Raw genomic sequence first — 57,671 nt, 5'->3', positions numbered from 1 at the left:
GTCCGCGAGCACGTCGAACGGGTCCCCGCTGCGGCCAGGTAGCACGGCGTGCTGGAGCACCTCGCTGACCACCGCGTGGGCCAGGCCGAAGCCGATGACCAGGCCGGGACGCAGGCCGGCACGGAGGCCCGTGAGCGTCACCGCCGCAAACACCACGGCGTGACCGAGCTTGTCCAGTCCGGGGACGTCGGTCGGCCCCACGTCGGGGAGCCGGGGCGCGTACAGCACGAGCAGCTGGAGGGCGACGGCGACGCCCAGCAGGATACGTGCCCGGGTGCCGGGCCGCGCGGCGGCGGGTGGGGCGTCGGGCGGCGGGGTGGCGGTCATCTCACCGGTGAGGATGTCACGACCGCCGCGACGTCGTGAAAGACTCACCTGCGTGAGCGTGTACGACTGCAATGACGAGACGCAGCGCAGCGCCGGTCTCGATGACGCCGTCACCGCACTAGGCCGGGGTGCGCTCGCGGTGCTGCCGACCGACACGGTCTACGGACTGGCCGCCGACGCCTTCGACGCCCGTGCCGTCGCCCTTCTGCTCAGCACCAAGGGACGCGGCCGCCAGATGCCGCCGCCGGTGCTGGTCGGCTCGGCCGCCACGCTCGACGGGCTGGCCACCGAGGTGCCCGACGTCGTGCGCGATCTCGTGGAGGCCTTCTGGCCCGGCCCGCTGACGATCATCTGCCTGGCCCAGCCGTCCCTGGCGTGGGACCTGGGCGACACGGATGGCACCGTGGCGCTGCGCATGCCCGCGGACCCCACGGCGCTGGCGCTGCTGCGCCGGACCGGACCGCTTGCCGTGTCGTCGGCGAACCTCTCCGGGCAGCCGGCGGCGACCACGGCGGCCGAGGCCGTGGAGTACTTCGGCGACGCCGTCGCCGTCTACCTCGACGCCGGGACGGCCGGCGGTGGGACGGCCTCGACCATCGTCGACGCCACCGCCGAGCGGCTGCTGATCGTGCGCGAGGGAGCTCTGAGCCGCGCCGAGCTGGCCGCCGTCGCGCCCGAGCTCGAAGAGGAGGCTGCCCCGGTGACCGGGTCGGGCGGCGACGACGGTGCAGCGGCGATCGGTGACGGGACCGCCGGGGACGGGACCGCTAGTGACGGGGCCGCCGGTGATGGGACCGCTAGTGACGGGGCCGCCGGTGATGGGACCGCTAGTGACGGGGCCGCCGGGGACGGGACCGCTAGCGACGGGGCCGCCGGTGGCAGGGCTGGCGGCCACGGGATCGCTGGCGACGGGAGCGCCGGTGACGGGAGCGCCGGCGGGACCAAGCCTGCCGCCGGGACCAGCCGGGGGCCCGGTGACCACGCCACCACCGCCGAGGGGGATGACGGCCCGCCGTGAGGGTCTACCTGCTCGTCATGCTCACGGCGGCCGCCGTGACCTTCCTCGTCACACCGCTGGTCCGCCGGCTCGCCCGCCTGACCCGTGCCCTGACCCCGGTGCGCAGCCGCGACGTGCACACCGTGCCGACGCCGCGCCTGGGCGGCCTGGCGATGCTCGCCGGCCTCGCCGTCGCGCTGCTCGTCGCCTCGCGCGTGCCCTTCCTCGACGAGGTCTTCTCGGAGACGTCGACGGCGTGGGCGATCCTCGGCGGCGCCGCCCTGGTCTGCCTGCTCGGTGTGGCGGACGACATCTGGGACCTCGACTGGATGACGAAGCTCGCCGGGCAGGTGCTGGCCGCCGGTTTCATGGCCTGGCAGGGCGTCCAGCTGATCACCTTCCCGATCTTCGGGCTCACCATCGGATCGAGCCGGCTGTCCCTGTTCGCGACGATCCTCGTGGTGGTCGTCGCCATCAACGCCGTCAACTTCGTCGACGGCCTCGACGGCCTCGCCGCCGGGATGATCGCGATCGGTGGCGGCGCCTTCTTCGTCTACAGCTACCTCCTCACCCGGGACGCGTCGCCGGGCAACTACGCGAACCTCGCCACGGCGGTCATCGCCGCGCTGGTGGGAGTCTGTCTGGGCTTCCTGCCGCACAACTTCAACCCGGCGAAGATCTTCATGGGCGACTCCGGGGCCATGCTGCTCGGCCTCACGGTGGCCGCCGCGGCGATCGTGGTGACCGGTCAGATCGACCCGGCGACGGTCAACACCACCGCCGTGCTGCCCGCCTACGTGCCGATCGTGCTGCCCGTGGCCGTGCTGCTGCTGCCCCTGCTGGACATGACGTTGGCCGTCTTCCGCCGGATGCGGGCGGGCCAGTCGCCGTTCCACCCCGACCGGATGCACCTGCACCACCGGCTGCTCGACCTCGGGCACAGCCACCGTCGAGCGGTGCTCATCCTGTACCTGTGGACCGCCGTCTTCGCCTTCACCGCCGTCGCTCTGGCGGTGATCCCGACGGCGTACGTCGCCGCCGGGGCGGGCGCCGCCGTCGTCGTCGCGGCCGTCATCACGTACAACCAGCTGCCCGGGCTGCGCGGGCGCCGGGCCCGTGCCGAGGTCGCCCGGCACGCCACGGCCGGCCCGGCCGGGGTGGCCGGCCCGTCGGCTCGCACCGGCCCGTCGGGCTCCACCGGCCCGTCGGCCCTCACCGGTCCGTCGGCACCCACCGTCCCGCCGGCCGGCGCCGGCCCGTCGGCCTCTACCGGCTCGTCGGCCCGCACCGGTTCCGCACCGACCGCACCGGCACCCACCGGCGCGCAGGCACCCACCGCACCGGCACCCACCGGCCCGCCGGCACCCACCGGAACGGCACGACCGACCGGCCCGCTCTCCGGTGGGGTGCAGCCGGGAGACGCCGTGGCCGGCACGACTCGATCGGCAGACGCCGCGGCCGGCGCGGCACAGCCGACCGGTCCGGTGGCCGCCGCCGCGTCGAACCGTGACACCGTCAGCTCCGCACCCGACCACGAGGAACCCACCCGATGAACGAGACCACCCGTGCGACCCGCAACATGTACGAGGTCATCCTGCGCCAGCTGATCGTGCTGGTGGCCGTCCTGGCGGCCGGGGGCTCCGTCGTCGGCTATCTCGTGGCCGGCCTGCCCGGCGTCTGGGGAGCGCTCATGGGCGCCGCGATCGCGGCCCTCTTCACGCTCGGCACGGTCATCACGATGATGCGCACCGCGGACCGGCCGGTGCACGTGATGAGCGCGGCGATGGTCGGCGGGTGGATCGTGAAGATGATCCTGCTCTTCGCCGTCCTTCTCATCGTGCGAGACCGCGACTTCTACTCGCCGGGCGTCTTCTTCGTCGTGCTCGCCCTGGCGATCCTGGGTTCGCTGGCGATCGAGTTCCGCGCGATCCTGACCGCGCGCATCCCGACCGTGGAGCCGACCGGCGGTCACGGCGCGCAGGCACCGGGGGAGCGGCCGACCGATCCGGACGACATTCGTCCGGCGTAGGTCGGCTGGTCACGAGCACTGCCCGGAATGCGTTAGGCTCGTGGGGGTTCCCAGCGCACAGGTCCATCGTCGAGCGTGCCCGGGGGACTCCTGATGCCCGATCGAGACACCAGGGGGACGTCCTGTCTGCCGTAACGATGCCGACGCTCACCGCCTCTGCACCGGTTCTTGCCGCTGCTGAGGGTGAGAGCGGGTTCCACCCGCCCTCGCTGGCGGACTTCTTCCCGCCGGCCATCTTCGGCGACGGGACCCTCTTCGAGTTCAACCGGATCTCGCTGGTCCGGGTCATCGCCACCGTGCTGCTCGTCGTGCTGTTCTGGCTGGCGGCCCGCAACACGAAGCTGGTGCCCGGCCGGGCCCAGTCGGTCGGCGAGCTCGCTCTCGGGTTCGTCCGCGGGAACGTGGCCGAGGAGGTGCTGGGCAAGGACCTGGGCCGGAAGTACACGCCCCTGCTCTGCGTCATCTTCTTCGGCGTCCTGTTCATGAACATCACGGGCGTGATCCCGTTCCTGAACATCGCCGGCAGCTCGGTCATCGGCTTCCCGCTGCTCATGGCGCTGATCGCCTATGTCGCGTTCATCTACGCGGGCGTCAAGGCGCACCACGGCGGCGGCAAGTTCCTGAAGTCGCAGCTGTTCCCGCCCGGGGTCCCGTGGCCGATCTACATCATCCTGGCGCCGATCGAGTTCCTCTCGACGTTCATCCTGCGCCCGGCCACGCTCACCATCCGACTCCTGGCCAACATGCTGTCCGGGCACCTGCTGCTCGTGCTCTGCTTCGGTGCCACGCACTACCTCTTCTTCGAGGCGTCCGGTGCGATGACCCCGTTCGGCGTGGGCACCCTCGCGGCCGGCTTCGCCTTCACCCTGTTCGAGATCTTCATCGCGGCGCTGCAGGCGTACATCTTCACCCTGCTCACCGCGGTGTACATCAACCTGTCCGTCGAGTCCCACTAGCACCACCGCTCGTCGGTGCCCGAGGGCAAGACCGGCGTGAGGACCCCACCATGACGAGCCGGGAAGCACCCGGTCCGCACAAAGGAAGGAAGAGCTCCTGATGGAGATCACCGGAGACATCGCCACCATCGGGTACGGCCTCGCCACGATCGGCCCCGGCATCGGCATGGGCATCCTGGTCGGCAAGACCCAGGAGGCGGTCGCCCGCCAGCCCGAGCTGCGCGGCCCGCTGACCACCAACATGTTCATCGGTATGGCCCTCGTCGAGGCCCTCGGCCTCATCGGCCTGGCTGCAGGCTTCGTCTTCTGATGCAGCCCGCGGCCCTGGTGCGCGCGGAGGTGGACGGACACGTCCTCCTCCCCGCCACCTACGACATCATCTGGTCGGCGGTGTGCATCGCAGTCATCGCGTTCTTCCTGGTGAAGTACGCGGTGCCGCGGCTGACCGCCGCGCTGGACGAGCGCGCCGAGAAGATCGAGTCCGGTCTCCAGCACGCCGAGAAGGCCGAACAGGCCGCGGCAGCGGCGGAGGAGCGGATCGCCGAGGAGCTGGGCCAGGCCCGGCGCGAGGCGGCCGAGATCCGCGAGAAGGCACAGGACGAGGGCAAGGCCATCGTCACCGAGGCGCGGGCCAAGGCCCAGACCGAGGCCGACCGCGTCACCGAGGGCGCCGCCCGTCAGGTGGAGGCGGACCGTCAGGCCGCGCAGATCTCGCTGCGCACCGACGTCGGGATGCTCGCCACCGAGCTCGCGTCCCGCATCGTGGGTGAGTCGGTCAACGACCACGCCCTCCAGTCGCGCGTCATCGACCGCTTCCTCGACGAGCTCGAGGCCGAGACGGCCGAGCAGAGCGCCACGGCGAACCGGGAGGCGTGATGCGGGCGAGCAGCCAGGCGGCCCTCGACCTGGCGCGGGAGCGGTGGGAGCCGGTCCTGCGCGAGGTGGGGCAGCGTGCCCTCGGCCTCGGCCAGCAGCTCTTCGGCGTCGTGGACACCCTCGACTCCTCCGTGGCGCTGCGGCGTGCGCTGACCGAGCCGTCCCGTGACGGCTCGGACAAGGCCCGCGTCGCCCAGGCGGTGCTCGGCGGCAAGGTCGACCCAGAGCTCCTGGACCTCGCCTCCGGGCTGGTGCGTGAGCGCTGGTCGGAGCCGGCGGACCTGGTGGACGCCTTCGAGGCACTCGCGGTCGACTCCGTGCTGGCCGCGGCCGAGCAGGCGGGCCGGCTCGAGGACGTCGAGGACGAGACCTACCGGCTGGGACGCACCCTGGTCGACGAGCGCGAGCTCCGGCTCGCGCTGGCCGACAAGGACGTCCCCGCCGCGCACCGCGGCCGACTCATGGAGTCGGTCCTGTCCGGCAAGGTCGGTCCGGAGACCACGGTCCTCGCGGTCCGGGCCGCATCGAGCCCGCGCGGACGACCGGTCCCCGCGGTCCTGCGGTCCATCGGTGAGCAGGCCGCCGAGCGGCGCGCGCACCTGGTCGCCTCGGTCACCTCCGCCGTCCCGCTCACGGGCGCGCAGGTCGAGCGGCTCACCGGCATCCTCGAGCGCCAGTACGGCCGCTCCGTCCGCGTGCACGTGGGGATCGACCCCGACGTGGTCGGCGGCATGCGCGTGCAGATCGGTGACGACGTCATCGACGCCACGCTGGCCTCCCGCCTGGCCGAGGCCAGGCGCCGGCTCGCGGGCTGAGCGCCACCCATTACGAAACGACATGAACGAGGCGACCGCGCACCAGCGGTCATTCGAAACGAAGGAAGAGCAGATGGCTGAGCTGACGATCCGGCCCGAGGAGATCCGGGCTGCGCTGGACAGCTTCGTGAGTTCGTACGAACCCACCCAGGCAGTGAGCGAAGAGGTCGGTCACGTCACTCTGACCGCCGACGGCATCGCGCAGGTCGAGGGCCTGCCCGGCGCGATGGCGAACGAGCTGCTGCGCTTCGAGGACGGCACGCTCGGCCTCGCGATGAACCTCGACGTGCGCGAGATCGGTGTCGTCATCCTGGGTGACTTCACCGGGATCGAGGAGGGCCAGGAGGTCCGCCGCACCGGCGAGGTGCTGTCCGTGCCGGTCGGCGAGGGCTACCTCGGCCGCGTCGTCGACCCGCTCGGCCAGCCGATGGACGGCCTCGGCGAGATCGCCGACATCGAGGACCGCCGCGCCCTCGAGCTCCAGGCCCCCGGCGTCATGATGCGCAAGTCGGTGCACGAGCCGCTGCAGACCGGCCTCAAGGCCATCGACTCGATGATCCCGATCGGCCGCGGCCAGCGTCAGCTGATCATCGGCGACCGCCAGACCGGCAAGACGGCCCTGGCGATCGACACGATCCTCAACCAGAAGGCCAACTGGGAGTCCGGCGACCCGGACAAGCAGGTGCGCTGCATCTACGTGGCCGTCGGTCAGAAGGGCTCGACCATCGCCTCGGTGCGCGGCACCCTGGAGAAGGCCGGCGCCCTGGAGTACACGACGATCGTCGCCGCCCCGGCGTCCGACCCGGCCGGCTTCAAGTACATCGCGCCCTACACCGGCTCGGCCATCGGCCAGCACTGGATGTACCAGGGCAAGCACGTCCTCATCATCTTCGACGACCTGTCGAAGCAGGCCGAGGCCTACCGCGCCGTGTCGCTGCTGCTGCGCCGCCCGCCGGGCCGCGAGGCCTACCCGGGCGACGTCTTCTACCTGCACTCGCGTCTGCTCGAGCGCTGCGCGAAGCTCTCCGACGAGCTCGGCGCCGGCTCGATGACCGGCCTGCCGCTCATCGAGACCAAGGCGAACGACGTCTCCGCGTACATCCCGACCAACGTGATCTCCATCACCGACGGCCAGATCTTCCTGCAGTCGGACCTGTTCAACGCGAACCAGCGCCCCGCCGTCGACGTCGGCATCTCCGTCTCCCGAGTCGGTGGTGACGCCCAGATCAAGGCGATGAAGAAGGTCTCCGGCACGCTGAAGATCACCCTCGCGCAGTACCGCTCCATGGCGGCGTTCGCGATGTTCGCCTCCGACCTCGACCCGACCACGCGTCAGCAGCTGACCCGCGGTGAGCGTCTGATGGAGCTGCTCAAGCAGCCGCAGTACACCCCGTACGCGGTCGAGGACCAGGTGGCCTCCATCTGGGCCGGCACGAACGGCTACCTGGACGACGTCGAGGTCAAGGACGTCGCCCGGTTCGAGTCCGAGCTGCTGGACCACCTGCGCCGCAACACCTCCGTCCTGACGACCATCGCCTCCTCCGGCAAGCTCGAGTCGGACACCGAGGACGAGCTGCGCTCCGGTGTCGAGGAGTTCCGCAAGGGCTTCCTCGACGCCGAGGGCAACGCCCTCGGTGCCGAGCCCGACGTGGATGCCGGTGAGCTCGAGGCAGAGCAGTCGCAGGAGCAGATCGTCGCTGCGAAGCGAGGCTGAGCATGGCGGGATCGCAGCGCGTCTACAAGCAGAAGATCAGGGCCACCCAGACCCTGAAGAAGGTCTTCCGCGCCATGGAGCTGATCGCAGCCTCGCGCATCACCAAGGCACGGCAGGCCGCGCAGGGAGCCGACCCCTACACCCGGGCGCTGATCCGGGCGGTCTCGGCCGTCTCCTCCCACGCCAACCTCGACCACCCGCTCATCACCGGCCGGGCCGACACCCAGCGGGTCGCGGTCCTGGCGGTGACCTCCGACCGCGGCATGGCCGGTGCCTACTCCGCGACCGTCCTGCGTGAGACCGAGCGTCTCCTCCAGCAGCTCGAGGAGGAGGGCAAGGACCCGGTGCTCTACGTGTCCGGCCGGCGCGGCGAGGGGTACTTCCGCTTCCGCGGCCGGGACATCGCGCAGTCCTGGACCGGTGGCTCCGACAGCCCGGACGCCGACCGGGCCAAGGAGATCGCCGACACCCTGCTGGGGGCGTTCCTCGCCCCGGTGGAGGAGGGGGGCGTCTCTGAGGTGCACGTGGTGTACACCCAGTTCGTCTCGATGGTCTCCCAGGTCCCCGAGGTCCGGCGCATGCTGCCGCTGGAGGTCGTCGAGGGCGTGACGCCCCCGGGCCAGGACCCGCTGCCGCTGTACGAGTTCGAGCCCGGCCCGGACGAGGTGCTCGACGCGCTGCTGCCCATGTACGTGCGCCGTCGGATCCACACCCAGCTGCTCATGGCGGCCGCGTCCGAGCTGGCCGCGCGCCAGCAGGCCATGCACACGGCGACCGAGAACGCCGAGGACCTGATCCGCGACTACACGCGGCTCGCGAACTCGGCCCGTCAGGCCGACATCACCTCCGAGATCACCGAGATCGTCTCCGGTGCCGACGCGCTCGCGTCGAGCCGGTAACCCACTACCAGCCGCCGCCGGACTTGCGAAGGAACGAAGAACAAATGACTGCCACTGCCACCGAAACGCCGAAGACCGGCGGACCCGGCGTCGGCCGGATCTCCCGGGTGACGGGTCCCGTCGTGGACATCGAGTTCCCGCCGGACGCCATCCCCGAGATGTACAACGCCCTCACCACCGAGGTCTCCCTCGGTGAGGACGCCGGCGGCTCGTCGACCATGACCCTCGAGGTCGCCCAGCACCTCGGCGACAACCTGGTGCGCGCCATCGCCCTGAAGCCGACCGACGGCCTGGTCCGCGGCGGCAAGGTCACCGACACCGGCGCCCCCATCTCCGTGCCGGTGGGCGACGTGACCAAGGGCCACGTGTTCAACGTGACCGGTGAGGTGCTCAACCTCGCCGAGGGCGAGGAGCTCGAGATCACCGAGCGCTGGCCCATCCACCGCGAGCCGCCGCGCTTCGACCAGCTCGAGTCCCGCACCCAGATGTTCGAGACCGGCATCAAGGTCATCGACCTGCTCACCCCCTACGTGCAGGGCGGGAAGATCGGCCTGTTCGGCGGCGCCGGGGTCGGCAAGACGGTGCTGATCCAGGAGATGATCCAGCGCGTGGCGCAGGACCACGGCGGCGTGTCCGTGTTCGCCGGCGTCGGTGAGCGCACCCGTGAGGGCAACGACCTCATCGCCGAGATGGAGGACGCGGGCGTCTTCGACAAGACCGCGCTCGTCTTCGGCCAGATGGACGAGCCGCCGGGCGTGCGTCTGCGCGTCGCCCTGTCCGCCCTGACGATGGCGGAGTACTTCCGTGACGTCATGAAGCAGGAGGTGCTGCTCTTCATCGACAACATCTTCCGCTTCACCCAGGCCGGTTCCGAGGTCTCCACGCTGCTGGGCCGCATGCCCTCGGCCGTGGGCTACCAGCCCAACCTGGCCGACGAGATGGGCCAGCTGCAGGAGCGCATCACCTCCACGCGTGGTCACTCCATCACCTCGCTGCAGGCGATCTACGTGCCCGCGGACGACTACACCGACCCGGCACCGGCGACGACGTTCGCGCACCTGGACGCGACGACGGAGCTCTCCCGCGACATCGCCTCGCGCGGCCTGTACCCGGCCGTGGACCCGCTGGCGTCGACCTCGCGCATCCTCGACCCGCAGTACGTGGGCCAGGAGCACTACGACGTGGCGACCCGGGTGAAGTCGATCCTGCAGAAGAACAAGGAGCTGCAGGACATCATCGCGATCCTCGGTGTCGACGAGCTCTCCGAGGAGGACAAGGTCACCGTCGCCCGTGCGCGCCGGATCGAGCAGTTCCTCTCGCAGAACACCTACACCGCCGTGAAGTTCACCGGTGTCGAGGGCTCGACCGTGCCCGTGGCGGAGACCGTCGAGGCGTTCAAGCGCATCGCCGACGGCGAGTACGACCACGTGCCCGAGCAGGCCTTCTTCAACATCGGTGGCATCGAGGACCTCGAGCGCGCCTGGTCGAAGATCCAGTCCGAGCTGCGCTGAGCCGGCTGCTGAGCAGGAGGAGCACCACATGGCGATGACAGTGGACGTGGTCTCGACGACCGCCCAGCTGTGGCGCGGGGACGCGACGAGCGTCGTCGTCCCCGCCGCGAACGGCGACCTGGGGATCATGACGGGGCACCAGCCGCTCCTCGCGGTGCTGCGGCCGGGCACGGTACGCGTGACCCCCGAGTCCGGTTCCGTGGTCGAGCTCGACGTGGCCGAGGGCTTCGTGTCCGTGGACGAGGACGCCGTCACGATCGTCGTCGACAGCGCCGGTACGCGCCGTCCCGGCTCGAACTAGGGACGTCGTTTGACGGGGGCGGGTGCCGGCTGGGTAGCGGCGTCCGCCCTCGTGCTCGTCCTGGTCGTCGGGCTCGTGCTGTTCGCGGTACGGGTGCGGCGGCTGGGCCGTCGGATCGGTTCCTTCGAGTGCGCGCGTCGGCCGGCCGGGCAGCGTGACTGGACGAGCGGGCTCGCGGTCTACGGTGTCGGTCGCATCGACTGGTACCGGCTCGTCTCGCTGCGGATGCGGCCCAGCCGCAGCTTCGTCCAGCAGGACCTGGTGATCGTCGACCGGGTGCGACGCGGGAGCGCCGACCAGGTCGTCGAGGCCAGGTGCCGCCACCGCGGTGAGGAGTTCGAGCTCGCCATGGTGGCCACCGCCTACTCCGGCCTGGTGAGCTGGCTGGAGGCGGCTCCGCCGCGCGACCCGCGCAGGTGGGGCTGACAGAGCAAACGGCGAGTCCGCCGTTGCAGACCAGTCGATGTGACGGCGGGGTGAGGCTGACAGGCGACGGCCGCCAGCCGCCGTCGCAGACCAGGGGATGAGCGTCCCCGACCCGATCGAGAGGATGACCCTGTCCCGTGCGTGTCGTCATCGCCACCTGCTCCGTCGACTACTCCGGCCGCCTGGACGCGCACCTGCCGCTCGCCACACGGCTGCTGATGGTCAAGGCCGACGGCTCCGTGCTCGTGCACTCGGACGGCGGGTCCTACAAGCCGCTGAACTGGATGAGCCCGCCCTGCCGGCTCGTCGTGGCCGAGCCGGAGGGGGCCGACGCGGACGCCGGTGTCCGTGAGGTCTGGACCGTCCAGAACGCCAAGACCGACGACCGGCTCGTGGTGCGCGTGCACGACGTTCTCGCCGACAACTCCGTGGAGCTCGGCGTCGACCCCGGGCTCGTCAAGGACGGCGTCGAGGCACACCTGCAGAAGCTGCTCGCCGAGCAGATCGACCTGCTCGGCCCGGGGCACCAGCTCGTCCGCCGCGAGTACCCCACCGCGATCGGCCCGGTCGACATCATGGCCAAGGGGCCGGCCGGCACCTCGGTGGCCGTGGAGATCAAGCGCCGCGGCGACATCGACGGCGTCGAGCAGCTGACCCGGTACCTCGAGCTCCTGAACCGTGACCCGCTGCTCGCGCCGGTGCAGGGCGTATTCGCCGCGCAGGAGATCAAGCCGCAGGCCCGGGTGCTGGCCACGGACCGGGGCATCCGCTGCGTGGTGCTCGACTACGACGCCATGCGCGGGCTCGACGACGTGGACTCCCGACTGTTCTGAGTGGACTCCCGCTCATTCTGACCGAACGGTTCGTACCGGCATTCGGTACGAACCCTTCCCGCTGGCCGGTCGGTAGCAAGGTCGACCGGTCAGGAGGTGAGCTCCGCCGTCGACCGGTCGACGGCGATCCCCGCCGTCGTCCGTGAACGCCACGCGGTCGGGAGCCGCTGCCCGGCCCGCCGGGACAGGTTTCGGCCCGATGCCGTCGCAGGGTGTTGGATGGAGGCCATGACTGGGCAGGCACAGGCGCTTCGCGGACGGGTCGTCACGCCGGAGACGGTGATCGAGGACGGCGTGGTGGTGCTCGACGGCGCGACCATCGACTGGGTCGGGACGGCGTCGGACGCGGCCGCGGCCGGGCACGGCGACGTCGTCGCGCGCACGCCGCGGCCCGACGACGGGCGCTACGTCCTCCCCGGCCTGGTCGACCTGCACTGCCACGGCGGCGGCGGCGCGTCCTTCCCCGACGCCGAGGACGCCGCGGCGGCGCAGCACGCGGTCGACGAGCACCGCCGCCACGGGACCACCTCGCTGGTCGCCTCCCTGGTCGCCGCCCCGCCCGCGGCGCTGCGCGCGGGCGTGCGGATCCTCGCCGACCTCGCCGACGCGGGGGAGATCGCCGGGATCCACCTCGAGGGGCCGTTCCTGTCCGTCGTGCGCTGCGGCGCGCAGGACCCGGAGCACATCCTCGACCCGGACCCGGCGCTGACCGACGCGCTCCTCGAGCTCGGGCGGGGGCACGTCGCCACCATGACGCTGGCGCCCGAGCTGCCCGGCAGCGTCGGTGACGACGGAGTCGCCGCGCGGCTCGTGGCCGGCGGCGCGCTGCCGTCGTGGGGCCACACCGACGCCGGTCCCGCCGAGACCCGCCAAGCGCTGGCGGAGTCGCGCGCGCAGCTCGCGGAGGCCGTCGGTGCCCGCTCGGCGCGCCCGACGGTGACGCATCTGTTCAACGGCATGCACCCCTGGCACCACCGCGACCCGGGACCCATCGGCGAGTGCCTCGCAGCCGCCCGCCGCGGGGACGTCGTCGTCGAGCTCATCGGGGACGGCACCCACCTCGACCCGGCGACCGTGCGTGAGGTGTACGAGCTGGTCGGGCGGGAGAACGCCGTGCTCGTCACCGACGCCATGGCCGCCGCCGGGATGCCCGACGGCTCCTACCGCCTCGGGCCCCAGGAGGTCACGGTGGCCGACGGCGTCGCCCGGCTCACCTACGGCGACTCGATCGCCGGCGGGACGGCGCACCTCCTCGACGTCGTTCGCACGACCGTCGCCGGCGGTGTCCCGCTGGTCGACGCGGTCTACATGGCCTCGGCGGGCCCAGCCGCCGTGCTCGGCGCCGCCGAGGCCGGCGCCCTGGTCGCCGGCGGCCGCGCGGACGTCGTCGTCACCGATGCCGCGCTGCACCCCGTCCACGTCGTCCGCCACGGCCAGGAGGTCACCCGGTGAGCCCGCGAACCTTTCCCGAGTCCTTCGTGTGGGGCGCCGCCACCGCGGCGTACCAGATCGAGGGAGCCGCCACGGAGGGCGGGCGCGGGCCGTCGATCTGGGACACGTTCTCCCGGACGCCGGGCCGGACCTTCGAGGGGCACACCGGCGACGTCGCCGCGGACCACTACCACCGGTGGCGCGAGGACGTCGCGCTCATGGTCGAGCTCGGCCTGGACAGCTACCGGCTGTCGATCTCGTGGCCGCGGGTCCAGCCCGGCGGGACGGGCGAGCTCAACGCGGAGGGCGTCGCCTTCTACCGCGAGCTGCTCGACGCCCTGATCGCGGAGGGCATCAACCCGGTCGTCACGCTGTACCACTGGGACCTGCCCCAGGAGCTCGAGGACGCCGGCGGCTGGACGAACCGGGACACGGCCTACGCCTTCGCGGACTACGCCCGTGCGATGGCCCGCGCGCTCGGAGACCGGGTAGAGGTCTGGACGACGCTGAACGAGCCGTGGTGCACGGCCTACCTGGGGTACGCCTCGGGTGTGCATGCACCAGGCCGGAGCGACCCCGCCGCCGCGCTGACGGCGGCCCACCACCTCAACCTCGCGCACGGCCTGGCCGGGGCGGCGATCCGCGCCGAGCTCGGCGAGGAGACGAATGTCTCGATCACCCTGAACCTGCACGTGACCCGGCCGGCGGACCCGGAGAGCTCGGCCGACCTGGAGGCCGCCCACCGCGTGAACCTGGTGGGCAACCACGTCTTCCTCGGTCCGCTGCTCGACGGGTCCTACCCGGTCGAGCTGCGCGAGCTCACCGCGCGGATCACCGACTGGTCGTTCGTGCTGCCCGGCGACCTCGGTCTGATCCGCCAGCGCGTCGACATCCTCGGCGTGAACTACTACTCGACCAACTACGTGCGCCACCGCCGAGCGGGCGAGACGGGTGGCGGGTCCGGCGGGCACGGGGCCGGGGCGGCGAGCCCGTGGGTGGCGCTGGACGACGTCGAGTTCCTCGACCCCGCCGGCCCGCTCACGGCGATGGGGTGGAACATCGAGCCCGAGGGCCTCTACGAGCTGCTCACCGCCCTCGACAACGCCTACGACGGGCTGCCGCTGATGGTGACCGAGAACGGTGCGGCCTTCGAGGACGAGGTCGGCCCCGACGGCGAGGTCGACGACCCGAGTCGGGTGGACTACCTCCGCGCGCACCTCGGCGCCGTCGCCCGGGCGATGGAGGACGGCGCCGACGTGCGCGGCTACTTCGTGTGGTCCCTCCTGGACAACTTCGAGTGGGCCTACGGGTACGCCAAGCGGTTCGGCATCATCCGGGTCGACTACGACACCCAGCAGCGCACGCCCAAGAGCTCCGCCCGGTGGTACGCCGAGCTCGTGCGCACCGGACAGCTTCCCGACGCCTGACCGCTCCGATGCTGCGACGGCGGACCGCGAGCCAGTTCCGCGGACGTCGTGGCAGGTTCCTGCGGATCGTGCGGCCCTCCCGACCGGCCGGTCCTGCGGATCGTGCGGTCCTCCCGATCCGACCGGTCCTGTCGATCGACCGGTCGTGTCGATCGACCAGCCCAGCCGATCGACCGGTCCTACTGTGGCGGGCCGGCTCGGCGACAATGGGGACATGCCGTCCTCCCGCCGCTCCCGCCGCCGTCCCTACAGCGACGGGCACGTGCCGCTGGATCCGGAGCGCCTGCGGGGGATGGCGCGCACCGAGACCGGCAGCGACGGCGAGAGCTATACCGTCCGGCAGGTGCGCGGGTCCGAGAAGTCGTACCGATGCCCCGGCTGCGACCAGCTCATCGCCCCGGGCACGGCCCATGTGGTGGCCTGGCCGGCCGAGCACCTGCTCGGCGCGCAGGCGGCCGTGGACGACCGGCGGCACTGGCACAGCGCGTGCTGGCGCGCTCGGGACCGGCGTCGTCCCACCCGCTGAAGCCGCGAACCCCGCTGGGGCCGTGATCGTCTGATGTGGTGACGCTGCCGCCGTCGCGTGCCATGCTCGGCGCATGACCCCAGTTCTGTCCCTGACCCGTCACGGCGAGCCCGGCGGGCTGCCCCTGGTGCTCCTGCACGCGTTCCCCCTGGACTCGAGGATGTGGGACGAGGTCGTCGCTCTTCTCCCGGAGCTTGACGTCATCACGCTCGACGCCCCCGGCTTCGGTGGATCACCGACGCCCCTGGCGGTCGCCGAGCGGCTCGGGCGGCCGACGGAACCGGCGCTCGAGACCTACGCCGCAGCGGTTGTCGACTCCCTCCGCTCGACGGGGGTGGAGCGGGCGGTCGTCGCAGGTCTGTCGATGGGCGGCTACGCCGCGCTAGCGCTCGCCGAGCGCCACCGCAGCCTGCTGGCTGGGATCGGTCTGCTCGACACGAAGGCATCGGCAGACGACGACGCCGCACGCGCCAACCGGCTTCGCGTCGCCGAGGCGGCTGCGGGGGACGCCGGTTCTGAGGCGGTCGCACCGATGGTCGACCAGGTTCTCGGCGAGACGACCCACGCCCAGCGGCCCGAGCTGGTCGAGCGCATGCGCGCCCTCCTCGGCGAGGCGCCGCCGGTCGGCATCGCCTGGGCGCAGCGCGCCATGGCCGTCCGGCCGGACCGTACCGCCGCGCTCGAGGACCTCGACGTGCCTGCTCTGGTGCTGCGCGGCGCCGAGGACGGCATGAGCCCGCAGTCCGCCCTCAACGCGATGGCCGAGGCGCTTTCCGACGTCGAGGTCGTCGTCGTACCGCGGTCTGGTCACATGAGCGCCCTCGAGGCACCGGACCAGGTGGCCGACGCGCTTCGGGCACTCCACGCCCGCTGCCGCTGATCGGCCACCGGCCTGTCACCGGGGCTGCTCCGCGTCCCAGCCGGGTAGCAGCCGCTCGAGCGCAGCGGCCAGCGACAGCGAGTCGCCGTCCTTGCCGCCCGCCCCGATCACCAGCGGCGGCTCGGAGGGGTGCAGGGTGACGCCACGCAGCCGGTCCATGAGGCCGAGCGAGGCGGTGAGCACGTAGAACTCGCCGTCGGCCCCCACCGCGACGGTGCAGTCACCGCGCAGGTACCACCCCAGCTTGTCGCCACGGGCGGAGCCCCGGCCGCCGTAGCCCTGCACCCGAAGGTGCTCGGTCGGCAGACGTGCCTCCCGGGCAGCGGTGGCGAAGCGCTGGAGCAGGGCGGCGGCACGGGCGGTCTCCGACCGTTGCCGGCGGGCGAGGAGCTCGGCGCGTTCCTCGGCCGCGTCTCGTCGCTGCTCGGACCAGCTGCTCCCGCTCACCGAGCCAGAGTAGACGTCCTACCCTGGACGCCGTGCCCACCACCTCGCCGCTACCCGCTGCCCGTATCCGTCCAGCCACCGTCCTCGACGCCGCAGCCCTCGCCGCGGTCCACCTGCAGGGATGGCGCGAGACCTACGGGGCCAAGATCCCCGAGGCCGTCTACGTCGACCGAGCCGAGCACGGGACCGCCGTCTGGGAGGAGATGCTCTCAGACCCCGACGCTCCCACCACCTGGGTCGCGCACCGGGACGGGGAGCCCGTCGGCCTCGCGCGGGCCGAGGCACCGGGGGCCGGCAACGTGCGTCCGCTCGAGCTGCGCCTGCTCTACGTCCTCGCAGCCGAGCAGGGACACGGCACCGGCCACAACCTGGTCCAGCTCGCCATCGGCGACGCTCCCTGCTTCCTGTGGGTCGAGGAGGGGAACGTGCGCGCTCAGGACTTCTACCGCGACCTGGGGTTCGAGCTGGACGGCGCCACGCGCCAGACGGCTGCCCAAGGGCATCTGACCGAGCTGCGCATGGTGCGCTGAGTCAGCCCTTCTTGGTAGGCGGCTGCGGCTTCCTGCCCTGCCCTCCAGACCGGGGTGCCGGCCTGGCTGGTCGGCCGGAGCCCTTGGCGGTCCGGGGCTGGCGTGCCCGCTCCGGCTGCAGGTTCTGTCGTGCCGGTTCGGTCTTGTCACGTTGTTGTGCCGGCTCGGGCTGCTGGTTCTGCCGTGCCGGCTCGGTCTCTGCACGCTGCGGTGCCGTCTCGGTCGGACCACCCTTCTCGGGCTCGCCACGGCTCGCGAGAGCCTCGAGGGACGGGTCAGTCGTGTCGCTCTCCACGCCGGGACCGGCCACGTTCGCCGTCGCCGGCTCCGCCTCGGGTGTCTCCGTCGGCTCAGGTTCCGCTGTCTCCGCGGTCGCCGGGTCCGCCTCGGCTGTCTCCGTCGGCCCAGGTTCCGCCGTCTCCGCGGTCGCCGGATCCGCCTTGGTTGTCTCGGTCGGCTCCACGTCCGCGGTCTCCGTCGCATCGGCCTCCGGCTTGGCTGTCTGCGTGGGCTCTGCTTCGGGCTTGGCTGTCTGCGTGGGCTCTGCTTCGGGCTTGGCTGTCTGCGTGGGCTCTGCTTCGGGCTCGGGTGTCTCCGTCGCCCCTGCCTCGGCGACACCGTCGGTAGTCGCGTCGGTGCCGGCGTCGGTCGCCACGGCATCGGCGGAACGAGCGGCGGCAGCGGTCTCCGTCTCCGTACCGGGCAGCTCGCGGGCCGCGAGCAGCTCGCGCATGTCCTCCAGGTAGGCGGCGATCGACTCGCGCTGGCCGACCAGCTCCTCGACCTGCCGCTGGACCGTGGAGCGCTCGGCCTCCGCGGCGGCCTGCGCCTCCGTGCGCAGCCGCTCGGCCTCCGTCCTGGCGTTCTCGACCAGCTCTTCGGCCTCGGCATGGGCGGCCTCGAGGCGACTGCGGACAGTGGCGTCCGTCTCGACCAGCTGCTGCTCGGTGCGCCTCAGCGCCTCGGTGAGCCGGTGTTCCGCCGTCGCGGCCCGCTTCTCCGCGTCGGCGACGAGCCCCGCGGTCTGCGCGACCGCGGTGGCGTGGGCGTCGTGGGCCTCCTGCTCCGCGGACGCGCGCAGGTGCACCACCTCGTTCTCGGTGCGGGTGCGCAGCTCCGTCGTCTCCTTCTCGGCGAGTGCCCGCATGAGGCCCAGCTCGCGCTCCAGGCCGGCCCGCCGCTCGCTGACGTCCGCGTCGACCGTGCTGGTCAGCCGGGCCACCTCACGTTCGGCCGAGGCGACCAACTCCTCGGCCCGACGCTGGGCGTTCTGCAACGTCGTCTCCGCCGCCGCGCGCGGTCCGCTGGTCAGCTGCTCCGCCTCCCGCCGGGCGTCGGCGAGGATGCGGGCCGCCTCCTGCTCCGCCCGCTCGGTGAGGCTGCGCGCGGCCGTCTCGGCCCTCTCGAGGGTCTGCCGCGCGTCGGCGTTGGCACGGTTGACGACGTCGAAGGCCTGCTCCTCGGCGGAGCGCAGCAGTCGCTCGACGCGTGATCCCAGCCCGGCGTACGACGGGCGCTCGTTCTCCCTCAGACGCTGGCGAGCCTCGGAGAGCTCCCCGCCGATCTTCAGGTTCCGCGCGTCCAGGGCGGCGACCTCTCGACGCGCCTCGGCGAGCGCCGTCTGGAGGCCGTGCAGCTGCTGGTCCACCTGGGCGCGGTCGTAGCCACGCATGACGACCGGGAAGGTGGGGCGCTCGTCGCTCACGTGTCCTCCTGGGGTCCGTACCGCGCGGACGACCCGCGCCGTCGACCAGGGTAACCACGCGGACCGTGCCGCGCCGGAGAGGGCCTGGGCGCACGCGAGGAAGCGCCGCGGGCCGCTGCGCCGTATCCTGACCAGCTGACGATGCCGCACCCCCCACGGCATCCCCGAACGGGAGGACCTCCACCCACGTGACACGACGGATCATCGCCGTCGCGCTCGTCGTGCTGGGCCTGATCGCCATCCTGGCGGCCATCGCCTCGGCCACGCTCTGGCGCCCGACGGACACCGCGACCCTCACGACGCCCCGGCCGGAGGCGGCCGTGCTCGTCTCCGACCCGGGTGTGCTCGACGCCGTCGCCGACGAGGTGACGATCACCGCCACGGCCGACGACGACCAGCCAGTCACGCTCGTCGTGGCCCGGACCCAGGACGTCGAGGCGTGGCTCGGATCCGACCCGCACAGCCGCATCACCGGACTCGCCTCGTGGGACGAGCTCGAGGTCACCGACGTCGAGGCGGAGCCCACCGAGCCACCGACGGGCGAGGCGACGGGCGAGCCGGCGGACGAGGCCACCGCGGAGTCCACGGCGACCACCGAGCCGGCGGACGAGGCTCCTGCCGCGCTGCCGAACCCCGCGGGGTCGGACCTGTGGGTCGTGGAGCAGACGGGCACCGGCAACGCCGAGATCGAGTGGGAGGGCGCCGACGGCCGGTGGAGCCTGCTGGCCGCCACCGACGGCACGACGCCGGCGCCGACGGTCTCGCTCACGTGGCCCGTCGACGTGCGGACGCCGTGGCTGGTGCCGGGCCTCATCGTGGGCGCGGTGCTCCTGCTCGCGGGGCTGGCGCTGCTGGCCCTGGAGGTGCTCACCGAGCGCGAGACGCGCCGTCGGCAGGTGGTCGCCGCCGAGCGTGCCAGACGGCGCGCGGACGGCGACGCCGAGGAGACCACCGTGCTGCCGGCCCTGGGAGCCGACGCCCCCTCCGGCACCGGCCGCCTGACGCGGCGCGAGCTGCGCGAGCGTGAGAAGGCCGCCGCCCGCACCCGTGGCCGCCGTGGCGCCGTGACGGGCGAGATCCCCGTGGTGGCCGAGGACGAGAACGGTGACGTGCGGGCTGCCGGCGCGGCGCGCGGCGCCGGCATCGTGCCCGGGTCCCCCCGGGCGTCGGAGCTTCGGGTCGGCCGCGACGTGCCGGTGCCTGCACCCGCGGACGATGCCACCCGCCGGCCGGAGCCGGCGTTCCTGCCCGGTGACGCGGGTGGCGGGACGCCCGCCGCGGCGACGACGGTCCCGGGTGGGACCGAGGACGGCTCGGGTGCGGACGAGCCCACGGGCGCGGGAGCCGGGACGGCCGGCGACGCGGACCGGGAGGCCGCGGGTGTGACCCGTGGCGCCGGCATCGTGCCGGCCTCGATCCGGGCGTCGGAGTACCGCACCGCCCGGGAGCCGGTCGAGGTCGGCGCCGAGGGCCCACGGGGCGAGGACATCGCCACGACGGGCGCCGACGGACCGGCCGGCCGGAGGACGCCGGAGGAGGACGCGCAGTGGGTCGCCGACGCCGACGGCCTCGAGGAGGAGCCGGCCGCAGACGGCACCGACGAGACCGTGCAGACCGAGGACGAGAAGGAGGCACCGAACTGGCGCAGCATGTGGGGATTCGGCGACCGGGACCGCAGCGCCGACGAGAGCGAGGAGCCGCGATGAGGGCGCGACGGACGAGTGCCGCGGCCGGCGTCGCCCTCGCGCTGGCCCTCCTGGCCGGCTGCAGCACCGAGGTGCCGCAGCCCGACCCGGACCCTGTCGCCGAGACCCCGCCGCCGGCTCTCGACGAGGCCCGCTTCGACCGGGTGCTGCAGGAGGTGGCCGAGGCGATCAGCGCCGGGGACGAGGCCCGCGACCCGGAGGTGCTCAGCACCCGGGTGACCGGCCCGGCGCTCGACCTGCGTTCCGGCGAGTACCGGCTGGCGGAGGCGACCGACGGCGAGGCGGTGCCTGAGCCGATCACGACCGCCCCCCAGGTGCAGGCGGTCAGCGCCACGGCGGACTTCCCGCGCATTGCCATGGCCATCACCGAGATGCCTGAGGGAGCGAACCTGCCCCTGCTGGTGACCTTGGTGCAGCCGGAGCCGCGCGAGCAGTACAAGCTCTGGGGATGGGTCCAGCTCTTCCCCGGCGTCCAGACCCCCGCGCTGACCCACCCCGAGGCGGGCTCGGCCGTCGTCGCGCCCGATGCGGACACGCTGGTCGCCACCCCCACCGAGGTCGTCGAACGGTTCGTGGCCACGATCAATGACACCGGGAGCGAGTTCGCCCCCCAGTTCGCGGCGGACCCGTACCGGGACAGCCTGCTCTCCACGACGGCGGAGCTCGACGAGGCGGTCCAGGCGGCCGGTGACGCCACCCTGTCGGCCGAGGTCGGGGACGACGGGCCGGTGTCGATCGCTACCGCGGACGGTGGTGCGATCGTCATGGGTGAGCTCCGCTCGGAGCTGACGTTCCAGAAGACCGTCGCGGGTTCGGAGCTGCGGGCCGGCGGGGCGATCGGCGCGCTGCTGGGCGACGACACGGAGGTGCGTGGCTCGGTCACCGGCATCTCGGACGTGCTGGTGGCTTTCTACGTGCCCCCCGCCGACGCCGAGGACACCACGATCCAGGCCCTCGGCGCCACGACCGTGCTCGTCGAGGTCACCCGCGACGACTCCTCGGCGCCCGCCGAGGAGTAGCCCGACCCAGGACCAGAGCGACGCGCGGCGGATCCGGCGTAAGGTCGGATGCCGGAACCAGGACGACGAAGGACAGTGATGAGTCAGCCCCCGATGAACCTCTACGGCGCCGTCGACCTCTCCGGGCTCGCGGCGAGCCCGCCGGCGGGCGCAGGCGCACCGGGTGCCGCCGGGCAGCCGACGGCACCGGGCGCCACCGTGCCGGGCCCGTTGGTCGTCGACGTCACCGAGGCGACCTTCGGCGAGACCGTGCAGCGGTCCACCCAGGTCCCGGTGCTCGTGGACCTCGCCTCACCGCGCTCGGACGCCTCGGCCACGCTGACGCCGGTGCTGGAGAAGCTGGTCCGCGAGTACGGCGGGCGTTTCCAGCTCGCCAAGGTCGACGTCGACGCCAACCCTCAGATCGCCGCCGCGTTCCAGGTCCAGTCCGTGCCCACCGTGATCGCCCTCATCGGCGGCCAGCCCGTCCCGCTCTTCCAGGGGGCGTACCCGGAGCAGCAGATCCGTCAGGTGCTCGACGAGGTGCTGAAGGTCGCCGCCCAGAACGGGGTGACGGGCGTCGTCGCCGGTGAGGACGAGCCCGAGGCGCCGGAGGTACCGGAGGAGCCGCCGCTGCCGCCCCTGCACGCCGAGGCCCTCGAGGCGATCGAGCGGGGCGACCTCGAGGCGGCGGAGTCCGCGTACACCAGGGCGGTGAAGGAGAACCCGCGCGACGCCGAGGCGCACGCGGCGCTGCTGCAGGTCCAGCTCATCCGCCGGGTCGACCAGGACGACCCCGAGGAGGTCCTGGCCCGCGCCGACGCCACCCCGACCGACGTGGCGGCACAGCTCGCGGCGGCGGACGTCGAGGCCACCACCGGGCAGTTCGGCGCGGCCTTCACGCGGCTGCTCGCGCTCGTGCGCGCCACCGCCGGGGACGAGCGCGAGCAGGCTCGCCTGCGTCTGCTCGACCTGTTCGAGATCGCCGGCCCGACCCACCCCGACGTCGCACCCGCGCGCCGCCAGCTGGCCAGCGCGCTGTACTGACTACCCGGTCGGATCGCCGGCTCGCCGAAACCGGCAGTTGCCACCCCAGACCTGTGGTTGTAGCAGCAGGTCTCGGCGGACGAGGGACCGGCCCGGCCTCGGCGGACGAAGGACCGGCCCGGCCTCGTGGGCAGGGTTCCTGTCTCGGAAACGGTCGATGCGTGCCGGTCAGTCCGCCGCGGGCTCCTCGGGCACCAGCCACACGGCGCCCAGCGGCGGCACGCGCAGCTGCACCGAGGCCGGCCGGCCGTTCCAGCTCACCTTCTCGGCGACGACGCGGCCCAGGTTGCCGACGCCGGATCCGCCGTACTCGGCGGCGTCGGTGTTGACCAGCTCGGTCCAGGCCCCGTCGCTCGGCAGCCCGACGCGGTAGCCCTCGTGGGGGGTGCCGGCGAAGTTGACGACGCACACCACGATCCCGCCGTCCTTGCCGCGACGGATGTAGCTGACGACGTTGTGGTCGCCGTCGCCGGCCTCGATCCACTCGAAGCCGGTGTGGGAGAAGTCGTCCGACCACAGCGCCGGGTGCGAGACGTACACCTCGTTGAGGCGGTTGACCAGGGCGGCGACGCCGGCGTGGGCCGGGTCGTCCAGGTGCCACCAGTCCAGGCCGCGGCCCTCGTCCCACTCGCCCTCCTGGGCGAACTCCTGGCCCATGAACAACAGCTGCTTGCCGGGGTGCGACCACTGGTACGCCAGGAGGGCGCGGACGCCGGCGAGCTGCTGCCACCGGTCGCCGGGCATCTTGGTGAGCAGCGACCCCTTGCCGTGCACGACCTCGTCGTGGCTGAGCGGCAGCACGAACTGCTCGGAGAACGCGTACACGAGCGAGAAGGTCAGCTCGCCGTGGTGGTAGCGGCGGTTGATCGGCTCCTCCGCGAGGTAGCGGAGCGTGTCGTTCATCCAGCCCATGTTCCACTTCAGGCCGAAACCGAGCCCGCCGACCGACGTCGGGGCCGTCACGCCCGGGAAGGCGGTCGACTCCTCGGCGATCATCATCACGCCCGGGACGCGGCGGTACGCGGTGGCGTTGGTCTCCTGCAGGAAGCTGATGGCCTCGAGGTTCTCCCGGCCGCCCCGCGCGTTCGGCCGCCACTGGCCGGGCTGGCGGGAGTAGTCGAGGTAGAGCATCGAGGCGACGGCGTCCACGCGCAGCCCGTCGATGTGGAACTCCTGGAGCCAGTAGACGGCGTTGGCGACGAGGAAGTTGCGGACCTCGCGCCGGCCGAAGTTGAAGACGTAGGTGCCCCAGTCCTGGTGCTCCCCGCGCATGGGGTCCGGGTCCTCGTACAGGGCGGTGCCGTCGAAGCGGGCGAGCGCCCACGCGTCCTTGGGGAAGTGGGCGGGGACCCAGTCGACGATCACGCCGATGCCGGCGCGGTGGAGGGCGTCCACCAGGTGCCGGAACTCGTCCGGGGTGCCGAACCGTGCGCTCGGTGCGTAGTAGGAGGTGACCTGGTAGCCCCACGAGCCACCGAACGGGTGCTCGGCCACCGGCATGAGCTCGACGTGGGTGAAGCCGAGGTCGCGCACGTGGGCGACGAGCTGCTCGGCGAGCTCGCGGTAGCTCAGCCCGGGCCGCCACGAGCCGAGGTGGACCTCGTAGACGCTCATCGGCCCGCCGTGCGGGTCGCCGGCCGCCCGGCGCTCGAGCCAGGCGTCGTCCTGCCAGGAGTACGTCGACTCCTCGACGACGGAGGCGGTCGCGGGCGGCACCTCGGTCTGCCGGGCCATCGGGTCGGCCTTCTGGTGCCAGGAGCCGTCGCGGTAGCCGATCTCGAACTTGTACCGCGCGCCGGCGCCGATCCCGGGCAGGAAGAGCTCCCAGACGCCGGAGGCGCCGAGCGAGCGCATGGCCGTGCCGGAGCCGTCCCAGGAGTTGAAGTCACCCACGACCCGCACCGCCCGGGCGTTGGGGGCCCAGACGGCGAAGCTGACGCCGTGCACCTCGCCCAGCTCGCCGGGGAAGCGGCGCACGTGGGCGCCCAGCGTCGACCACAGCTCCTCGTGCCGGCCCTCGCCGATGAGGTACTGGTCCATCTCGCCGACGGTCGGCAGGAAGCGGTACGGGTCGTCGACCACGTGGCTGTCGTGGCCGTAGGTCACCCGGACGCGGTAGTCCGGCACCTGGTCGCCGGGCAGGACGGCGACCCACACGCCCTCGTGCTCGTGCGTGGCCGGGTAGGTCTCGTGGGCGGTGACGATCGCGACGGCGTCGGCCAGGTGGCGCACGGTGCGGACGGTGACGCCGCCGTTGCCGGGGTGGGCGCCGAGGACCGAGTGCGGGTCGTGGTGACGGCCGTACGCGACCTCGTTGAGGAGGTGGACGTCGACCGGGACGGCGGAGGGGCCGGGACGTGCGGCGGAGCCGGTGGTGGTCTCGGGGTGTTCGCTATCCATGTGGTCCACTCTTCCATCAGGCGGGTCGGAGTGCGGGTCGAAGCGGGAGGTCAGGCGCCGAGCAGCCGGTCCACGCCGGCGAGCGGGATCGGCAGCCAGTCGGGACGGTTGCGGGCCTCGTAGACCACCTCGTACAGCGCCTTGTCGAGCTCGAGGGCGCGCAGGAGCGCCGGCTCGGCGCGCGGGTCCTGCCGGGACAGGTGGGCGTAGCCGTCCAGGAATGCCGCGCGCGCCCGGGCCGCCCAGCCGGGCGCGTCGGCCGCACCGGGCACGGAGGCGGCGGCGTAGTCGAACGAGCGGAGCATGCCGGCGACGTCGCGCTGCGGCAGGTCCGGCAGGGTCCGTTCGGCCAGCGGACGCAGCGGCTCGCCCTCGAAGTCCAGCAGCACCCAGCCGCGCCCCGGGGCGTCGATCACCTGGCCGAGGTGGTAGTCGCCGTGGATGCGCTGGAGCAGGGGCCAGCCGGCCTCGGCCCCGGCCGCCAGGACCGCCTGCACCTCGGCGGCGCGGGCGGACAGCGCCGGCACCTCGGCGCAGGCGTCGGCGTACCGGGCCCGCCAGGTGGCCAGCGCCGTCGTGCGCGAGGACTCCTCGGCGCGGGAGGTCGGCAGGACGGCGGCGAGCGTGGCGTGGACCTCGGCGGTCGCCTCGCCCAGCGCGCGGGCCCGCGGGCCGAGGTCCTCGCCCGCCGCCAGCGCCGCGAGCGCGACGCGCCAGGCGTCCTGGACCCCGGGGAGGAACTCCTGGGCGAAGGCGAGATGCCCCTCGACCTGGTGCCCGCCGTCGGGCCACTGCCCCAGGACGTCGCCGAGCGGCGTGGGCACGTGCGGGCTGCCGGCCAGCGCCAACGCCTGCTGGACCTCGACGTCGGGGTTGCGGCCCGGGTGCAGCACACGGAAGACCTTGAGGATCACCGGGCGGGCGGTGGCGGGGTCGTCGGCGTCCACGGCGTCGACGATGATCGAGGTGTTCGACTGCTCGCCGCGCAGCACGCTCGAGCCGCGCACGCGCAGCGCGGGCAGGAGGCCGGCCCGGTGGCCGCGGGCACGGCCGGTGCCGGGCGGGCCGTCCGCGGCCAGCTCGCGCTCGCCGGTGACCGCATCGAGCAGGGCGGCGGCGCCGACGGGGTCGTGGCAGCCGTCGTAGACCCAGCGCGGGCCGAGCTCGGAGTGGGTGGCGGTGGCGACGAGGGCGTGCTCGAGACCGTCCACCGGGGCGCCCCGGTAGGTCAGCGGGACCTGGTAGAGGACCGGCACGGGGCCGGAGGTGTCGCGCAGCAGCCACACCTCGATGCCGACCTCGCCGGCCGGGTCCTGCAGCCGCAGCCCGCCGACCCGCGCCAGCTCGGGCGTGCGGCCCTTGCCGGTGTACCACCGCTGCGTGGCGAGCCAGGGTGGAAGGAAGGTCGTGAACGGCGGGTCGACGGTGGGCATCAGGACTCCGGGGTGGGTGCCACCGGGTCGGAGTGGCGGCCCAGCCCCGTCCACGGTGCGGCCGGGACCTCGGGGGACGGTCCGGCGGTGGCGTCCGGCGCGTGCGAGCCCGACCCGTGCGGGATCGCGGGTGCGCGCGGTGCCGACGTCGAGGAGGGCACGTGGTAGTGCTCCGGTCGCACGTGGGCGTGCTCGCCGGCCGGGTGGGCGGGGCTCACCGGGGTCACCGCCCCGGCCGGCGCCTCCTCGGCGTCGGGCCGGACCGCGGCGGGCATGCCCGTCAGGGGCGCGTCGTCGGTGTCCTCCGGGCGCGAGACGACCAGCCAGAAGAAGTCCCGCGAGCCGAGGGTGATCGAGACGGTCCCGTCGGCGGAGACGGCGGGGAACCGGGCGCCGCCGAAGACGTCGGTCAGGTGGGCGCCGGCGTGGCCGGGCAGGCGCACCGCCGCCGCACGCGGCGTGTTGGCCAGGTTCATCACGCACAGCACGGTCTCCTGCGCGTTGGACCGGGTGAACGCCAGGACCGCCTCGTTGTCCACGTGCAGCGGGACGAAGTCGCCGTCACCGAAGACGGGGTGCTGCCGGCGCACGTCCAGGATGCCGCGGACCCAGTGCAGCAGCGACGTCGGGGTGGCCAGCTGGGCCTCGACGTTGATCGCGGCGTAGTGGTTGACCAGGGACTGCACCACCGGCAGGTAGAGCTTGCCGGGGTCGGCCGTGGAGAAGCCGGCGTTGCGGTCCGGGGTCCACTGCATCGGGGTGCGCACCGCGTCGCGGTCGGGCAGCCAGATGTTGTCGCCCATCCCGATCTCGTCGCCGTAGTACAGGGTCGGCGAGCCGGGCAGCGAGAGCAGCAGGGCGTGCGCGAGCTCGATCTCCGCGCGGGAGTTGCCCAGCAGGGGAGCGAGGCGACGGCGGATGCCGACGTTGGCGCGCATCCGCGGGTCCTCGGCGTACCAGCCGTACATGGCGGCACGCTCCTCGGTGGAGACCATCTCCAGCGTCAGCTCGTCGTGGTTGCGCAGGAACGTGCCCCACTGCGCGCCCGCCGGGATCGGCGGCGTGTCGGCGAGGATGTCGCGGATCGCCCGGGCGCGCTGCTCGCGCAGGGCGTAGTACAGCCGCGGCATGACGGGGAAGTGGAAGCACATGTGGCACTCGGGGCGCTCCTCGGTGCCGTAGTACTCCACGACGTCCTCGGGCCACTGGTTCGCCTCGGCGAGCATGACGGTGCCGGGGAACTCCCGGTCGACCAGGGCGCGCACGTCGGCGAGGAACTCGTGGGTGCGGGGGAGGTTCTCGCAGTTGGTGCCCTCCTCCTCGAAGAGGTACGGCACGGCGTCGAGACGGAAGCCGTCCACCCCGAGCCGGCACCAGAAGCGCACCACGTCGTGGATCGCCTCGGTGACCGCCGGGTTCTCGAAGTTCAGGTCCGGCTGGTGGGAGAAGAACCGGTGCCAGAAGTACTGCCGGCGCACCGGGTCGAACGTCCAGTTCGAGGTCTCGGTGTCGACGAAGATGATGCGCGCGTCCTGGTACCGCTCGGTGGTGTCGGACCACACGTAGAAGTCGCCGTAGGGCCCCTCGGGGTTCGAGCGCGAGGCCTGGAACCACGGGTGCTGGTCGCTGGTGTGGTTCATCACCAGGTCCACGATCACGCGGATGCCGCGCGCGTGGGCCTGGACCATCAGCTCCTGGAAGTCCTCGATGGTGCCGTACTCCGACGCCACGGCGGTGTAGTCGGAGACGTCGTACCCGCCGTCACGCAGCGGCGAGGGGTAGAACGGCGGCACCCAGAGGCAGTCGACACCGAGCCACTGCAGGTAGTCCAGCCGGTCGATCAGGCCGCGCAGGTCGCCGGTGCCCGAGCCGCGCGAGTCGTGGAAGGCCCGCAGCAGCACCTGGTAGAAGACGGCCTTCTTGTACCAGTCCGGGTCCTCGGTCAGGCCCGGCCGGTCGGCGCGGTCGAGGTGCTTGACGGGCTCGACCCGCGGCGGCAGGGCACCGGCGGGCGGCACCGTCACACCGGCCCGGGGCCCCTGGCCGACGGCGGTCACAGGGCCCTCACGGAGACGATGTGGGCGACCTGGCCGTGCGGGTCGAGCCGCACCCACGGTCGCGCACCCCAGAAGTACGTCTCACCCCCGAGCTCGTCGGTGGCCGCCATCACCGGGACGTCGTCGTTGCCGGGGTGGTGCAGACCGAGCGCCGCGAGGTCGAGGTGGACCACGCCGTCGCGGGTGGCGTAGGGATCGAGGTTGAGCACCACGATCACGGTGTCGGCCAGCCCGGTCGGGGACTGCGCGGCCTCGACCCGCTTGGAGAAGCACAGGATGGCGTCGTCGCTGGTGGGGTGGACCGTGACGTTGCGCAGCCGCTGCAGCGCCGGGTGGGCGCGCCGGACGGTGTTGAGCACGCGCAGCAGGCCGGCGATGCCCAGGCTCTCCGCCCGGGACCAGTCGCGCTCCTTGTACTCGTACTTCTCGTTGTCGATCTGCTCCTCGGCGCCCGGCCGGGCGATGTGCTCGACGAGCTCGTAGCCGGAGTAGATGCCCCAGGTGGGCGAGGACGTCGCGGCGAGGACGGCGCGGATGGCGAAGGCCGCGGTGGACCCCTGCTGCATGTAGGGGGTGAGGATGTCGTGCGTCGTCGGCCAGAAGCTCGGGCGGACCCGGGCGTCGGTGGAGTAGGCCAGCTCGGTGAGGTAGTCGCCGATCTCGCCCTTGGACGTGCGCCACGTGAAGTACGTGTACGACTGGTGGAACCCGACCGCGCCGAGCGTGCGCATCATCGCCGGACGGGTGAACGCCTCGGCGAGGAAGAGGACCTCCGGGTGGCGCTCGTGGAAGTCGGCGAGCAGGCGCTGCCAGAAGTTCAGCGGCTTCGTGTGCGGGTTGTCCACGCGGAACGCCGTGACCCCGTGGTCGACCCAGACCTGGAGCACGTCGCGCACGGCGGCGTAGATGCCCTCGGGGTCGTTGTCGAAGTTGAGCGGGTAGATGTCCTGGTACTTCTTCGGCGGGTTCTCCGCGTACGCGATCGTGCCGTCCGCGCGGGTCGTGAACCACTCCGGGTGCTCGCTCACCCAGGGGTGGTCCGGCGAGGCCTGCAGCGCGACGTCCAGCGCCACCTCCATCCCGAGCTCGCGCGCACGGGCGACGAACGCGTCGAAGTCGTCGAACGTGCCCAGGTCCGGGTGGATGGCGTCGTGCCCGCCGTCGGGGCTGCCGATGCCGTACGGCGAGCCGGGGTCGTCCGGCCCGGCGCCGAGCGTGTTGTTGCGTCCCTTGCGGTTGGTCAGGCCGATCGGGTGGATCGGGGTCAGGTAGACGACGTCGAAGCCCATCCCGGCGATCGCAGGCAGACGCTCGGCGGCGGTGCGCAGGGTCCCGGACGTCCAGGTGCCCGTCGCCGGGTCCTGGTGCGCACCCTCGGAGCGGGGGAACATCTCGTACCAGGAGCCGTAGAGCGCGCGCTCGCGGTGGACGACCACCGGGTAGGTCGCGGACGGGGACACCAGCTCGCGGACCGGGTGCGCGGCCAGGACCGCACGGACCTCCTCGCCGGTGCCGGCGGCCAGGCGCGCCTGGGCCGGCCGGTCGGCGTCGCGCAGCGCGGTGACGGCGTCGGCGAGGATCCGCGCGGCGTCGCCGGGCAGGTCGCGCGCGGCGGCACGCTCCAGCAGCAGGGCGCCCTCGGTGAGCATCAGGTCGACGTCGACGCCGGCGTCGATCTTGAGGGTGGCGTCGTGCGCCCAGGTGGCGTACGGGTCCGACCAGCCCTCGACCCGGAACCCCCACGCCCCCGGGGCGTCCGGCGTCAGCCACGCCTCGTAACGGTCCAGCCCCGGCGCGATGTCGTACATCGGGGCCGAGGAGTGCACGGTGCCGTCCGGGGCCACGAGCACGGCGGTGGCGGCGACGGCGTCGTGCCCCTCGCGGAAGACGGTCGCCCGCACCGGGAAGGACTCGCCCTCGGTGCCCTTGACGGGCCAGCGCCCGTCCTCGATCACCGGCGTGACCTCGACGACCGGGATGCGGCCGATCGGGGCGAAGGGGGCCGGGCGCGGGGCCGGGGCCTGCGCGTAGGGCACGGTCGCCGCGCCGCCCGGGTGGGCCGGGCGCGTGTCGGCAGAGGGCGCGTCCGCGGAGCGCGTGGTGTCGCCGCCGGGCGCCGGCGTCACGGGGGCCGGCGGGGTGAGGGCGGGAGACGCCGTCGTGCCGCCGCGGCGCGTGGCCGGGTACGGCGAGGTCTGCGCGGGCACGGGGTCGTGGGGCTGGGAGGTGCTCACCCCCCGAACCTATCGAGGTGTGGCCGCGACGGCAGTCCGGGAGGCGACGGCGGAGGCCCCACCTGCACTTCTGCAACGGCCGTGCAACCTCATGCAAACGTTCCAAACTTTCGCGTCTAGACTCGTCTGCGTGAGAGCAATCCGTCGATTCACCGTCCGCACCGTCCTGCCCGAGGCGCTCAAGCCTCTGGACACCCTCGCGCTGAACCTGCGCTGGTCCTGGCACACCCCGACCCGGGACCTGTTCGCCTCCCTGGACCCCGAGCTGTGGAAGAAGGTCCACGGCGACCCGGTCGCCCTGCTCGGATCGCTGAGCAGGAAGCGTCTCGAGCAGCTCGCCGAGGACCGTGCGCTGGTGGCCGAGGTGCGCCGCCTCGACGAGGACCTCCGGCGTTACCTCAGCGAGCCGCGCTGGTACCAGAACGACTTCGACGACGCCGACAAGCCGGACGCCGTCGCCTACTTCTCCGCCGAGTACGGGATCACCGCGGTCCTCCCGCAGTACTCCGGCGGCCTCGGCATCCTGGCCGGTGACCACCTCAAGTCCGCCTCCGACCTCGGCGTGCCGATCGTGGGGGTGGGTCTGCTCTACGGGGCCGGCTACTTCAAGCAGTCCCTCACCCGGGACGGCTGGCAGCACGAGACCTACCCGCTGCTCGACCCGGACAACCTGCCGCTGACGCTGCTGCGTGAGGCCGACGGCACCGCCGCCAAGGTGTCGCTCGCGCTGCCGGGCGGCCGCACGCTGCACGCCCAGGTGTGGCTGGCACAGGTCGGCCGGGTGCCGCTGCTGCTGCTGGACTCCAACATCGCCGAGAACGACGACTCCGCCCGGCGGGTCACCGACCGGCTCTACGGCGGCTCCGCCGACCACCGGCTGCGCCAGGAGCTCCTGCTGGGCATCGGCGGCGTCCGGGCGGTCCGGCTCTACACGCGTCTGACCGGGGCGCCGACGCCGCAGGTCTACCACTGCAACGAGGGGCACGCGGGATTCCTGTCCGTCGAGCGCATCCGCGAGCTGGTCGCCGGTCAGGGCCTGAGCTTCGACGCCGCGCTCGAGGCGGTCAAGGCCGGCACCGTCTTCACCACCCACACGCCGGTGCCCGCCGGCATCAGCCGCTACGGCACGGACCTCATCGCCGAGTACTTCGGCGGTGGCGCCGAGATGGACGGCATCCCGCTGGAGAAGGTGCTCGCCCTGGGGGCGGAGGACTTCGAGGGCGGCAACCCGGCCGTGTACAACATGGCGATCATGGGGCTGCGTGCGGCCAAGCGCGCGAACGGCGTGGCGCAGCTCCACGGCAAGGTCTCGCGCGGCATGTTCCACCAGCTCTGGCCGGGCTTCGACGTCTCCGAGGTGCCCATCACGTCCATCACCAACGGCGTCCACGGGCCGACCTGGGTCGACCCGGCCTTCGCCGAGATGGTCGACGGCCGGCTCACCCCCGAGCAGGTCGAGTTGGGCGAGGGCTTCCTCCTGACGCCCGAGGAGGGCGGGCTCTCCGACGGCGAGCTGTGGCGGATGCGCGGCAGGCTGCGGTCCAACCTCGTCAGCGAGGCGCGGCGCCGGGTGCGCAAGTCCTGGGTCGACCGCGGTGCCTCGCCCGCGGAGCTGAGCTGGACCGACGACGTCCTCGACCCCGACGTCCTCACGATCGGGTTCGCGCGCCGCGTGCCCACCTACAAGCGGCTGACCCTGATGCTCTCGGACCCGGAGCGCTTCACCCGGCTGCTGACCGACCCGGAGCGCCCCATCCAGATCATCGTGGCGGGCAAGTCCCACCCCGACGACGAGCAGGGCGTCGGCCTGATCCAGAAGCTCGTCCAGTTCGCCGACGACGCCGGTGTGCGCGAGCGCATCGTGTTCCTGCCGAACTACGACATCGCGATGGCGCAGACCCTCATGCCGGGCTGCGACGTCTGGCTGAACAACCCGCTGCGTCCGCTGGAGGCCTCCGGCACGTCCGGCATGAAGTGCGCCCTCAACGGTGCGCTGAACCTGTCGATCCTCGACGGGTGGTGGGACGAGTGGTACGACGGCCGCAACGGCTGGGCGATCCCCACCGCCGACGGCGTGGAGGACCCGGCCGAGCGTGACCGGCTCGAAGCCGCAGCCCTGTACGAGCTCCTCGAGGACACCGTCGCGCCGCGGTTCTACGACCGGGACGCCGAGGGCGTGCCGCGTCACTGGATGGAGATGGTGCGCCACACGCTCGCCACGCTCGGCCCGAAGGTCCAGGCCACCCGCATGGTGCGCGACTACGTCGAGCGGCTCTACACCCCGGTGGCCCGCAGCGCGCGGGCGCTCGACGGCGCCACCCACGACGGCGCCCGGGAGCTGGCGGACTGGAAGAACCGCGTGCGCGGCGCCTGGCACGGCGTGCGGGTCGACCACGTCGAGGCCGACGGCGTCGCCGACGTCGTGAACGTCGGCGACCGGATCGAGGTCACCGCCTACGTCTCGCTGGGCGAGCTGGGGCCGCAGGACGTCCAGGTCCAGGTGGTCGGCGGCCGCGTGGACGACGAGGACCACCTCACGGAGTTCCGGGTCTTCCCGCTCACGCTGAGCCAGACGCTGGAGGGCGGCCGGTACGCGTTCGTCGGCGCCCACGAGCTCGAGCTGGCCGGACCGTTCGGGTACACGGTGCGGGTGGTGCCGAACCACGACGACATCGCCGCAGTCACCGAGCTCGGGCTGGCGGTCGGCGCCCACCACTGACGCGCCGCGTGACCGCCTGACGCGAAACGCCCTGGCGCCCCGCACGGGGCACCAGGGCGTTCGCGTGCGCCGGTGCTGTGCTGCGGTGCTCGGGTCCCAGGGCCCGGTGGCGGGCAGGCGTCACACCGGGCTGACGAGGTGGGTCAGTACACCATCTGCATGGCCTCGCGGACCTCGGAGAGCGTGGCCTCGGCGATCGCGTTGGCGCGCTCGTTGCCCGTGCGCAGCACCTGCAGGAGGTAGGCCGGGTCGGCCACGAGCTCGGCGCGCCGTGCACGCACGGGCGCGAGCATCTCGTTGACCGCCTCGGTGGCGGCCTTCTTCAGGGCGGCCCCGCCGCCGTCGCCGAGCTCGGCGGCGACGTCCTCGGGCTCGCGCCCGCTCGACAGCGCGGTCAGCAGCACGAGGTTGGATACCTCGGGGCGGTTCGCCGGGTCGTACGTGATGTGACGGTCGGCGTCGGTCACGGCCCGCTTGAGCAGCTTCGCCGTGGTGTCCGCGTCCATGCCGAGCTCGATGGCGTTGCCGCGCGACTTGCTCATCTTCTGCCCGTCGGTGCCGAGCACCGAGGCGGCGTTCGACAGCAGCGCCTCGGGACGCGGGAAGACCGGCGCCGAGCCGTCGCCGGCGCGCCCGTACCGCTCGTCGAAGCGACGGGCGACCACCCGAGCCTGCTCGAGGTGCGGCAGCTGGTCCTTGCCGACCGGCACCAGGTTGGCCTTGCAGAAGAGGATGTCCGCCGTCTGGTGCACCGGGTAGGTGAGCATCAGGCCGGACATCGGCCGGTCGCCGGTGGCGTCCAGCTCGGCCTTGACGGTGGGGTTGCGCCGCAGCTCGGCGTCGGTGACGACGGACAGGAAGGGCAGCATGAGCTGGTTGAGGGCGGGCACCGCGGAGTGCGCGAAGATCGTGCTCGCGTCGGCGTCGATCCCGACGGCGAGGTAGTCCGCCACCAGGGAGAGCACTCGCTCGCGGATCGGGCCGACGCCGTCGCGGTCGGTGATGACCTGGTAGTCGGCGACAAGGACGAAGGTCTCGACCCCGGCGCGCTGGAGGCGCACCCGGTTGAGGAGACTGCCGAAGTAGTGGCCGAGGTGGAGGTTGCCGGTGGGCCGGTCGCCGGTGAGCACGCGGAACCCGGTGGGGTCCTTCGCGATCTGCGCCTCGATCTCGTCGCTGCGCCGGCGGGTGCGCTCCAACGACGCCTCGTTGGTGGCCTCCGCCAGGTCGGTGGCGGCGTCGTCGACCTGGTCGGTGGGCACGGTCTGCTCGGTGGTCATGGTGTCCTCGTCGGTCGTGGCCGTCCTGCGGGGCGCGCTGACATGACGACGGCCGCCTCGCGGGACGGCCGGGTAGGTGGGGTGCGCCGGGGGCCGTCCGTCAGGACGGCCACCAGGAGCGCACGCGGGTCAGCACGGGTCCCACCTTAGTCCTCGGGGGACAGGCCGCGACGTTCGGGTCCCGGTACGACGGCGGAGCTGCCACCACGATCGGTTCGGGCACGACGATCGGATGCGGGGCACGACGGCGGTGCTGCCGCGACGTTCGGGTGCGGGCCCGACGGCGGAGCTGCCCCGGTGGCCCGGCGGTCACGTGCCGGCCGGGGCTCAGCGGGAGGGACGGGTGAGGTAGAGCCGCATGCTGAGCGACTCCATCTCGACGGACTCGCCGGGGGAGGCGACCAGGCTCATCGGGTCGGTCTCGTCCTCCAGCGAGTGGTCCGGCCGCTCCCAGGACGAGTCCCAGACGAGCTCGAAGTCCGCACCCCGGCCGCGGGCGAGCGTGACCTCCTGCTGGTCGAGGGAGCCATTGAGCACCACCAGCGCATCACCGTCGCCGCAGTGGAGACCCGAGCGCAGCATCTGCAGCACCCGGTTGTGCGGGTCGTGCCAGCGCTGGGCGGACATCGCGTCGCCGCCGGCGTCGAACCAGGCGAGGTCGGCCACCTCGTCGCCGTCGGCGGGACGTCCGGACGCGAAGCGGGTGGGCCGCAGCACGGGGTGCTCCCGACGCAGCCGAAGCAGGTAGGAGGTGGTGGAGAGCATGTCGCCGTGCCAGCCGGTGGTGCGCCAGTCCAGCCAGGAGATCTCGTTGTCCTGGCAGTAGGCGTTGTTGTTGCCGCCCTGGCTGCGTCCCATCTCGTCGCCGGCGGTGAGCATCGGGGTGCCGGCGGAGAGCAGCAGCGTGCCGAGCAGGTTGCGCATCGAGCGGCGACGCACCGGGACGATCTCGGCGGCCACCGAGTCGCGCTGGACCGGACCCTCCACGCCGTGGTTCCAGGACCGGTTGTCGTCGCTGCCGTCCCGGTTGCCCTCGAGGTTGGCCTCGTTGTGCTTGTGCTCGTACGCGACCAGGTCGGCGAGCGTGAAGCCGTCGTGCGCGGTGACGAAGTTGACCGAGGCCAGCGGGCCGCGCCCGCCGGGGACCTCGCCGTGGCCGAAGAGGTCCGCCGACCCGGACAGCCGGGTGGCGAGGTCGCGCAGGTCGCGCCCGGGCTGGCCCTTGGCCGCGGCCCCGGCGTCGGCGAGCCAGAAGGTCCGCACCGTGTTGCGGAACCGGTCGTTCCAGTCGCCCATCGGGGCGGGGAACTGCCCGGTCCGCCAGCCGCCCGGCCCGAGGTCCCACGGCTCGGCGATGAGCTTGGTCTGCGCGAGCACGGGGTCGGTGGCCATGGCGACCAGGAAGGGGTGGTACGGGCTGAACTCCGCGCCGTTGCGGCCGAGCGTGACCGCCAGGTCGAAGCGGAACCCGTCCACGCCGACCTCGCTCACCCAGTACCGCAGCGAGTCCAGGGCGAGCTGGACCACCCGTGTGCGGCGGAAGTCGAGGGAGTTGCCAGTGCCCGTGACGTCGGCCAGCCGGGCGGGGGAGGAGCCGTCGTGGAGGTAGTAGCCGGTGTTGTCCAGCCCGCGCAGGCTCAGCGTCGGGCCGAGGTCGCCGGCCTCGCAGGTGTGGTTGTAGACGACGTCGAGCACGACCTCCAGGCCGGCCGCGTGCAGGAGCGCGACCATGCCCTTGACCTCGGCGAGCACCGCCTGCGGCCCGGCGACCTGCGCGGCGCGCGTGGCGTACCCGGGCTCGGGCGCGAAGAACCCGAGGGTGTTGTAGCCCCAGTAGTTGGTCAGGCCCTTCTCCACGAGGAACGGCTCGGGAAGGCTGGCGTGGATGGGCAGAAGCTCGACGGTCGTCACGCCGAGCTTCTTCAGGTGGGCGATCGTCACCGGGTGCGCCATGCCCGCGTAGGTGCCGCGCAGCGACGGCGGGAGGCCCGGCAGGCGCATCGTCAGCCCGCGCACGTGCGCCTCGTAGAGGACCGTGTCAGACCACGGCACCCGCGGCGACGGAACCGCCCCGTCGAAGGTGTCGTCGACCACGACGCCGTGCGAGACGAACGGAGCCGAGTCGACCGGGTCGGGGTGCAGGACGCCGTCCACGGGGGCGAGGTCGTCGTCCACCACGTGGCCGTAGATCGCGGGCACGAGCGCGGTGGCGCCGGCGAGGGCGCGGGCGTAGGGATCCAGGACGAGCTTGGCGGGGTTGTGCCGGAGCCCGACGGCGGGGTCCCAGTGCCCGTGGACCCGGAACCCGTAGCGCTGGCCGGCGCGCACCCCGGGGACGTGACCGTGCCACACGCCGTGGACGGGGCCACGCAGGCGGAAGCGCCGCTCGGACAGCGAGCCGTCCGCCGCGACGTCGATCAGGCACAGGTCCACGCGCTCGGCCCGGGAGGCGTGCACGGCGACGTCGACGCCGTCGCCGACGAGGTGGACCCCGAGCCGGCGGCGGTTGGTGGCCCGCGCGGGGGCCCGCCGGGTCGGGACGTCGGCGTAGTGCTCCGGCTCGGGGAGCGCCGCGCCGAGCCTGCCGAGGGAGGTGCGTTTGGTGGTACTCACCGTTCCATTCAACCTCAACGGAGGTCCACGCGTGGGCGTCATGCCACCCGATCGGACCCGTGGCCGCCGGGGCCGCGATTCGGGTCCGGACCCGCGGAGGTGGCAATCTGGACCCATGAGGATCGTCGTGTGCGTCAAGCACGTCCCGGACCTGCAGTCCGACCGTTCCCTCGACGGGGACGGCCACCTGGTGCGCGGTGAGGACGACGTCCTCAACGAGCTCGACGAGAACGCCGTCGAGGCCGCCGTCACCCTCGCCGAGGAGCACGGGGCGGAGGTCGTGGCCCTGACCGTCGGGCCGGACGAGGCCGTCGACGCCGTGCGTCGGGCGCTGCAGATGGGGGCCGACTCCGGAGTCCACGTCAGCGACGAGCGGGTGGCCGGCAGCGACGTCGTCGGGACCGCCCGCGTGCTGGCCGCCGCGGTGCGCCGGCTGGGAGACGAGGTGCCGGTGGACCTCGTGGTCACCGGCATGGCGTCCATGGACGGTCTGACCGCGATGCTGCCCTCGGCGCTGGCCGCGTCCCTCGAGCTGCCGCAGCTGACGCTCGCGAGCGACGTCGCGCTCGACGGCCGGGTCGTGACGATCACCCGCACGATCGGCGAGGCGGACGAGGTGCTGGCCGCGGACCTGCCGCTGGTGCTGTCCGTCACCGACCAGGCGAACGAGCCGCGCTACCCCAACTTCATGGCGATCAGGGCCGCGAAGAAGAAGCCGGTCACCACCTGGGACCTCGACGACCTCGCCCTGGCGACGTCCGGGGCGGAGGTCGACGGCGGACCCGAGGTCGGCACGGCCGGCGCCGGGACCGCGGTGCTCGCCGCCGCCGCCCGCCCGCCGCGCGAGGCCGGGCGCATCATCACCGACTCCGGGGACGCCGGCACCCAGCTCGCCGCGTTCCTGCACGAGAACAAGCTGGTCTGAGGCAGGAGTGAACATGAGTGTCCCCGAGCTCGCCGAGCGTCCCGTGCTGGTGGTCGTCGACCACGTCGGCGGCGCCCTCACCGCGGCGTCGGCCGAGGTCCTGACCCTGGCCCGAGAGCTGGCCGGCGCGGCCGGCGTGGCCGCCGTCGCCCTCGAGACGCCGGACACGGACGCGCTGGCCCGGTTCGGCGTGCCGACCGTCTACCTGCCCGACCTCGACGGCGCCAACCCGACGGTCTCGGCGGTCGCGGCCGAGGCCGTGCTCGCCGCCGTGGAGCTCGCCGGCGCGGGCGCGGTGCTCCTCACCTCGAGCTTCGCCGGCAAGGAGCTGGCGGCCCGGCTGGCCGTGGCGCTGGGCTCCGGCGCCGTCGTCGACGCCACAGGGGTCGAGAAGGGCGCGTCCGGCCTGGTCGCCTCCAAGGTGGTGCTGCAGGGCACGTGGTCGACGACCTGCACCGTCACCCGCGGCGTTCCGGTCATCGCGGTCAAGGCCACCGCTGTCGAGGCCGTCGAGGCGCCCGGGGGCGAGCCGGCGCTGGTCAGCGTGCCGGTGGACCTCTCCACGGCGGCACGGGCGGTGCGTGTGGTCTCGCGCACGGAGCACCCCCGCGGCGGGCGGGTCCCGCTCGGCGAGGCAAGGTCCGTCGTCGTCGGCGGGCGTGGTGTCGAGGGGGACTTCTCCCTGGTGACCGAGCTGGCCGACGAGATCGGCGCCGCGGTCGGAGCCACGCGCGTGGCGACCGACGAGGGCTGGATCGAGCACGCCGCCCAGGTGGGGCAGACCGGCGTGACGATCTCCCCGCGGCTGTACATCGGCGTCGGGGTCTCGGGCGCGATCCACCACACCGCGGGCATGCAGTCCGCGGAGACGGTGGTGGCCGTCAACTCCGACCCCGAGGCGCCGATCTTCGAGATGGCCGACCTCGGGATCGTCGGTGACCTGAACGACGTCCTGCCGCAGGCGGTGGCCGAGCTGCGCAGGCTGCGCGGCTGAGGGTCAGCCCCGGTCGTGCGGGGTGTCCGGGTCCTGCCCGATGTGGCCCGGGGCGGAGGAGAGCACGCGCTGGATGAACGCCTCGAACTCGGACATGAACGTGGCGAGAAAGTCCCTCGTCGACGGGTCCGTGCACTCGCCGTTGGAGAAGGCGTTCGCCTGGTAGGTGATGTAGGCCTCCGGGGCGTTGAGCTGCGGTGAGTCGAGGAACGCGAGCACCGAGCGCAGGTTCGCCTGCATCACGGCCGTGCCGATACCTCCCGGCGAGGCGCCGATGATCGCGGACGGCTTGCGGGCGAAGGCGTTCTGCCCCCATGGGCGCGAGCCCCAGTCGATGGCGTTCTTCAGCCCACCGGGGATGGCGCGGTTGTACTCCGGCGAGACGTAGAGGATGGCGTCGGAGGCGAGGATCGCCTCCTTCAGCGCGCGGCCCTCCGGCGGGTAGTCCTCGTCGTAGTCGTAGCTGTACAGCGGGAGGTCCTTGATCGGGATCTCGGTGAACTCCAGGGTGTCGGGCGCCACCTTGATGAGCGCTTCGGAGAGCGTGCGGTTGATCGATCCGGTGGCGAGGCTGCCGACGAAGTAGCCGACCTTGTACTGGGCCATTGCTCATCCCTTCTGGGCGACCGGCCGCGACCGACCGGTCGGCGTTGATCTGGACGGTGCGGAACCATCCTTGCGCCGGGCCGTCCGATCCGCGCGCTGGGTGGCGGGCAGCGGGCAGCGGTACGTTCCGCGGCTGCCCCTAGCGTGTCGGGGGTGGCTGCCCGCAGGTCGGCGAGGCACCGCAGCCACGTCGGGTACTGCCCCGCAGGTCCGTGAGGCACCGGAGCCACGTCGGGTACCGCCCCGCAGGTCCGTGAGGCACGGGAGCCACGTCGGGTACCGCCCCGCTAGCGGATGCACAGTCGGCGTCGGGGTCCGGGAAATGCGGTGCCGCCGGCACGGACGGTCGGCCAGGATGGGCGGGTGTCAGCTGACCTGGGTCTCACAGCCGCACCTGAGGCCGAGGACTTCCGCGCTCTCGCGCGTTCCTCGCCATGGCGATGGACGACGGCGCAGCTGCGCGTGCGTTGGCACGCCTCCCTTCCGCGACGGCACCAGGAGGTGCGTGCGTGGATCTCGCGCTCGCCGCGAGCGGTCCGGGTCGAGACCCTCGGCGGCGAGCTGGTGACGGCGGAGGTCCAGGAGCGGGGGACGACGTCGGTCGTGATGCTCGCCCGGTCGGACGACGGCGGGTCGTTCCCGGAGCGGTACACGGACGTGGACGTGGACGTGAACGCGATGTCGCCTGGCGACGGTGCGGTGCCCGGGGTAGCCCCGGGCTCGGAGATGAGTGCGGCCCAGGCGGGTGTCTGGGACTCGGGGACGAGTGCGGCCCAGGCGGCTGTCCGGGGCGCGGGGGTGAGTGCGGAGCGGGCCGCCGACCCGGACGACGCGGTGATCGCGTGGCGTGAGGTGCGCGGAGAGCACGACGAGAGCGGGGAGCTCGCCCGGCTCTCCCAGCCCAGGCTGCGCGCCGACGGGCTCGTGGCCGCGCGGCCGTTCACGGCAGAGGCGGCCGACGACGCGTTCTACGAGAACTACGCCTGGGTGGCGATGCTCGACCCGGTCGAGCTGGCCGACGGCCGCGATCCGGACGGCGTCGACCCCACGGTGCGTGCGGGTACGTCGGTCGGGCCGGTCGCCGTCGTCGACCACCACGGGCGCCCTGCGTGGGAGGCGGTGGTTTCCGCCCGCGGGTACTACGAGCCCCGCTGCGGGTGCTGCGCCCTGCTGGTCGACCGGGCGCAGGAGGAGCGTGAGTGGGGCCCCGGTGGTGCGCACCGGCCGGCCGGGTACGTCTACGGCGAGGGCGCCCGCGTGCGGCTGGACGTCGGCACCGGCATCTGCGTGCTCGTCGAGCAGGTGGGCGGGAGCGACGCGGGGGCCGGCTTCGAGGTGGTGCTCGAGGACGTCGACGCGGAGCTGCCTCGCGCACTCTTCGGCTGATCCCGGGCCGGGGCCACCGTCGCCGACTGCCGTCAGGTGGACGCGCCGGGCGCCGCGCGTCCCGCGATGGTCCGGCGCAGCTCGTAGCCGGTGTCGAGGTCGGTGATGTGGACCTCGACGATGCCGTTGGGGTCGATGACGTACCGCTCCTCGACCAGGCAGCCGTCCTGGCGCCGGACGGGCTCGTCGCCGAGGTCCGGCCGGTCGCGCAGCGCCGGGTCGAACGGGAAGAGCACCTCGGCGAAGGGGACGATGTCGCCGCGGGGCTCGCCGGCGTCGTCGACGGCGGCGCACTCGACGAAGCGGAACCAGCCGATGTTGTGCGCCGCCCGGTAGCGGCGCGTCGCGACGACCGTGTCAGCGGTCGGCAGGATCTCGTCCGGCGTGAGGATCGGGTCGAAGACGACGCCCTGCCCGGAGCGCTGCTCGCGGAAGACGCCGAAGCCCCGGGAGAGCCGGTCGGCGAGCGAGTACCCGGACGCCGGGTCGGCGGCGATCGCGAGGCCGATGGCGGTCGACGCGGAGGGGTGCGGCGAGCGGTGCACCCGTCGCCCGAACCGTTCCTTGAGGAGGCGGGGGACCAGCGGCAGCGAGCTGCCGCCCCCGACCAGGTAGATGCCTGCGACGTCGGTCAGGCCGGTGGGGTCGTCGAGCCTGTCGAGCACCGGTCCCATCGCGGTCATGGTGGCCTCGACGAGCGGCGCCGCGGCATCGTAGAAGGCGTCGACCGCGACGTTGACGTCCCTCTCGCCGACCTCCAGCGCGATGCGCCTCGACTGCGGCGAGATGCGCTCCTTCGCCTCGCGGCACTGCTCACGCAGGCTCGCCAGCGCCCAGGCGTCGAGGTCGGCCTCCTCGACCTCCGCGGCCGCGAGGGCGCAGCGCACGAGGACGTCGTCGAAGTCGTCGCCGCCGAGCCGGTTCCGCCCCGCGGTCGCGAGCACGTCGTGCCCGGTGCCCTCGACGTCGACGAGCGAGGCGTCGAACGTGCCGCCACCGAGGTCGTAGACGACGACGCGGGTGCGGCGCGAGGTGACCGTGCCACCCCGGCGGTGCGTGTACTCGAAACCCGCTGCGGAGGGCTCGTTGAGCAGCGCGGCGACGTCGAAGCCCGCGCGGCGGAACGCCTCCAGCGTGAGGAACCGCTGGGCGCCGTGCGCGTGCGCCGGCACCGCCACGACGACCGGGCCCAGGAGGTCCGGGTCCGCCTGTCCGGTGCCGGCACCGGGCAGGTTGGAGGTGGTCAGCAGCGCCTCGTGCATGGCACGGAGGTAGCCGGTGAGGATCTCGAGCAGGGGGACCGTGCGGTCCCCGACGGCGATCGCGGTGTCCGCGTTGACGTCGGGCTCGGCGAGCGCCCGCTTGAAGGAGCGCAGGAGCGGGGCCCCGGTCGCGCCCGCCGCGATGGCGTCGAAGCCGTACAGCAGGCGCTCGCCGTGCAGGGCGACGACGGAGGGGAAGCTCTCGTGGGCGTCGCCGTCGTCGTCGAGGAACGTGACGACGGGGTAGTTCCCGCGGTCGACCGCGGCGACGATCGTGCGGGTCGTGCCCAGATCGACGCCCAGGTGCATGGCAGCGAGGGTATCAACGCCGGGGGGCCTCGCCGGCGAGCGTGCGGCGGGTGGACCCCGGTGGCCCGATGGTCGCAACGAGCCGGCCCGGTCCTCGTGGCAGCGCGTGCCGGAGCCTCGTGGGAGCAGGCGTGCCCGGCGTCGTCGGAGCAGGCGTCGCGACGTCTCCTTACACTGGACGATCGTGACCACCTACCTCGACCACGCGGCCACCACCCCGGTGCGCCCCGACGTCGCGGCGGCCTACGCCGAGGAGCTCACCCGGCTCGGCAACCCCTCGTCGCTGCACGCTCCCGGGCGGGACGCCCGGCGTCGGTTGGAGGAGGCGCGGGAGCAGCTGGCGGCCGCGGTCGGCGCCGAGCCCGCCGAGGTGCTCTTCACGTCCGGGGGCACCGAGGCCGACAACCTCGCGGTCAAGGGCGGCTACTGGGCCCGTCGCACGGCCGACCGCACGCGGGTGGCCGTATCCGCGGTCGAGCACCCAGCGGTGCTCGAGGCCGCGACCTGGCTCGCAGCGCACGACGGCGCGGCCCTGGACCTGCTGCCGGTCACCGGCGCGGGCGTGCTCGACGTCGCCGCACTCGACGTGCACCTCGACGAGCACGGCCCCGCGACGGCGCTGGTGAGCGTCATGTGGGCGAACAACGAGACCGGGGTGCTGCAGCCGCTCGACCAGGTGGTGGCGCTGGTGCACGCCGCCGGGATCCCGGTGCACTCCGACGCCGTGCAGGCGCTCGGGCACGCTCCTGTCCACTTCGCCCGGTCCGGGCTGGACGCCCTGAGCCTTTCCGGGCACAAGCTTGGCGCGCCGGTCGGGACCGGCGCGCTGGTGGCCCGCCGGGACCTCGCACTGAGCCCCGTCGAGCACGGCGGGGGCCAGGAGCGCGGGGTTCGCTCGGGCACGCTGGCGGTGGCCGGCGCCCGGGCCCTGGCGCTCGCGGTGAGCTCCGCCGTCGCCGAGCAGGAGGCGGAGACCGCACGGCTGCGCCGCCTGCGCGACCGGCTCCTCTCCGCCGTGCTCTCGACCGTCCCGGGAGTCCGCCTCTCCGGCCCGGACCTCGACCAGGCGGGCGCCGACGCGTGGCTGCCCGGGATCGCGCACCTGACCGTCGACGGTGCGGACGCGGACTCCCTGCTCTTCGGCCTGGACGTGGCAGGGGTGGCGGCGTCGTCGGGATCCGCCTGCCAGGCGGGTGTGCAGGAGGCCTCGCACGTGCTGCTCGCCATGGGCCGGGACGAGGAGCAGGCGCGCTCGGCGCTGCGGTTCTCGCTCGGGCGGACCACGACCGAGGCGGACGTCGACGCCGCCGCGGCGGCTCTGCCCACGGTCGTCGCGAACGCCCGCAAGGCCCACGCGACCCGCTCCGCCCGGGCGCGACGCTCCGCCGTCGGGCTCCACGATGCCGCCACCGACCTGAGGAGCGTGAGCTGATGCGTGTCCTGGCCGCCCTGTCCGGTGGTGTGGACTCCGCCGTCGCGGCCGCCCGCGCCGTCGACGCGGGCCACGACGTCGTCGGTGTGCACATGGCGCTGTCCCGCTCGCGCGCCCAGCACCGCAACGGCTCGCGCGGGTGCTGCTCGATCGAGGACGCGGGCGACGCCCGCCGCGCGGCCGACGTCCTGGGCATCCCGTACTACGTGTGGGACCTGTCGGAGGAGTTCGAGGAGACGGTCGTCGCCGACTTCCTCGACGAGTACGCCGCGGGCCGCACCCCGAACCCGTGCGTGCGGTGCAACGAGCACATCAAGTTCTCAGCGCTGCTCGACCGTGGCCTGGCGCTCGGGTTCGACGCCGTCGCCACCGGTCACTACGCGAAGATCGTCGAGGCGGCCGACGGCGTAGGCGGCGTCCGTCGTGAGCTCCACCGGTCCGCCGACCCCCTGAAGGACCAGTCGTACGTTCTCGCGGTGATGGGGTCCGACCGCCTCGCGCGCTCGCTCTTCCCGCTCGGCGACGTGCCGTCCAAGGACGCCGTGCGCGCCGAGGCGGCGGCGCGGGGGCTGAGCGTCTCCGCCAAGCCGGACTCCTACGACATCTGCTTCGTGGCCGACGGCGACACCCAGGGCTTCCTGCGCGAGCGGCTCGGCGCCCGGCCGGGCGAGGTGGTCGACGCCGAGGGCCGGGTCGTCGGGGAGCACGACGGCGCGTACGCCTACACCGTCGGGCAGCGCAAGGGGCTGGGACTGAACCGACCGGCAGCCGACGGTCGGCCCCGCTACGTGCTCGAGGTCCGCCCGCAGTCCAACCAGGTGGTGGTGGGTCCGAGCGAGCTGCTCAGCGTGGACGAGCTGCGTGGCGACCAGGCGGTGTGGCTCGCAGACGACGTCCCGGCGGGGGAGTGGGTCGACGTCGAGGTGCAGGTCCGGGCGCACGGAGAGCCGGTGGCCGCTCGTGTGCGGCGGTCCACGGGGTCGCGACCGGGTGCGGCGGCGGACGACGTCGCCCCTCACCACGAGCGCGCCGACGGCGGGCGCCCGGTCGGTGACGGCTCGGCAGGTAGCGCCGCCGACATCGCTGGCGGCTCGGGCGGTGGTGCCGCCGACATCACCGGCGGGGAGCGGCTCGAGGCCCGGCTTGCCGTCCCGTTGCGCGGCATCGCACCCGGGCAGTCTCTTGTGGTCTACGCCGGCACACGCGTACTCGGTCAGGCGACGATCGCCTCGGCGAGACGCGGTGCGTCAGCGCGGGGCGCCAGCAGGGCGGTACCCGCCTGATCGCCGATGCGGTCCAGGTCCGGGTTACGTACCGTCGAGCCATGAGACCGACAGCGGGGCCCACGGTGCTCGGCCTCGCGGCCCTGCTCCTGGCACTCGGCTCGTGCGGCGACCCGGACGTCGGGGACGAGACCCCAGGGGCGACGTCGAGCCCGAGCGCGATCCCGACCGACGGCCCGACGACCGACCGGACCGCCGATCCCACCGCGAGCCCGACTGGCAGCACGGGCCGACCCAGCGACCCCGCGTCGCTACCTCCTGACGTGCGGACCGCCGTCGACGACCTCGCGGGCCGGACCGGAGTCGACCCGGGCGAGATCGCCGTCGTCGTGTTCGAGACGGTGACCTGGTCCGACGGCAGTATCGGCTGCCCTGAGCCCGGGAAGGCGTACACGCAGGCACTGGTAGACGGCAGGCGGCTCGTGCTGGCGGCGGGCGGTTCGGAGTTCGCCTACCACGGTGAGGGGCAGGGACCGCTGGCCTACTGCGCGTCCCCGGTCCCGCCGGCGGAGACCGCGGAGACGCGCTGACCTCTGCGGTGGGTTGCCGACGGCGCAGGCCCTGTCGTGCGTTGCCGTCACCCCGGGCTCCTGTCCAACCGCCGCCGCCGACGTCGGACCAGTTACCGTCACCGCGCGGGCTGTTCCATCCACCACTCGGTGAACTCCGTGCAGCGACCCTCGGCGTCGAGCCTGATCACCCACAGGTTGCTATAGGTCTTCGGCGGATCGAAGTGGTAGACGGTCGTGCCCTGGATGATTGCCAGACCGCCGCTGGCAACGAGCGGTTCCCACCGGAACGTCGTCTGGCCGGGTTCGTCACGAAGCTCGAGCCATCTCTCGACGATGGCCTGGCGCCCGGTGGCAGGTTCCGCGTAAGGCTCGGTGCGATACGTCGCGTTCTCGCTGAAGAGCATCCCGATCTCGTCGCGGTCGTTCGAGTTCCAGGCCCGTACGTAGCCCTCGACCCAGGTGGCGAGCTGTTCCTCGAGCATGGCGACATTGTCGAACGGCTTGCCTCGTCTGTCGCCCGCAGACTGGATTCGTTCCGCCGCTTGCAATGTTGCTTACAGTCGCGCGGAAAACTGTAGTACGAGCTCCATGCTTTTCGTGACAGCAGTGATTAGTTGGCTTCGTATCCACAGAAGCCGCGAGATGCCAACGTTTCCACAGGGCGGTTTTCCACAGTGGGCGTTGTTGCCACGCTTTCCACAAATTTGATTCGCGCACCATTTCCTCTTGCATTCGTGAACGTGTGTTCGATACGGTGGTGGTGGTTGAACGACCCGATCTTCGTACCCCGACGACGTGGCGTGGGAGGGAGGCCCCGATGTCCCCGATCGACGACGACGGCGGCCCGGCCGCGGCGCTGGCGGCGGGCCTGTCCCAGGTCCAGGAGCTGCTGTCCGGGCTCGCCGGGATCGACCTGCACACCGTGCCCGGGCAGGCGGTGATGGATGCCCTGGACGACCTCGAGCACGCCCACCGGCAGGTCGAGGCCCTCACCGCCCGGGCACTGGCCACGATCGAGGCCGGCGGGCTCTGGGCGCTGGACGGCGCCCGGTCCATGCCGACCTGGTACCGGGCCCGCACGGGCCGGCACAAGTCCACCGCCACGGCGCAGGTGCGCCAGGCCAGGGCGCTGCGCGACCACCTGCCCGCCACCGCGGCCGCCCTGGCCGACGCTCAGATCAGCGCCGACCACGCCGCCGCCCTGGTCAAGCACACCACCGACACCGAAGCCCGGCGGGCGAAGCTGACCGACCCGGCCGTCGGGGAGGACTTCCTCCTCGCCCAGGCCAGGTCGTTGGACGCCTCGGCCTTCACGATCGTGCTCAAGCACTGGGGGCTGCGGGCCGACCCCGACGCCGCCGACCGCGCCTACGTCGCCGAGTCCGACCGGGAAGAGTTCTACCTGTCCGAGACCACCGACGGCTACGTCCCCGGCGGGTGGCTGTCCAAGGCCTCCGGCGAGGCCGTGCGGGCCGCCCTGGACGCCCGGGTCGCCACCCCCGCCGCCGGTGACCACCGCACCGCCGGGCAACGCTACGCCGGCGCCCTGGCCTCCCTGGCCCACCTGGCCCTGGACTCCGGGACGCTGCGCCCCGGCGCCCGCATCCGCCCCCACCTCAGCGTCCACGTCCCCTTCGAGACCCTCCAGCGCCTGATCGCCGCCTCCGCACCCACCCGCCGCCACCCCGGCTGCCCGCTCCCGACCCACCCCGGCGCGGCGTTCGGAGCATCAGAGCCAGGGACCTGCGGGTGCGGGCAACCGCTGCCCGAGGCAGTCATCGGCGCCGAGCTCGACCCCGCCGCCATGACCGAGGTCGAACCCGCGACCTTCGACGACGGCACCCCGCTGGCCCCGTCCCTGCTGGCCCGCATCGCCTGCACCAGCGAGGTCCACCGCGTCGTCTTCGGACCCGCCTCCGAGGTGCTGGACACCGGCAGAGAGAAACGCCTCTTCATCACCGCCCAGACCCGCGCGATCATCGCCCGCGACCGCACCTGCCGCTACCCAGGCTGCGACGCCCCACCAGGCGAGGGCGAGATCCACCACGCGATCTGGTGGTGGGCCCAGCACGGCACCACCGACCTCAAACACGGCATCCTGCTGTGCTGGCACCACCACGACTTCGTCCACAAACGACGCATCACCATCGAGAACCGCGGCACCCACTGGCACTTCACCCGCCGCGACGGCACCACCATCGAACCCACGCCCCACGCAACCTGACGCGCGACACCCTCGCCGGTCTGACTCGATGGCGGCCGATACCGTGTGGGTGTGCACGACCTACTCCCGCTCGCCCGCTCCACCGTCGACCGTGACGCCGTCTCACGCCCCCTCGACGACCTGCTGCCCGGCCTGCTGTCCGATCCCGATACGCGGATCGTGCTCGTCCGGCACGGCCTCGTAGCGACCCGCGACGGTGAGCTGGCGCTGCACAGCCCGGCCGAGCTGCCGGGGGCGGGCCGAGCGGCTGAGGAGGTGGCATACCTCGGACGGGACGACGGCGGTGCGTACGTGTCCCTGACGCTGCCGGACGACCTCGGCGAGGAACGCGATCTGGACGGCGTGCCGGTCGTCGAGGACGCGGCTCTGGTCGAGCTCGTCTCGACGCTGACCTTCGACCACCTCCGCGACGTCGGTGACGTTCTGGGCGATCGCGACGCCGGACTGGCGACGACTGCCGTCGCCCTGGCGGCCTGGCACGCTCGGCACCCGCGCTGCCCGCGATGCGGCGAGATGACCGAAGTGATCGACGCAGGCTGGGTGCGCCGCTGCACAGCCGATCAGTCGCTGCACTACCCGCGCAGCGATCCCGCCGTGATCATGGCTGTCACCGACAGTGAGGACCGGATCCTCCTCGGCCACGCCTCCCACTGGCCGGAGCGGCGCTTCTCGACGCTCGCCGGGTACGTCGAGCCGGGTGAGTCCATCGAGACGGCTGTGCGCCGCGAGGTCATGGAAGAGGTCGGCATCAGGATCGGTGAGGTCGAGTTCACGACCTCTCAGCCGTGGCCGTTCCCGGCGTCGTTGATGCTCGGGTTCCGCGCGCGGGTGGCCGAGGGGGCGCCGAACGAGATCCGCGTGGACGGCGTGGAGATCACGGAGGCTCGATTCTTCACCCGGGCGGAGCTGGCGGTCGCCGTCGGAGAGCAGCACGTGCTCCTACCGATGCGCTCGTCGATCGCGAGGGCGCTGATCGAGGACTGGTTCGGTGGTCCCGTCTCGCCTGTCCGCGACGGCTGATCGCACCGAGAGGAACCGTGATCGTCGACGTGAGGGGATCCCCGCACGACGAGCGGATCCCCGCACGACGACGAGCGGATCCCGCACGACAAAGTAGAGGACCCCGCACGATCGTGCGGGGTCCTCCACCAGCTCTGGTCAGGCCTGCAGGCGCTGGACGACCTCGTTGAGCGACGGGTTCGTGGCCGCCGTGCCGTCAGGGAACACCACCGTCGGGACCGTCTGGTTGCCGTCGTTGACCGACTCGACGAAGCTCGCGGAGGTCTCGTCCTCCTCGATGTTCACCTCGTTGTAGGCGATGCCTTCCTTGTCCAGCTGGGTCTTCAGTCGGCGGCAGTACCCGCACCATGAGGTCGAGTACATCGTGATGGTGCCGGCCTCGGGCGCCTGCGTGGTCATGGAGGGCTCCTCTGCGTCGGTGGTCGTGCGCATCGCTCGCGCACGAATGGTTCGTCATCAGCACAAACGGCGAGACCGTTCCGATTCTTCCCTCGGTGGTGACCGCACGGCGTGCTTCGCGCCACGTCGCGCCGTCGAAGCGAGCACGTCCGTGCGTTCTCCAGACGGCACGCCGTCTTCCTCGCCCCCGGCATGGCGGCGTACTTCGACCGTTCCCTCGCCTACGTCCCGCGTCACCAGGGCCCGGGCAAGCCCGTCCAGGAGCAGCCCCGGACGCGGACCGCGGGCCCACCCGCAGGCCCGCTCGCCGGAGGCACCGTCGCGAGAAGTCGCGGTGGCGCAATCCAGGAAGGGGCCGAGCATGGACGCCGAAGATGGACGCGGCCACGATCCACCGGCCCGGTCGTCGCGACTACGGTCGCCAGAACCTGGGGACCGGCACCGGTGCTGTCACCGCCGCCTGAGAGACTGAGGTCGATGAGTACCGAAGAGCTGCTGGCCGCCCTCGACGACGACCAGCGGGCCGTCGCCGAGCACCTGACCGGTCCGCTCTGCGTGCTCGCGGGCGCCGGTACCGGTAAGACGCGCGCCATCACCTACCGCATCGCGAACGGCGTGCGCTCGGGTACGTACAACCCTCAGACCGTCCTCGCCGTGACCTTCACGGCACGAGCCGCAGGTGAGATGCGCTCACGGCTGCGCGACCTCGGTGTGGCGGGCGTCCAGGCGCGGACCTTCCACGCCGCCGCGCTGCGACAGCTGTCCTACTTCTGGCCGACGGCGATCGGCGGGTCGTTGCCGCGGATCGCCGAGCACAAGGCCGGCCTGGTGGCCGAGGCGTCCGGACGGCTCGGCCTGGGCGCGGACCGGGTCGCCATCCGTGACCTCTCCGGGGAGGTCGAGTGGGCCAAGGTCTCCCTCGTCACCCCCGACGACTACGCAGCCAAGGCTCTCCGTGCCGGACGGGAGGACGTGGCCGGTCACGACCACGCCACCATCGCGCGGCTGCTCAGCGTCTACGAGGACGTCAAGAACGAACGTGGCGTCATCGACTTCGAGGACGTCCTCCTGCTGCTGGTCGGGATCCTGCTCGAGCGAGACGACGTCGCCGCACAGGTGCGGGCGCAGTACCGGCACTTCGTCGTCGACGAGTACCAGGACGTCTCACCCCTCCAGCAGCGGCTCCTCGACCTCTGGCTCGGTTCGCGGCGCGAGATCTGCGTGGTGGGTGACGTCTCCCAGACGATCTACTCCTTCACCGGCGCCACGCCGAACTTCCTCACCGGCTTCCCGCGCCGGTACGAGGGCGCCCCGGTGGTCCGGCTCGTCCGTGACTACCGCTCCACGCCCCAGGTCGTGGACCTCGCCAACAAGGTCCTGGCACGGGCAGGTCGCCATCGCAACGCCGCAGCCGTGGAGCTCGTCGCGCAGCGTCCCTCGTCCATCCCGGTGCGCTTCGAGACCTACGACGACGACCTCGCCGAGGCCAGAGGGGTCGCCGAACGCATCACGGCCCTCGAGAAGGAGGCGGTGCCGCTGAGCGAGATCGCAGTCCTCTACCGGACCAACGGTCAGTCGGAGGCGCTCGAGCAGGCACTCGCCGATGCGGGCATCGGTTACCTCGTGCGCGGTGGCGAGCGGTTCTTCTCCCGCCGGGAGGTGCGCGAGGCCATCGTGCTGCTGCGCGGCGGCGTCCGGTCCACGACCGACCAACCCATGCCCGAGGCGGTGCGCGACATCCTCGCCTCGGTGGGCTGGGTCAAGCAGCCTCCCGCCGCACGAGGTGCCGTCCGGGAGCGGTGGGAGTCCCTGAACTCGCTCGTCACCCTCGCCGACGACCTCCACGCCACGCGCAACGCCGACATGGCCGGCCTCGTCGCCGAGCTCGACGAGCGGATGGCGGCTCAGCACGCCCCGACGGTCGCCGGCGTGACGCTCGCGAGCCTGCACGCCGCCAAGGGCCTGGAGTGGGACGCCGTCTTCCTGGTCGGCGTCTCCGAGGGGCTCCTGCCCATCTCGCTCGCCGACGGTGACGATGCCGTCGCGGAGGAACGACGGCTGCTCTACGTCGGGGTGACCCGAGCACGCGAGCACCTGCACCTGTCCTACGCCCGCGCTCGCACGGTCGGTGGACGCGCCTCGCGGAAGCGGTCACGCTTCCTGGACGGCATCTGGCCCGACGACGGTGCCGGCGGGGGAGGGAAGCTCTCGCGCCGCGCCGCCGCCCGGGCGCGCACCGATTCGTTCTTCGAGGAGAACCCCGCCGATGCCGAGCTCTTCGAGCGGCTGCGAACCTGGCGGGGTGAGGTTGCCCGGACGATCAGCAAGCCGGCGTACACCGTGCTGCACGACACCACCTTGCAGGCCATCGCCACGGCAAAGCCGAAAGACCTGCGACAGCTCGCCGTCCTGCGTGGCATCGGGGCGACCAAGCTCGAGGCCTACGGGGGGCAGGTCCTCGCCGTCGTCCGCGGTGAGGACGTCGACGTCGAGGCCTGGCTCTCGCGCTGAGCCCTGCCTGTCGAACCCTCCGGAGGGCGGCCTCAGAGCCTTCCGGAGGGCGGCCTTGCTCCTCTCGAAGTCCGTCCCGGAAACTCGCCGAAAAACTCCCCGGAAAAAGGATTGCCCCTCGAGGAACGACGGGTCTAGTCTCGTTCCTGTCCGTTTCGACCGGGTCCTGCCTAGCCAGCACACAAGGATCCCCGCAGCCGAAGGAGGTGCCGAAGTGATCAACAGGAACATGGCCGATTGCGCGTACGTCGTGCTCGCGCCCACCCCGCTCGCCGCAAGGCCGAAGTCTGCCCTCACTCGGCAGCAGTCTGCCTTCGGCATTGCCACGGCTGGGGTGCGTCTGCGCCCCGCGCTCGTCGGCACCCCCGTCGGGACCGCCTCCCGGACCTAGCACTCCACACGAGTTGCAGCTCCGGCCGCGGATCCCCACATCGGGACCGCGGCTCTCGTCGTTTCTGACGAGTTCCGCGGCCTCAGGCCCCGGACAAAGAACGACCTTCAGGAGCAGCTGTGCAGCTCACGGCTCTACTCGACCAGATCAGCCAGGGATCATCCGTCTCCTGGCCAGCAACACCCTCTGCCCACACCGCGGAGGTCCCCTACGCCGTCGAGTCCGGCTGGGGCGTGCTCGCCACCCCGGCAGCGACAGGTGCGGCGGCAACGCCCTGCCAGTCTGCCGAGAACAGCGACCTGTGGTTCGCCGAGCGCACCGCCGACGTCGAGCAGGCGAAGGCACTGTGCCGCAGCTGCCCGGTGCGGGAGGCGTGCCTCGCCGGTGCCCTCGACCGCGCCGAGCCCTGGGGCGTCTGGGGTGGCGAGGTCTTCGTCGACGGCGTCGTGGTCGCGCGCAAGCGTGGCCGCGGTCGGCCGCGCAAGGACGAGGCCGCTGCCTGAGGACCTCGCACGGCGAGCTGCCACGGGGGACACGAGCCGGTGGTCAGGCGGATCTCAGGACCGCCTCGACCGCCGGCTTCACCCTGTCGGCGTCGCCAACGTCATCGCCGTCCTGCACGTGCGGGCCGGCCTCTGTGCCGTTCCGTTCGGACCGGCCGGCGTCCGTGCTGTTCCGTTCGGACGTGCCGGCGTCCGTGCTGTCCCGCGCGGATGAGCCGCCGTCGACGCTATCCCGTTCCGAGCTGGCGCCGTCGGCCCTCGCCGCTCCGTTCCGACCGCCGGCATCCCGACTGTCGTCGATGCCGTCGCGGCCCACGCCGTCGCACCCGCACTCCGGGTGGACCGTCCACGGACGGAGCACGGGCAGCGGGCTCAGCCCGCTGACCTCGAGACTGGCGCGGTCGATCACCAGCTCGCGGCCGTCCAGGGCAGCGAGCACCTGGTGCGCAGCGACGGCGGCACCGAGCTGCGCCGCCGTCGCCGACGTCCCCGGTGCGGGCGAGCCGCGCAGCTGGGTGGCAAGCGCCGGCCAGGCAGGGTCCGCATCTGTGCGGTGGAGGTCCATGCACCGTGTGCACGGTCCCTTCCCGGGCACCACCAGCGGACCCACGCACACGTCGACCTCCCCGATCACCACCGGCAGGTGCACCACGTCCTCGCGGAGGAGCGGTCGCAGGCGAACTGGATCGGCGACCGCCCAGGAGATCGCCACCAGGACGTCGGGCCGAGTACGGGCGGGGGCGCTGGTGCGCAGCCGCGGAAAGGTCGAGCGCAGCTGCGTCTCGGCCTGTGCCGCACGGCGGGCGCCGATGTCACGCGGGTGGTAAGGGCCGACGTCGTCCGGTCCGACGGCGCTGTCGTCCTCGAGCAGGAGCGTCCCGACACCCGCTTCCGCAAGATGCGTCGCCAGCCGCATGCCGACCTGGTCGAGACCGACCACGGTGACGGTCGCTCGCTCGCGCGCCGCGAGAACGGCTCCGCCGTCGCCGTCGTGCATCAGCCGGGACCAGTACGCCACCTCCGACGGGACCGCCGACGGAATCGGTGTGCGCCGGGCCGGCGCCTTCAGGTCGACGACTCCGGAGCGCTCGAGCAACGTCACGAGCTCACGGACGCGTTCCGGCCCGACGCCCGCCACCTTGCCGACCCGGAGCAGGTCGGCCTCGGTGGGCTCGTGGCGCAGGTGGTCGAGCACCTGCTGCTCCGCCACCTCGAGGTCCTCCAGCACGACGGCGCACCGCGGGTCGATCCCTACCTGGCTCTCGCCCTTGCGGCGCCACAGCACCGAGAGCCCCGGTCGTAACCGCACGGTCGTCCCCCTCTCAGGCCCGACCTCGTGTCGAGGTCCGTGCCCGGGACTCTGGCACGGACCGCCGTCGCGCCGCAGCGCCGATCCACAGGCATGGCGGCGCTGTGCCCGCGTTGCGCACGGCCTGCGCGGTACGCCGCATCTCGGACGTCGCATGACGCTGGACGTCCCAGCGGGTTGGTGCCCGTCAGACCCGGCCGGGTCGGCGAGAGTGAGAAGTGGCCGGGACGAGGCCCACCAGACCCGGCTGGGACGGGGAGTCGTCAGCCCTGGCCGGGACGAGGTTCGTCAGACCCGGCTGGGACGGCGCACGTCAGGCCTGGCTGGCGCGAGAAACGCCAGACCTGGCTGGTACGGGGAGTCGTCACGCCTGGCCGGGGCGTGGAATCGTCAGGCCCGGTCGGGGCGATGGTCGTCGGGGGCTGTGGGGCCGCCGTCGTCCCGGTCGTCGGCCGGATCGGTGTCACCTTCGGACCCTGCCGGTCCGGGCCCCACGGCGTCCGACGACGACCCCGAGCTGGAGGACGGATCGATATCGGTACCGCGGTCGCGGTCGCCGGCATCGTCGCTGTCGCCGTCACTGTCGTCCGCGGCCACCTCGGTCGAGTCGGCGAGCGTGCCGTCGAGCAGGGCGGCCAGCGCGGCGTCGACGTCCTCGTCCGCGGCGTGCGCAGCCTGGCGGGCGGCGACGAAGCCGCTCGGGTCGTCGAGCTCCTCGGGCGTGGGCATGAGATCCGGGTGCGACCAGAGGTCGTCACGTTCGGCAGTCCCTCGGGCCGCACCGAGGCTCGCCCACAGGGTCGCCGCCTCGCGGAGCCGTCGTGGACGGAGCTCGAGACCGACCAGAGAGGCGAACGTCTGCTCGGCGGGACCGCCGGTCGCGCGACGCCGGCGCAGCATCTCCCGCAGCGGGACGGCGTGCGGCAGGTGCGGGGCGACGGCCTGGGCCGTGACCTCCTCGACCCACCCCTCCACGAGCGCCAGTGCCGTCTCCAGGCGGACCAGGGCCGCGCGCTGAGCGGGGGACTGCTCGAGCGCGAAGACCCCGCCCGACAAGGCCTCCCGCAGCTGCTCCGGGTTGGTGGGGTCGATGCTGCGGACCGCCTCCTCCATCGCCTCGGTATCGATGGTGATCTCCCGCGCGTAGGACTCGACGATACCGAGCAGGTGCGACCGGAGCCACGGCACGTGCGTGAACAGCCTGGCGTGCGCCACCTCCCGCACGGCGAGGAAGAGCCGGACCTCCTCGGCAGGGGCGTCCAGACCCTGCCCGAAGTCGACCACGTTCGCCGGGACGAGTGCCGCCGTCGGGTCCTCCACGAGCGGCAGACCCGTGTCCGACGGCCCGAACGCCTCCCGGGCGAGGGTCCCGACGGCCTGGCCCACCTGCATCCCGAAGACGGCGCCGCCGAGCTGGCGCAGCATCCCGCCGGCCGCGCCCATCTGCTCGGCCATCGCGCGCACCTCAGGCGGCAGGTACTCGCTCTGCGCCCCGATCGTGTTGACCAGCGCCTGCGCCACCGAGGCCGCGACCGGCTCGGCGAGACGCTTCCACGTCGGCAGGGTGCGCTCCACCCAGTCGGCACGGCTCCACGCCTGCTGCTTGCCGCCTGCCGGCGCGAGCTCGGTCGCGGTGTCGAGCCACAGGTCGGCGACGGACAGCGCGGAGCGCACCTGCTCGGCCTCGGCCGCGGTCACCGACGGGTCGCCGCCGGCATGGGCGGTCTGGCGTGCGAGGTCGTGGGCGAGCTTCCAGTTGACCGGGTCGCCGCCGCCGGCCGCGAGCAGCTGCTGCATCTGGGTGAGCATCATCATGAGCTGGTTGCGGTCGGTGGGCAGGCCGGCAGCCTGTGACATGGCCTCGGGATCGAGCCCGGACGCACGCATCGCACGCATGGCCTCCTCGGCGGCCTCCGGACCCATCATCGAGCGCAGCAGCTCCTCCCAGCTGTTGGGCTCGCTCCCGCCGGGACTGGTGGGCTCCTGGCTCATGACTGCTCCTCGGCGCGTCGACGGTGGATGACCACGGTAACCGTCGGGTCGGCCGCCGAGCACAGTCGGGTGTGCCACGACGCCGCTGGTTCGCTCAGGGCGCAGCAGGTCGCCGGTGTCCCTGGTCCCGTCCAGGGAACTACCAGCCTGGTGCGGCATGATGACCCGGTGACTCACCAGGAGCCCCGAGAGACCGGCCGCGCCGCCGGCGCCCCGGGCAACCGCCGGAGCGGCGCCGACGGCAACCTCCTGGCCCGGAGTGGGAACACGCGGCCGACGTCGGACGGGACCGCCGGCCGGGACACAGCCGCCTCCCGGCCCGAGGACTCGACAGGTCATCCCGACGCCCGGCCACCCGGCGCATCCGACGCTCGAACGGACGACGCCGGCCGGCACGGCGCACCCGACGCCCACACGGACGCCGGCCGGCCGGGCGCACCCGAGGCTCGCACGGACGCCGGCCGGCCGGGCGCACCCGACGCCCGCACGGACATCGACGACGGCGTCCCGTACGTCACCTACCGGGCGGTCACCATGGTCGTCGCGGGCGCTGGCCTCGCACTCCTGCTCCTCGCGATGATGCTGATCCCGCTGCCGTATGCGGTGCAGCGGCCGGGGCCGACGGTCGACACGCTCTCGGAGCACGAGGGCGAGCCGCTAATCGCCGTCGACGGCGCGCCCACCTACCCGACCGGCGGCGAGCTGCGCCTGACGACTGTCTCGGTCTCCGGGGGACCCGGCTACCCCGTGACCGCCGTGGACGTCCTCGCCGGGTGGATCGACGACAACGAGGTCGTGCTCCCGCGGGAGGCGGTCTTCCCCGAGGGCACCACGCGCGAGCAGATCGACGAGGAGTCGTCGGCGCAGATGGCGTCCTCGCAGACGAGCGCGACCGTCGCCGCGCTCGAGGAGCTCGGGCAGGAGGTGCCCATGGTGCTGACCGTGACCGGGGTGGCGCCCGGGTCGGGCGCCGAGGGGGCCCTCGAGCCCGGGGACGTCATCACCTCGATCCGACCAGCCGGTGAGAGCCGCACGGAGGTGCAGAGCTTCTCCGACCTCTCACAGGTGCTTGGTAGCACGGCACCCGGCACCGTCGTCACTGTGGGGATCGAGCGCGACGGGTCGTCTCGCGAGGTCGACGTCACGACGATGGGCCACCCCGGCACCCAGGCAGGCGAGGCCGCCGATGAGCCCCAGGGCAGCCTTCTCGGTGTCGTGCTGGAGCCCGACGTCGAGCTGCCGGTCGACATCAGCTTCGACATCGACAACATCGGCGGCCCGAGCGCCGGGACGATGTTCGCCCTGGGCATCGTCGACCTGCTCACCCCCGGCGAGATGACGGGCGGGGAGAGGATCGCGGGCACGGGGACGATGGACCTCGCGGGCGACGTCGGCGCCATCGGTGGGATCCAGCAGAAGCTCGCGGGGGCGAAGCGCGACGGCGCGGAGTGGTTCCTCGCACCCGAGGACAACTGCGGAGAGGTCGTCGGCCACGT

General features: G+C 72.9%; 47 protein-coding genes and 1 pseudogene (2 of these 48 running past the window's edge). 33 read left to right on the top strand and 15 right to left on the bottom strand.

The window, feature by feature from the left end; all coding sequences use genetic code 11:
* On the bottom strand, positions 1–375 hold the 5' portion of the coding sequence (locus GD748_RS16470; RefSeq protein WP_226921491.1) for a VanZ family protein. It extends 54 nt beyond the left edge of the window; 375 of the gene's 429 nt are visible here — the first part of the coding sequence; its start codon is at positions 373–375; its stop codon lies off the left edge, out of view.
* A gap of 4 nt (positions 376–379) precedes the next feature.
* Between GD748_RS16470 and GD748_RS16465 the strand changes: the two genes are divergently transcribed.
* The 17 genes and pseudogenes from GD748_RS16465 to GD748_RS16385 all read left to right on the top strand — a co-directional run bounded on the left by GD748_RS16465 (position 380) and on the right by GD748_RS16385 (position 15,948).
* Positions 380–1,345 carry an L-threonylcarbamoyladenylate synthase gene (locus tag GD748_RS16465; protein ID WP_152196330.1) on the top strand — a complete coding sequence of 322 codons (966 nt, stop codon included), beginning with the start codon at positions 380–382 and terminating at the stop codon, positions 1,343–1,345.
* A pseudogene (locus GD748_RS16460) lies at positions 1,342–2,559 on the top strand (MraY family glycosyltransferase); the annotation flags it as partial. The gene GD748_RS16465 and the pseudogene GD748_RS16460, both read left to right, overlap by 4 nt.
* A gap of 314 nt (positions 2,560–2,873) precedes the next feature.
* Positions 2,874–3,353, top strand: a complete 480-nt coding sequence (locus tag GD748_RS16455; protein WP_152196328.1) for a hypothetical protein — start codon at positions 2,874–2,876, stop codon at positions 3,351–3,353.
* A 137-nt stretch (positions 3,354–3,490) separates the two neighbouring features.
* Complete coding sequence (gene atpB / locus GD748_RS16450) at positions 3,491–4,309, top strand: F0F1 ATP synthase subunit A (RefSeq protein ID WP_152196327.1); 819 nt, start codon at positions 3,491–3,493, stop codon at positions 4,307–4,309.
* 100 nt (positions 4,310–4,409) lie between these two features.
* On the top strand, positions 4,410–4,619 hold the full coding sequence (gene atpE / locus GD748_RS16445) for an ATP synthase F0 subunit C (protein WP_152816118.1): 210 nt from the start codon (positions 4,410–4,412) through the stop codon (positions 4,617–4,619).
* The gene (locus GD748_RS16440; RefSeq protein WP_152196326.1) at positions 4,619–5,185 is read left to right on the top strand and encodes a F0F1 ATP synthase subunit B; all 567 of its coding nucleotides are present in this window, start codon (positions 4,619–4,621) and stop codon (positions 5,183–5,185) included. Before atpE ends, GD748_RS16440 begins: the two co-directional genes overlap by 1 nt.
* On the top strand, positions 5,185–6,000 hold the full coding sequence (locus tag GD748_RS16435) for a F0F1 ATP synthase subunit delta (protein ID WP_152196325.1): 816 nt from the start codon (positions 5,185–5,187) through the stop codon (positions 5,998–6,000). The genes GD748_RS16440 and GD748_RS16435 overlap by 1 nt, the downstream gene beginning before the upstream one ends.
* Before the next feature lie 73 nt (positions 6,001–6,073).
* Positions 6,074–7,714, top strand: coding sequence for a F0F1 ATP synthase subunit alpha (atpA, locus tag GD748_RS16430; RefSeq protein ID WP_152196324.1), 1,641 nt, complete (start codon positions 6,074–6,076; stop codon positions 7,712–7,714).
* A gap of 2 nt (positions 7,715–7,716) precedes the next feature.
* On the top strand, positions 7,717–8,613 hold the full coding sequence (locus tag GD748_RS16425; RefSeq protein WP_152196323.1) for a F0F1 ATP synthase subunit gamma: 897 nt from the start codon (positions 7,717–7,719) through the stop codon (positions 8,611–8,613).
* Positions 8,614–8,657: 44 nt separating this feature from the next.
* Positions 8,658–10,124: a F0F1 ATP synthase subunit beta gene (atpD, locus tag GD748_RS16420; protein ID WP_152196322.1), complete on the top strand. Its 1,467-nt coding sequence runs from the start codon at positions 8,658–8,660 to the stop codon at positions 10,122–10,124.
* A gap of 28 nt (positions 10,125–10,152) precedes the next feature.
* On the top strand, positions 10,153–10,425 hold the full coding sequence (locus GD748_RS16415; RefSeq protein WP_152196321.1) for a F0F1 ATP synthase subunit epsilon: 273 nt from the start codon (positions 10,153–10,155) through the stop codon (positions 10,423–10,425).
* A 9-nt stretch (positions 10,426–10,434) separates the two neighbouring features.
* On the top strand, positions 10,435–10,851 hold the full coding sequence (locus GD748_RS16410) for a DUF2550 family protein (RefSeq protein WP_152196320.1): 417 nt from the start codon (positions 10,435–10,437) through the stop codon (positions 10,849–10,851).
* A gap of 137 nt (positions 10,852–10,988) precedes the next feature.
* Positions 10,989–11,684: an endonuclease NucS gene (gene nucS, locus GD748_RS16405; RefSeq protein WP_152196319.1), complete on the top strand. Its 696-nt coding sequence runs from the start codon at positions 10,989–10,991 to the stop codon at positions 11,682–11,684.
* 228 nt (positions 11,685–11,912) lie between these two features.
* Entirely contained in the window at positions 11,913–13,136 is a 1,224-nt protein-coding gene (locus GD748_RS16400) for an N-acetylglucosamine-6-phosphate deacetylase (protein ID WP_152196472.1), read from the top strand.
* Positions 13,133–14,542: a GH1 family beta-glucosidase gene (locus GD748_RS16395; RefSeq protein ID WP_152196318.1), complete on the top strand. Its 1,410-nt coding sequence runs from the start codon at positions 13,133–13,135 to the stop codon at positions 14,540–14,542. The genes GD748_RS16400 and GD748_RS16395 overlap by 4 nt, the downstream gene beginning before the upstream one ends.
* 214 nt (positions 14,543–14,756) lie before the next feature.
* On the top strand, positions 14,757–15,068 hold the full coding sequence (locus GD748_RS16390) for a hypothetical protein (RefSeq protein WP_152196317.1): 312 nt from the start codon (positions 14,757–14,759) through the stop codon (positions 15,066–15,068).
* 73 nt (positions 15,069–15,141) lie between these two features.
* Entirely contained in the window at positions 15,142–15,948 is an 807-nt protein-coding gene (locus tag GD748_RS16385) for an alpha/beta fold hydrolase (RefSeq protein WP_152196316.1), read from the top strand.
* Between the two features lie 15 nt (positions 15,949–15,963).
* Here GD748_RS16385 and GD748_RS16380 read toward each other — a convergent pair whose 3' ends face one another.
* Positions 15,964–16,395, bottom strand: coding sequence for a hypothetical protein (locus GD748_RS16380; protein WP_152196315.1), 432 nt, complete (start codon positions 16,393–16,395; stop codon positions 15,964–15,966).
* Between the two features lie 32 nt (positions 16,396–16,427).
* Between GD748_RS16380 and GD748_RS16375 the strand changes: the two genes are divergently transcribed.
* Positions 16,428–16,925 (top strand): GNAT family N-acetyltransferase, encoded by a 498-nt coding sequence (locus tag GD748_RS16375; RefSeq protein ID WP_152196314.1) that lies wholly within the window; start codon positions 16,428–16,430, stop codon positions 16,923–16,925.
* A gap of 1 nt (position 16,926) precedes the next feature.
* Here the strand turns inward: GD748_RS16375 and GD748_RS16370 are convergent, their stop codons facing one another.
* Entirely contained in the window at positions 16,927–18,630 is a 1,704-nt protein-coding gene (locus tag GD748_RS16370; protein ID WP_152196313.1) for a hypothetical protein, read from the bottom strand.
* Positions 18,631–18,818: 188 nt separating this feature from the next.
* On the opposite strand from GD748_RS16370, the gene GD748_RS16365 reads away from it, so the two are divergent.
* From GD748_RS16365 to GD748_RS16355, 3 genes are all read left to right on the top strand, one after another.
* Positions 18,819–20,336 carry a hypothetical protein gene (locus GD748_RS16365; protein ID WP_152196312.1) on the top strand — a complete coding sequence of 506 codons (1,518 nt, stop codon included), beginning with the start codon at positions 18,819–18,821 and terminating at the stop codon, positions 20,334–20,336.
* The gene (locus GD748_RS16360; RefSeq protein ID WP_152196311.1) at positions 20,333–21,355 is read left to right on the top strand and encodes a hypothetical protein; all 1,023 of its coding nucleotides are present in this window, start codon (positions 20,333–20,335) and stop codon (positions 21,353–21,355) included. Before GD748_RS16365 ends, GD748_RS16360 begins: the two co-directional genes overlap by 4 nt.
* Before the next feature lie 78 nt (positions 21,356–21,433).
* A complete protein-coding gene (locus tag GD748_RS16355) occupies positions 21,434–22,381 on the top strand; it encodes a tetratricopeptide repeat protein (protein WP_226921489.1) in 948 nt (315 codons plus the stop codon).
* A gap of 168 nt (positions 22,382–22,549) precedes the next feature.
* On the opposite strand, the gene glgB is transcribed toward GD748_RS16355, so the two are convergent.
* The 4 genes from glgB to GD748_RS16335 are packed head-to-tail and all read right to left on the bottom strand — an operon-like array spanning position 22,550 to position 30,505.
* Entirely contained in the window at positions 22,550–24,781 is a 2,232-nt protein-coding gene (gene glgB, locus GD748_RS16350; protein ID WP_152196310.1) for a 1,4-alpha-glucan branching protein GlgB, read from the bottom strand.
* A 50-nt stretch (positions 24,782–24,831) separates the two neighbouring features.
* The gene (locus tag GD748_RS16345; RefSeq protein WP_152196309.1) at positions 24,832–26,214 is read right to left on the bottom strand and encodes a maltokinase N-terminal cap-like domain-containing protein; all 1,383 of its coding nucleotides are present in this window, start codon (positions 26,212–26,214) and stop codon (positions 24,832–24,834) included.
* Complete coding sequence (gene treS / locus GD748_RS16340; RefSeq protein ID WP_226921549.1) at positions 26,214–28,214, bottom strand: maltose alpha-D-glucosyltransferase; 2,001 nt, start codon at positions 28,212–28,214, stop codon at positions 26,214–26,216. The genes GD748_RS16345 and treS overlap by 1 nt, the downstream gene beginning before the upstream one ends.
* Positions 28,215–28,267: 53 nt before the next feature.
* Positions 28,268–30,505 (bottom strand): alpha-1,4-glucan--maltose-1-phosphate maltosyltransferase, encoded by a 2,238-nt coding sequence (locus GD748_RS16335; protein ID WP_405002694.1) that lies wholly within the window; start codon positions 30,503–30,505, stop codon positions 28,268–28,270.
* Between the two features lie 130 nt (positions 30,506–30,635).
* Between GD748_RS16335 and glgP the strand changes: the two genes are divergently transcribed.
* Positions 30,636–33,224, top strand: coding sequence for an alpha-glucan family phosphorylase (gene glgP / locus GD748_RS16330; RefSeq protein ID WP_193312986.1), 2,589 nt, complete (start codon positions 30,636–30,638; stop codon positions 33,222–33,224).
* 143 nt (positions 33,225–33,367) lie between these two features.
* Here the strand turns inward: glgP and trpS are convergent, their stop codons facing one another.
* Positions 33,368–34,504 (bottom strand): tryptophan--tRNA ligase, encoded by a 1,137-nt coding sequence (gene trpS, locus GD748_RS16325; protein WP_152196307.1) that lies wholly within the window; start codon positions 34,502–34,504, stop codon positions 33,368–33,370.
* 327 nt (positions 34,505–34,831) lie between these two features.
* Positions 34,832–37,117 carry a glycogen debranching protein GlgX gene (gene glgX, locus GD748_RS16320; protein ID WP_226921487.1) on the bottom strand — a complete coding sequence of 762 codons (2,286 nt, stop codon included), beginning with the start codon at positions 37,115–37,117 and terminating at the stop codon, positions 34,832–34,834.
* 115 nt (positions 37,118–37,232) lie between these two features.
* Between glgX and GD748_RS16315 the strand changes: the two genes are divergently transcribed.
* Positions 37,233–38,042, top strand: a complete 810-nt coding sequence (locus GD748_RS16315; RefSeq protein ID WP_152196305.1) for an electron transfer flavoprotein subunit beta/FixA family protein — start codon at positions 37,233–37,235, stop codon at positions 38,040–38,042.
* Between the two features lie 13 nt (positions 38,043–38,055).
* Positions 38,056–39,036 carry an electron transfer flavoprotein subunit alpha/FixB family protein gene (locus GD748_RS16310; RefSeq protein ID WP_152196304.1) on the top strand — a complete coding sequence of 327 codons (981 nt, stop codon included), beginning with the start codon at positions 38,056–38,058 and terminating at the stop codon, positions 39,034–39,036.
* Positions 39,037–39,039: 3 nt separating this feature from the next.
* Here GD748_RS16310 and GD748_RS16305 read toward each other — a convergent pair whose 3' ends face one another.
* On the bottom strand, positions 39,040–39,642 hold the full coding sequence (locus GD748_RS16305; protein WP_152196303.1) for an NADPH-dependent FMN reductase: 603 nt from the start codon (positions 39,640–39,642) through the stop codon (positions 39,040–39,042).
* Between the two features lie 363 nt (positions 39,643–40,005).
* On the opposite strand from GD748_RS16305, the gene GD748_RS16300 reads away from it, so the two are divergent.
* Positions 40,006–41,028: a hypothetical protein gene (locus GD748_RS16300; RefSeq protein WP_152196302.1), complete on the top strand. Its 1,023-nt coding sequence runs from the start codon at positions 40,006–40,008 to the stop codon at positions 41,026–41,028.
* A 32-nt stretch (positions 41,029–41,060) separates the two neighbouring features.
* Here GD748_RS16300 and GD748_RS16295 read toward each other — a convergent pair whose 3' ends face one another.
* Positions 41,061–42,599 (bottom strand): Hsp70 family protein, encoded by a 1,539-nt coding sequence (locus tag GD748_RS16295; RefSeq protein WP_152196301.1) that lies wholly within the window; start codon positions 42,597–42,599, stop codon positions 41,061–41,063.
* Between the two features lie 184 nt (positions 42,600–42,783).
* Here GD748_RS16295 and GD748_RS16290 point away from each other — a divergent pair, with 184 nt between their 5' ends.
* Genes GD748_RS16290 through GD748_RS16280 form a run of 3 tightly spaced genes read left to right on the top strand, consistent with a single transcriptional unit; the run spans position 42,784 to position 45,844 of the window.
* Positions 42,784–44,031, top strand: coding sequence for a cysteine desulfurase family protein (locus GD748_RS16290; RefSeq protein WP_226921486.1), 1,248 nt, complete (start codon positions 42,784–42,786; stop codon positions 44,029–44,031).
* On the top strand, positions 44,031–45,314 hold the full coding sequence (gene mnmA, locus GD748_RS16285; protein WP_152196299.1) for a tRNA 2-thiouridine(34) synthase MnmA: 1,284 nt from the start codon (positions 44,031–44,033) through the stop codon (positions 45,312–45,314). Before GD748_RS16290 ends, mnmA begins: the two co-directional genes overlap by 1 nt.
* 41 nt (positions 45,315–45,355) lie before the next feature.
* Positions 45,356–45,844, top strand: coding sequence for a hypothetical protein (locus GD748_RS16280; protein ID WP_152196298.1), 489 nt, complete (start codon positions 45,356–45,358; stop codon positions 45,842–45,844).
* A 98-nt stretch (positions 45,845–45,942) separates the two neighbouring features.
* On the opposite strand, the gene GD748_RS16275 is transcribed toward GD748_RS16280, so the two are convergent.
* The gene (locus tag GD748_RS16275) at positions 45,943–46,308 is read right to left on the bottom strand and encodes a nuclear transport factor 2 family protein (RefSeq protein WP_152196297.1); all 366 of its coding nucleotides are present in this window, start codon (positions 46,306–46,308) and stop codon (positions 45,943–45,945) included.
* Positions 46,309–46,643: 335 nt separating this feature from the next.
* Here GD748_RS16275 and GD748_RS16270 point away from each other — a divergent pair, with 335 nt between their 5' ends.
* Complete coding sequence (locus GD748_RS16270; protein WP_152196296.1) at positions 46,644–48,050, top strand: HNH endonuclease signature motif containing protein; 1,407 nt, start codon at positions 46,644–46,646, stop codon at positions 48,048–48,050.
* 51 nt (positions 48,051–48,101) lie between these two features.
* Positions 48,102–49,070, top strand: a complete 969-nt coding sequence (gene nudC / locus GD748_RS16265) for an NAD(+) diphosphatase (protein ID WP_152196295.1) — start codon at positions 48,102–48,104, stop codon at positions 49,068–49,070.
* Between the two features lie 138 nt (positions 49,071–49,208).
* Here nudC and GD748_RS16260 read toward each other — a convergent pair whose 3' ends face one another.
* Positions 49,209–49,469 (bottom strand): mycoredoxin, encoded by a 261-nt coding sequence (locus GD748_RS16260; protein ID WP_152196294.1) that lies wholly within the window; start codon positions 49,467–49,469, stop codon positions 49,209–49,211.
* 477 nt (positions 49,470–49,946) lie between these two features.
* Here GD748_RS16260 and GD748_RS16255 point away from each other — a divergent pair, with 477 nt between their 5' ends.
* Together GD748_RS16255 and GD748_RS16250 are read left to right on the top strand one after the other, a co-directional pair.
* Complete coding sequence (locus GD748_RS16255; RefSeq protein ID WP_152196293.1) at positions 49,947–51,980, top strand: ATP-dependent DNA helicase UvrD2; 2,034 nt, start codon at positions 49,947–49,949, stop codon at positions 51,978–51,980.
* Between the two features lie 624 nt (positions 51,981–52,604).
* The gene (locus GD748_RS16250) at positions 52,605–52,874 is read left to right on the top strand and encodes a WhiB family transcriptional regulator (RefSeq protein WP_226921545.1); all 270 of its coding nucleotides are present in this window, start codon (positions 52,605–52,607) and stop codon (positions 52,872–52,874) included.
* A 43-nt stretch (positions 52,875–52,917) separates the two neighbouring features.
* Here GD748_RS16250 and GD748_RS16245 read toward each other — a convergent pair whose 3' ends face one another.
* Together GD748_RS16245 and GD748_RS16240 are read right to left on the bottom strand one after the other, a co-directional pair.
* On the bottom strand, positions 52,918–54,183 hold the full coding sequence (locus GD748_RS16245; protein WP_152196291.1) for a ThiF family adenylyltransferase: 1,266 nt from the start codon (positions 54,181–54,183) through the stop codon (positions 52,918–52,920).
* A 390-nt stretch (positions 54,184–54,573) separates the two neighbouring features.
* A complete protein-coding gene (locus GD748_RS16240; protein ID WP_152196290.1) occupies positions 54,574–56,175 on the bottom strand; it encodes a zinc-dependent metalloprotease in 1,602 nt (533 codons plus the stop codon).
* Positions 56,176–56,343: 168 nt separating this feature from the next.
* Between GD748_RS16240 and GD748_RS16235 the strand changes: the two genes are divergently transcribed.
* On the top strand, positions 56,344–57,671 hold the 5' portion of the coding sequence (locus GD748_RS16235; RefSeq protein ID WP_226921484.1) for a YlbL family protein. Its footprint extends 121 nt past the window's final position; the window shows 1,328 of its 1,449 coding nt (coding positions 1–1,328); it begins with the start codon at positions 56,344–56,346; its stop codon lies beyond the right edge, outside the window.

Source organism: Georgenia subflava, from assembly GCF_009193155.1.
In the GTDB taxonomy this organism is placed as follows: Bacteria; Actinomycetota; Actinomycetes; order Actinomycetales; family Actinomycetaceae; genus Georgenia; species Georgenia subflava.
The sequence above is the reverse complement of the archived record's forward strand: the minus strand, read 5'-3'. Positions and strand labels throughout refer to the sequence as shown.

What these genes read in the sequence shown, in the direction of transcription:
- GD748_RS16455 (WP_152196328.1), top strand. Translation starts at nt 2,874, where the DNA reads ATGAACGAGACCACCCGTGCGACCCGCAACATGTACGAGGTCATCCTG.
- atpB (WP_152196327.1), top strand. Translation starts at nt 3,491, where the DNA reads ATGCCGACGCTCACCGCCTCTGCACCGGTTCTTGCCGCTGCTGAGGGT.
- atpE (WP_152816118.1), top strand. Translation starts at nt 4,410, where the DNA reads ATGGAGATCACCGGAGACATCGCCACCATCGGGTACGGCCTCGCCACG.
- GD748_RS16440 (WP_152196326.1), top strand. Translation starts at nt 4,619, where the DNA reads ATGCAGCCCGCGGCCCTGGTGCGCGCGGAGGTGGACGGACACGTCCTC.
- GD748_RS16435 (WP_152196325.1), top strand. Translation starts at nt 5,185, where the DNA reads ATGCGGGCGAGCAGCCAGGCGGCCCTCGACCTGGCGCGGGAGCGGTGG.
- atpA (WP_152196324.1), top strand. Translation starts at nt 6,074, where the DNA reads ATGGCTGAGCTGACGATCCGGCCCGAGGAGATCCGGGCTGCGCTGGAC.
- GD748_RS16425 (WP_152196323.1), top strand. Translation starts at nt 7,717, where the DNA reads ATGGCGGGATCGCAGCGCGTCTACAAGCAGAAGATCAGGGCCACCCAG.
- atpD (WP_152196322.1), top strand. Translation starts at nt 8,658, where the DNA reads ATGACTGCCACTGCCACCGAAACGCCGAAGACCGGCGGACCCGGCGTC.
- GD748_RS16415 (WP_152196321.1), top strand. Translation starts at nt 10,153, where the DNA reads ATGGCGATGACAGTGGACGTGGTCTCGACGACCGCCCAGCTGTGGCGC.
- GD748_RS16400 (WP_152196472.1), top strand. Translation starts at nt 11,913, where the DNA reads ATGACTGGGCAGGCACAGGCGCTTCGCGGACGGGTCGTCACGCCGGAG.
- GD748_RS16390 (WP_152196317.1), top strand. Translation starts at nt 14,757, where the DNA reads ATGCCGTCCTCCCGCCGCTCCCGCCGCCGTCCCTACAGCGACGGGCAC.
- GD748_RS16385 (WP_152196316.1), top strand. Translation starts at nt 15,142, where the DNA reads ATGACCCCAGTTCTGTCCCTGACCCGTCACGGCGAGCCCGGCGGGCTG.
- GD748_RS16360 (WP_152196311.1), top strand. Translation starts at nt 20,333, where the DNA reads ATGAGGGCGCGACGGACGAGTGCCGCGGCCGGCGTCGCCCTCGCGCTG.
- GD748_RS16355 (WP_226921489.1), top strand. Translation starts at nt 21,434, where the DNA reads ATGAGTCAGCCCCCGATGAACCTCTACGGCGCCGTCGACCTCTCCGGG.
- glgB (WP_152196310.1), bottom strand. Translation starts at nt 24,781, where the DNA reads ATGGATAGCGAACACCCCGAGACCACCACCGGCTCCGCCGCACGTCCC.
- GD748_RS16345 (WP_152196309.1), bottom strand. Translation starts at nt 26,214, where the DNA reads ATGCCCACCGTCGACCCGCCGTTCACGACCTTCCTTCCACCCTGGCTC.
- trpS (WP_152196307.1), bottom strand. Translation starts at nt 34,504, where the DNA reads ATGACCACCGAGCAGACCGTGCCCACCGACCAGGTCGACGACGCCGCC.
- GD748_RS16315 (WP_152196305.1), top strand. Translation starts at nt 37,233, where the DNA reads ATGAGGATCGTCGTGTGCGTCAAGCACGTCCCGGACCTGCAGTCCGAC.
- GD748_RS16310 (WP_152196304.1), top strand. Translation starts at nt 38,056, where the DNA reads ATGAGTGTCCCCGAGCTCGCCGAGCGTCCCGTGCTGGTGGTCGTCGAC.
- GD748_RS16305 (WP_152196303.1), bottom strand. Translation starts at nt 39,642, where the DNA reads ATGGCCCAGTACAAGGTCGGCTACTTCGTCGGCAGCCTCGCCACCGGA.
- GD748_RS16295 (WP_152196301.1), bottom strand. Translation starts at nt 42,599, where the DNA reads ATGCACCTGGGCGTCGATCTGGGCACGACCCGCACGATCGTCGCCGCG.
- mnmA (WP_152196299.1), top strand. Translation starts at nt 44,031, where the DNA reads ATGCGTGTCCTGGCCGCCCTGTCCGGTGGTGTGGACTCCGCCGTCGCG.
- GD748_RS16280 (WP_152196298.1), top strand. Translation starts at nt 45,356, where the DNA reads ATGAGACCGACAGCGGGGCCCACGGTGCTCGGCCTCGCGGCCCTGCTC.
- GD748_RS16275 (WP_152196297.1), bottom strand. Translation starts at nt 46,308, where the DNA reads ATGCTCGAGGAACAGCTCGCCACCTGGGTCGAGGGCTACGTACGGGCC.
- GD748_RS16270 (WP_152196296.1), top strand. Translation starts at nt 46,644, where the DNA reads ATGTCCCCGATCGACGACGACGGCGGCCCGGCCGCGGCGCTGGCGGCG.
- GD748_RS16260 (WP_152196294.1), bottom strand. Translation starts at nt 49,469, where the DNA reads ATGACCACGCAGGCGCCCGAGGCCGGCACCATCACGATGTACTCGACC.
- GD748_RS16255 (WP_152196293.1), top strand. Translation starts at nt 49,947, where the DNA reads ATGAGTACCGAAGAGCTGCTGGCCGCCCTCGACGACGACCAGCGGGCC.
- GD748_RS16240 (WP_152196290.1), bottom strand. Translation starts at nt 56,175, where the DNA reads ATGAGCCAGGAGCCCACCAGTCCCGGCGGGAGCGAGCCCAACAGCTGG.